The organism is Saccharomonospora piscinae (assembly GCF_005862235.1).
GTDB lineage: Bacteria > Actinomycetota > Actinomycetes > Mycobacteriales > Pseudonocardiaceae > Saccharomonospora > Saccharomonospora piscinae.
In genome coordinates this window covers 579501-635436 of record NZ_VCEK01000003.1, presented here as the reverse complement: position 1 = coordinate 635436, position 55936 = coordinate 579501, and the positions used below count along the sequence as shown (strand labels likewise).

At 70.4% G+C, this 55936-nt stretch carries 57 protein-coding genes and 1 tRNA gene (1 of these 58 running past the window's edge); 10 read left to right on the top strand and 48 right to left on the bottom strand.

Annotated features, from left to right (window positions below; genetic code table 11):
- The 4 genes from FFT09_RS14115 to FFT09_RS14100 all read right to left on the bottom strand — a co-directional run.
- Nucleotides 1-559, bottom strand: the 5' portion of a protein-coding gene (locus tag FFT09_RS14115; RefSeq protein WP_081191362.1) for a peptidyl-tRNA hydrolase. Its footprint begins 233 nt before the window's first position; the window shows 559 of its 792 coding nt (coding positions 1-559); it begins with the start codon at nucleotides 557-559; its stop codon lies off the left edge, out of view.
- Nucleotides 556-1785 carry a phosphoserine phosphatase SerB gene (gene serB / locus FFT09_RS14110; RefSeq protein ID WP_138382961.1) on the bottom strand — a complete coding sequence of 410 codons (1230 nt, stop codon included), beginning with the start codon at nucleotides 1783-1785 and terminating at the stop codon, nucleotides 556-558. The genes FFT09_RS14115 and serB overlap by 4 nt, the downstream gene beginning before the upstream one ends.
- Before the next feature lie 44 nt (nucleotides 1786-1829).
- On the bottom strand, nucleotides 1830-3614 hold the full coding sequence (ctaD, locus tag FFT09_RS14105; RefSeq protein WP_024874719.1) for an aa3-type cytochrome oxidase subunit I: 1785 nt from the start codon (nucleotides 3612-3614) through the stop codon (nucleotides 1830-1832).
- Between the two features lie 286 nt (nucleotides 3615-3900).
- Nucleotides 3901-4647, bottom strand: a complete 747-nt coding sequence (locus FFT09_RS14100; protein WP_138382960.1) for an alpha/beta fold hydrolase — start codon at nucleotides 4645-4647, stop codon at nucleotides 3901-3903.
- Nucleotides 4648-4685: 38 nt separating this feature from the next.
- Here FFT09_RS14100 and FFT09_RS14095 point away from each other — a divergent pair, with 38 nt between their 5' ends.
- Entirely contained in the window at nucleotides 4686-5240 is a 555-nt protein-coding gene (locus FFT09_RS14095) for a GNAT family N-acetyltransferase (protein ID WP_138382959.1), read from the top strand.
- Nucleotides 5241-5247: 7 nt separating this feature from the next.
- Here the strand turns inward: FFT09_RS14095 and FFT09_RS14090 are convergent, their stop codons facing one another.
- Together FFT09_RS14090 and FFT09_RS14085 are read right to left on the bottom strand one after the other, a co-directional pair.
- The gene (locus FFT09_RS14090; protein ID WP_024874722.1) at nucleotides 5248-5538 is read right to left on the bottom strand and encodes a hypothetical protein; all 291 of its coding nucleotides are present in this window, start codon (nucleotides 5536-5538) and stop codon (nucleotides 5248-5250) included.
- A 44-nt stretch (nucleotides 5539-5582) separates the two neighbouring features.
- A complete protein-coding gene (locus FFT09_RS14085; RefSeq protein ID WP_138382958.1) occupies nucleotides 5583-6716 on the bottom strand; it encodes an alkaline phosphatase family protein in 1134 nt (377 codons plus the stop codon).
- Between the two features lie 46 nt (nucleotides 6717-6762).
- Between FFT09_RS14085 and FFT09_RS14080 the strand changes: the two genes are divergently transcribed.
- On the top strand, nucleotides 6763-6969 hold the full coding sequence (locus FFT09_RS14080) for an FmdB family zinc ribbon protein (protein WP_037333980.1): 207 nt from the start codon (nucleotides 6763-6765) through the stop codon (nucleotides 6967-6969).
- A gap of 6 nt (nucleotides 6970-6975) precedes the next feature.
- Here the strand turns inward: FFT09_RS14080 and FFT09_RS14075 are convergent, their stop codons facing one another.
- The 7 genes from FFT09_RS14075 to nucS form a co-directional block, all read right to left on the bottom strand.
- Entirely contained in the window at nucleotides 6976-7893 is a 918-nt protein-coding gene (locus tag FFT09_RS14075; RefSeq protein WP_138382957.1) for a DUF3558 domain-containing protein, read from the bottom strand.
- 118 nt (nucleotides 7894-8011) lie between these two features.
- A complete protein-coding gene (locus FFT09_RS14070) occupies nucleotides 8012-8977 on the bottom strand; it encodes a hypothetical protein (protein ID WP_138382956.1) in 966 nt (321 codons plus the stop codon).
- The gene (dhaM, locus tag FFT09_RS14065) at nucleotides 8977-9669 is read right to left on the bottom strand and encodes a dihydroxyacetone kinase phosphoryl donor subunit DhaM (protein ID WP_138382955.1); all 693 of its coding nucleotides are present in this window, start codon (nucleotides 9667-9669) and stop codon (nucleotides 8977-8979) included. The genes FFT09_RS14070 and dhaM overlap by 1 nt, the downstream gene beginning before the upstream one ends.
- The gene (gene dhaL / locus FFT09_RS14060; RefSeq protein WP_138383208.1) at nucleotides 9666-10298 is read right to left on the bottom strand and encodes a dihydroxyacetone kinase subunit DhaL; all 633 of its coding nucleotides are present in this window, start codon (nucleotides 10296-10298) and stop codon (nucleotides 9666-9668) included. The genes dhaM and dhaL overlap by 4 nt, the downstream gene beginning before the upstream one ends.
- The gene (dhaK, locus tag FFT09_RS14055) at nucleotides 10298-11296 is read right to left on the bottom strand and encodes a dihydroxyacetone kinase subunit DhaK (RefSeq protein WP_138382954.1); all 999 of its coding nucleotides are present in this window, start codon (nucleotides 11294-11296) and stop codon (nucleotides 10298-10300) included. The genes dhaL and dhaK overlap by 1 nt, the downstream gene beginning before the upstream one ends.
- 66 nt (nucleotides 11297-11362) lie before the next feature.
- The gene (locus tag FFT09_RS14050; RefSeq protein WP_244231357.1) at nucleotides 11363-12322 is read right to left on the bottom strand and encodes a hypothetical protein; all 960 of its coding nucleotides are present in this window, start codon (nucleotides 12320-12322) and stop codon (nucleotides 11363-11365) included.
- 103 nt (nucleotides 12323-12425) lie between these two features.
- Nucleotides 12426-13085, bottom strand: coding sequence for an endonuclease NucS (gene nucS / locus FFT09_RS14045; protein WP_024874730.1), 660 nt, complete (start codon nucleotides 13083-13085; stop codon nucleotides 12426-12428).
- 103 nt (nucleotides 13086-13188) lie between these two features.
- On the opposite strand from nucS, the gene FFT09_RS14040 reads away from it, so the two are divergent.
- On the top strand, nucleotides 13189-13731 hold the full coding sequence (locus FFT09_RS14040; RefSeq protein WP_208544417.1) for an NUDIX domain-containing protein: 543 nt from the start codon (nucleotides 13189-13191) through the stop codon (nucleotides 13729-13731).
- Nucleotides 13732-13828: 97 nt separating this feature from the next.
- Here the strand turns inward: FFT09_RS14040 and FFT09_RS14035 are convergent, their stop codons facing one another.
- From FFT09_RS14035 to ehuB, 5 genes are read right to left on the bottom strand one after another with little or no spacing between them, the layout of a single operon-like run.
- On the bottom strand, nucleotides 13829-14602 hold the full coding sequence (locus FFT09_RS14035; RefSeq protein ID WP_138382952.1) for an enoyl-CoA hydratase-related protein: 774 nt from the start codon (nucleotides 14600-14602) through the stop codon (nucleotides 13829-13831).
- Nucleotides 14603-14658: 56 nt separating this feature from the next.
- Nucleotides 14659-15423, bottom strand: coding sequence for an ectoine/hydroxyectoine ABC transporter ATP-binding protein EhuA (gene ehuA, locus FFT09_RS14030; protein WP_081192253.1), 765 nt, complete (start codon nucleotides 15421-15423; stop codon nucleotides 14659-14661).
- A gap of 28 nt (nucleotides 15424-15451) precedes the next feature.
- Nucleotides 15452-16114 carry an ectoine/hydroxyectoine ABC transporter permease subunit EhuD gene (ehuD, locus tag FFT09_RS14025; RefSeq protein WP_138382951.1) on the bottom strand — a complete coding sequence of 221 codons (663 nt, stop codon included), beginning with the start codon at nucleotides 16112-16114 and terminating at the stop codon, nucleotides 15452-15454.
- On the bottom strand, nucleotides 16111-16821 hold the full coding sequence (ehuC, locus tag FFT09_RS14020; protein ID WP_081191372.1) for an ectoine/hydroxyectoine ABC transporter permease subunit EhuC: 711 nt from the start codon (nucleotides 16819-16821) through the stop codon (nucleotides 16111-16113). Before ehuC ends, ehuD begins: the two co-directional genes overlap by 4 nt.
- Nucleotides 16822-16847: 26 nt before the next feature.
- Entirely contained in the window at nucleotides 16848-17759 is a 912-nt protein-coding gene (gene ehuB / locus FFT09_RS14015) for an ectoine/hydroxyectoine ABC transporter substrate-binding protein EhuB (RefSeq protein ID WP_081191373.1), read from the bottom strand.
- A gap of 247 nt (nucleotides 17760-18006) precedes the next feature.
- Between ehuB and FFT09_RS14010 the strand changes: the two genes are divergently transcribed.
- Nucleotides 18007-18630, top strand: coding sequence for a LysE family translocator (locus tag FFT09_RS14010; protein ID WP_138382950.1), 624 nt, complete (start codon nucleotides 18007-18009; stop codon nucleotides 18628-18630).
- Nucleotides 18631-18636: 6 nt separating this feature from the next.
- Here FFT09_RS14010 and murA read toward each other — a convergent pair whose 3' ends face one another.
- Nucleotides 18637-19920, bottom strand: a complete 1284-nt coding sequence (gene murA / locus FFT09_RS14005; RefSeq protein ID WP_081191375.1) for a UDP-N-acetylglucosamine 1-carboxyvinyltransferase — start codon at nucleotides 19918-19920, stop codon at nucleotides 18637-18639.
- Nucleotides 19921-20103: 183 nt separating this feature from the next.
- On the opposite strand from murA, the gene FFT09_RS14000 reads away from it, so the two are divergent.
- Nucleotides 20104-20676 (top strand): cob(I)yrinic acid a,c-diamide adenosyltransferase, encoded by a 573-nt coding sequence (locus FFT09_RS14000; protein ID WP_081191376.1) that lies wholly within the window; start codon nucleotides 20104-20106, stop codon nucleotides 20674-20676.
- A gap of 15 nt (nucleotides 20677-20691) precedes the next feature.
- Here FFT09_RS14000 and FFT09_RS13995 read toward each other — a convergent pair whose 3' ends face one another.
- The 22 genes from FFT09_RS13995 to argS form a co-directional block, all read right to left on the bottom strand.
- Nucleotides 20692-21126 carry a DUF2550 domain-containing protein gene (locus FFT09_RS13995; RefSeq protein ID WP_024874740.1) on the bottom strand — a complete coding sequence of 145 codons (435 nt, stop codon included), beginning with the start codon at nucleotides 21124-21126 and terminating at the stop codon, nucleotides 20692-20694.
- Nucleotides 21127-21150: 24 nt separating this feature from the next.
- Nucleotides 21151-21516 (bottom strand): F0F1 ATP synthase subunit epsilon, encoded by a 366-nt coding sequence (locus tag FFT09_RS13990; protein WP_024874741.1) that lies wholly within the window; start codon nucleotides 21514-21516, stop codon nucleotides 21151-21153.
- Between the two features lie 129 nt (nucleotides 21517-21645).
- Nucleotides 21646-23079, bottom strand: a complete 1434-nt coding sequence (atpD, locus tag FFT09_RS13985; protein ID WP_138382949.1) for a F0F1 ATP synthase subunit beta — start codon at nucleotides 23077-23079, stop codon at nucleotides 21646-21648.
- A gap of 3 nt (nucleotides 23080-23082) precedes the next feature.
- Nucleotides 23083-24006, bottom strand: a complete 924-nt coding sequence (locus tag FFT09_RS13980; RefSeq protein WP_138382948.1) for a F0F1 ATP synthase subunit gamma — start codon at nucleotides 24004-24006, stop codon at nucleotides 23083-23085.
- Nucleotides 24007-24015: 9 nt separating this feature from the next.
- On the bottom strand, nucleotides 24016-25662 hold the full coding sequence (gene atpA / locus FFT09_RS13975) for a F0F1 ATP synthase subunit alpha (RefSeq protein WP_138382947.1): 1647 nt from the start codon (nucleotides 25660-25662) through the stop codon (nucleotides 24016-24018).
- Between the two features lie 63 nt (nucleotides 25663-25725).
- On the bottom strand, nucleotides 25726-26547 hold the full coding sequence (locus FFT09_RS13970) for a F0F1 ATP synthase subunit delta (RefSeq protein WP_024874745.1): 822 nt from the start codon (nucleotides 26545-26547) through the stop codon (nucleotides 25726-25728).
- 7 nt (nucleotides 26548-26554) lie between these two features.
- The gene (locus FFT09_RS13965; protein WP_024874746.1) at nucleotides 26555-27100 is read right to left on the bottom strand and encodes a F0F1 ATP synthase subunit B; all 546 of its coding nucleotides are present in this window, start codon (nucleotides 27098-27100) and stop codon (nucleotides 26555-26557) included.
- A gap of 46 nt (nucleotides 27101-27146) precedes the next feature.
- The gene (locus tag FFT09_RS13960; protein ID WP_037333984.1) at nucleotides 27147-27386 is read right to left on the bottom strand and encodes an ATP F0F1 synthase subunit C; all 240 of its coding nucleotides are present in this window, start codon (nucleotides 27384-27386) and stop codon (nucleotides 27147-27149) included.
- Nucleotides 27387-27501: 115 nt separating this feature from the next.
- The gene (atpB, locus tag FFT09_RS13955; protein ID WP_081191382.1) at nucleotides 27502-28284 is read right to left on the bottom strand and encodes a F0F1 ATP synthase subunit A; all 783 of its coding nucleotides are present in this window, start codon (nucleotides 28282-28284) and stop codon (nucleotides 27502-27504) included.
- A 191-nt stretch (nucleotides 28285-28475) separates the two neighbouring features.
- Nucleotides 28476-29003: a Cg1360 family ATP-synthase-associated protein gene (locus tag FFT09_RS13950; protein WP_081191383.1), complete on the bottom strand. Its 528-nt coding sequence runs from the start codon at nucleotides 29001-29003 to the stop codon at nucleotides 28476-28478.
- Between the two features lie 43 nt (nucleotides 29004-29046).
- Nucleotides 29047-30207 carry a glycosyltransferase family 4 protein gene (locus FFT09_RS13945; protein ID WP_024874750.1) on the bottom strand — a complete coding sequence of 387 codons (1161 nt, stop codon included), beginning with the start codon at nucleotides 30205-30207 and terminating at the stop codon, nucleotides 29047-29049.
- Between the two features lie 79 nt (nucleotides 30208-30286).
- A complete protein-coding gene (locus tag FFT09_RS13940) occupies nucleotides 30287-30937 on the bottom strand; it encodes an L-threonylcarbamoyladenylate synthase (protein ID WP_024874751.1) in 651 nt (216 codons plus the stop codon).
- Nucleotides 30938-30986: 49 nt separating this feature from the next.
- Nucleotides 30987-31850 carry a peptide chain release factor N(5)-glutamine methyltransferase gene (gene prmC / locus FFT09_RS13935; RefSeq protein WP_024874752.1) on the bottom strand — a complete coding sequence of 288 codons (864 nt, stop codon included), beginning with the start codon at nucleotides 31848-31850 and terminating at the stop codon, nucleotides 30987-30989.
- 64 nt (nucleotides 31851-31914) lie between these two features.
- Nucleotides 31915-32256: a MerR family transcriptional regulator gene (locus FFT09_RS13930; RefSeq protein WP_081192255.1), complete on the bottom strand. Its 342-nt coding sequence runs from the start codon at nucleotides 32254-32256 to the stop codon at nucleotides 31915-31917.
- A gap of 57 nt (nucleotides 32257-32313) precedes the next feature.
- Nucleotides 32314-33381: a peptide chain release factor 1 gene (gene prfA, locus FFT09_RS13925; protein WP_081191385.1), complete on the bottom strand. Its 1068-nt coding sequence runs from the start codon at nucleotides 33379-33381 to the stop codon at nucleotides 32314-32316.
- An 86-nt stretch (nucleotides 33382-33467) separates the two neighbouring features.
- Nucleotides 33468-33686 carry a 50S ribosomal protein L31 gene (gene rpmE, locus FFT09_RS13920; protein WP_024874755.1) on the bottom strand — a complete coding sequence of 73 codons (219 nt, stop codon included), beginning with the start codon at nucleotides 33684-33686 and terminating at the stop codon, nucleotides 33468-33470.
- 265 nt (nucleotides 33687-33951) lie between these two features.
- Nucleotides 33952-35949: a transcription termination factor Rho gene (gene rho, locus FFT09_RS13915; RefSeq protein WP_138382946.1), complete on the bottom strand. Its 1998-nt coding sequence runs from the start codon at nucleotides 35947-35949 to the stop codon at nucleotides 33952-33954.
- Nucleotides 35950-36272: 323 nt separating this feature from the next.
- Nucleotides 36273-37199, bottom strand: coding sequence for a homoserine kinase (thrB, locus tag FFT09_RS13910; RefSeq protein ID WP_138382945.1), 927 nt, complete (start codon nucleotides 37197-37199; stop codon nucleotides 36273-36275).
- A gap of 11 nt (nucleotides 37200-37210) precedes the next feature.
- Complete coding sequence (gene thrC / locus FFT09_RS13905; protein WP_024874758.1) at nucleotides 37211-38281, bottom strand: threonine synthase; 1071 nt, start codon at nucleotides 38279-38281, stop codon at nucleotides 37211-37213.
- On the bottom strand, nucleotides 38278-39585 hold the full coding sequence (locus FFT09_RS13900) for a homoserine dehydrogenase (protein WP_024874759.1): 1308 nt from the start codon (nucleotides 39583-39585) through the stop codon (nucleotides 38278-38280). The genes thrC and FFT09_RS13900 overlap by 4 nt, the downstream gene beginning before the upstream one ends.
- Nucleotides 39586-39692: 107 nt before the next feature.
- Entirely contained in the window at nucleotides 39693-41132 is a 1440-nt protein-coding gene (lysA, locus tag FFT09_RS13895) for a diaminopimelate decarboxylase (RefSeq protein ID WP_138382944.1), read from the bottom strand.
- A gap of 110 nt (nucleotides 41133-41242) precedes the next feature.
- Nucleotides 41243-42898, bottom strand: a complete 1656-nt coding sequence (gene argS / locus FFT09_RS13890) for an arginine--tRNA ligase (protein WP_081191389.1) — start codon at nucleotides 42896-42898, stop codon at nucleotides 41243-41245.
- Between the two features lie 103 nt (nucleotides 42899-43001).
- Between argS and FFT09_RS13885 the strand changes: the two genes are divergently transcribed.
- Nucleotides 43002-43844, top strand: coding sequence for a DUF3105 domain-containing protein (locus tag FFT09_RS13885; RefSeq protein WP_024874762.1), 843 nt, complete (start codon nucleotides 43002-43004; stop codon nucleotides 43842-43844).
- Nucleotides 43845-43847: 3 nt separating this feature from the next.
- Entirely contained in the window at nucleotides 43848-44564 is a 717-nt protein-coding gene (locus FFT09_RS13880) for a DUF305 domain-containing protein (RefSeq protein WP_024874763.1), read from the top strand.
- A 5-nt stretch (nucleotides 44565-44569) separates the two neighbouring features.
- Here FFT09_RS13880 and FFT09_RS13875 read toward each other — a convergent pair whose 3' ends face one another.
- Nucleotides 44570-45490, bottom strand: coding sequence for a cation diffusion facilitator family transporter (locus tag FFT09_RS13875; protein WP_081191390.1), 921 nt, complete (start codon nucleotides 45488-45490; stop codon nucleotides 44570-44572).
- 203 nt (nucleotides 45491-45693) lie between these two features.
- Between FFT09_RS13875 and FFT09_RS13870 the strand changes: the two genes are divergently transcribed.
- A tRNA-Arg gene (locus FFT09_RS13870) sits at nucleotides 45694-45766 on the top strand.
- 701 nt (nucleotides 45767-46467) lie between these two features.
- Complete coding sequence (locus FFT09_RS13860; protein ID WP_081191391.1) at nucleotides 46468-47514, top strand: hypothetical protein; 1047 nt, start codon at nucleotides 46468-46470, stop codon at nucleotides 47512-47514.
- Nucleotides 47515-47644: 130 nt separating this feature from the next.
- On the opposite strand, the gene FFT09_RS13855 is transcribed toward FFT09_RS13860, so the two are convergent.
- The 6 genes from FFT09_RS13855 to FFT09_RS13830 form a co-directional block, all read right to left on the bottom strand.
- Complete coding sequence (locus FFT09_RS13855; RefSeq protein ID WP_024874770.1) at nucleotides 47645-48385, bottom strand: M15 family metallopeptidase; 741 nt, start codon at nucleotides 48383-48385, stop codon at nucleotides 47645-47647.
- A 216-nt stretch (nucleotides 48386-48601) separates the two neighbouring features.
- Nucleotides 48602-49450: a transglycosylase SLT domain-containing protein gene (locus tag FFT09_RS13850; protein WP_081191392.1), complete on the bottom strand. Its 849-nt coding sequence runs from the start codon at nucleotides 49448-49450 to the stop codon at nucleotides 48602-48604.
- A gap of 466 nt (nucleotides 49451-49916) precedes the next feature.
- Nucleotides 49917-51083: an MFS transporter gene (locus FFT09_RS13845; protein WP_244231356.1), complete on the bottom strand. Its 1167-nt coding sequence runs from the start codon at nucleotides 51081-51083 to the stop codon at nucleotides 49917-49919.
- An 82-nt stretch (nucleotides 51084-51165) separates the two neighbouring features.
- Nucleotides 51166-51600 carry a CoA-binding protein gene (locus tag FFT09_RS13840; RefSeq protein WP_138382943.1) on the bottom strand — a complete coding sequence of 145 codons (435 nt, stop codon included), beginning with the start codon at nucleotides 51598-51600 and terminating at the stop codon, nucleotides 51166-51168.
- A 35-nt stretch (nucleotides 51601-51635) separates the two neighbouring features.
- A complete protein-coding gene (locus tag FFT09_RS13835) occupies nucleotides 51636-53303 on the bottom strand; it encodes a thiamine pyrophosphate-binding protein (protein ID WP_138382942.1) in 1668 nt (555 codons plus the stop codon).
- 21 nt (nucleotides 53304-53324) lie between these two features.
- Complete coding sequence (locus FFT09_RS13830) at nucleotides 53325-54326, bottom strand: glutathione S-transferase family protein (RefSeq protein WP_138382941.1); 1002 nt, start codon at nucleotides 54324-54326, stop codon at nucleotides 53325-53327.
- Between the two features lie 86 nt (nucleotides 54327-54412).
- Here FFT09_RS13830 and FFT09_RS13825 point away from each other — a divergent pair, with 86 nt between their 5' ends.
- Nucleotides 54413-55795, top strand: a complete 1383-nt coding sequence (locus FFT09_RS13825; protein ID WP_138382940.1) for a WS/DGAT/MGAT family O-acyltransferase — start codon at nucleotides 54413-54415, stop codon at nucleotides 55793-55795.
- Nucleotides 55796-55936: the final 141 nt, after the last annotated feature.

The window sequence follows — 55936 nt, the reverse complement described above, 5'->3', positions numbered from 1 at the left end:
TCGTGGCGTGGCCGACCTGAGCCGCGGCCTTGCCCGCCGACAACGCCACGTCGGGATTCAGCAACAGCAGCGGCCACTCGGCGGGCGCCGCGCCCGGCTCGTCGGCGGGCAGGTCGCTGCCGGAGATCTGCAACCGCGCCACCTCCCGGGGCAGCTCCCCGACCGGGCACGGCACGAGCGCCCTGACCTCGGCACCGGCCACCTCCGTGGTCACGCCGGGCAGCTCGCGCACGGCCTCCCAGTGTGCGCCACGTGCCCGGCGGGCCACCTTGCGGATGTGGCCGGAGGTCCACGTGTGTACCGGCTCGTACCACGCGCCGCCGGGCTGGGCGCGCTCGTCGAGGCACACCGCGACCGCGGCACTCGCCGCGGCCTCCAGCAACGCCGTGCGCGACGGTGGATTCGCCCGTTCCAGCCGCAGCACGACGGGCATGGCCCACACCCGCTCCGGCGGGACGTCCCTGTCGGCGGTGCGTTCGGCGGGCAGCCCGAGCCACCAGGCGTAACGCGCGGCGACGGGTGCCAGCACCGGCTCGCCGGGCTCCTCCGGCGCCGTCACGGCCGGACGAGCGGCAGGCCGTCGGCGGTGTCGGCGGCCTCGACCTCCGCCCGCGTCACCCCGAGCATGAACAGCACCGCGTCGAGGTAGGGATGCGACAACGCGGCGTCGGCGACCTCGCGCAGCGCGGGCTTGGCGTTGAACGCGACGCCCATCCCCGCGGTGGTCAGCATGTCGATGTCGTTGGCACCGTCGCCGACGGCCACGCACTGGGCGAGCGGAATTCCGTACCCGGCGGCGTAGCGTTGCAGCGCCTCCGCTTTCGCCGCCCGGTCCACGACCTCCCCCACGACCCGGCCGGTGAGGGTGCCGTCCACGATCTCCAGCTCGTTGGCCACGGCGAAGTCGAGCCCGAGATCGGTGACGAGGCCGTCGATGATGCGGCTGAACCCACCCGAGACGACGCCGCAACGGAAGCCGAGTCGCTTCAACGTACGGATCGTGGTGCGTGCGCCGGGCGTCAGTTCGATGCGCGCGGCGACCTCGTCCAGCACCGACTCGGGCAGCCCCTTCAGCAGCGCGACCCGGCGCGTCAGCGACTCCGTGAAGTTCAGCTCACCGCGCATGGCCGCGTCGGTGATCTCCCGGACCTGCGGTTCCACCCCGGCGTGCGCGGCGAGCATCTCGATGACCTCGCCCTGGATGAGGGTCGAGTCGACGTCGAACACGACGAGCCGCTTCGCCCGGCGCGACAGCCCGGCGCGCTCGATCGACACGTCCAGCCCGCCCCGGGCTCCCACATCGGCGAGCATCGTACGAAGCTCGCTGTCGGCCGCCGCGGTGTCCTCGGAGGCCGAGACGTACAGTTCGAGCCCCGTCACCGGGTAGTCCGCGATGCTGCGAATCGTGTCGATGTTGGCGCCCACGTCCGCGAGGCGCCGCGCGACCTGGGTGAACGCCCGAGCTGTGACGGGCCTGCCCAGCAGCACCAGCACGTGCGAGGACCCCCGGCGTGCCGGGGCGAACGGATCGGAGCCGATGGCCGACCCGATCCGCACGTCCACGGTCATCGACACCGTCGCCATGGCCTGCTCGACCATCTCCTGCAGCCCCTCGGGGTCCGAGTCGACGGACACGAGCACGCCGAGCACCAGCTGGCCCCGGATGACGACCTGCTCGATGTCGAGTACCTCGACACCGTGCCGCGTCAACGCCGCGAAGAGCACCGACGACACTCCGGGCTGGTCGGGCCCGGTCGTGGTGATCAGGACGGGGGTGGGACTCACTGTGCCTCCCTCGGCTCCGGCTCGCGTGGCCGGGACGGCCCCGGTCACTGCTCGCTTGCGTTGTCCTTGTCGCGGTTGCCCGGCATCGCCGAGGCGGTGACGAGTTCGGACGGCGCGTCCTTGGCATCCTTGTGCGGCAACGTCTTGCCGGTGAAGGTGACGTGCCCCTCACTGCGCATCCGCTCGACCATGTGCGGGTAGTGCAGCTCGAACGCCGGGCGCTCGGAGCGGATGCGGGGCAGCTCGGTGAAGTTGTGCCGGGGCGGCGGGCAGCTCGTGGCCCACTCCAGCGAGTTGCCGTAGCCCCACGGGTCGTCCACCGTGACGATCTCGCCGTACCGGTAGCTCTTGAAGACGTTCCAGATGAACGGCAGCGTCGAGGCACCCAGGATGTAGGCGCCGATCGTGGAGATCGTGTTCAGCGTCGTGAACCCGTCGCTGGCGAGGTAGTCCACGTACCGGCGGGGCATGCCCTCGTTACCCAGCCAGTGCTGCACGAGGAACGTCGCGTGGAAGCCGACGAAGGTCGTCCAGAAGTGCAGCTTGGCGAGCGACTCGTCCATCATGCGGCCGGTGATCTTCGGGAACCAGAAGTAGATCCCGGCGAAGGTCGCGAACACGATGGTGCCGTAGAGCACGTAGTGGAAGTGCGCCACCACGAAGTAGCTGTCCGAGACGTGGAAGTCGATCGAGGGAGCCGCGAGCAGCACACCGGTCAGGCCACCGAAGAGGAAGGTGACCATGAAGCCGATGGTGAACAGCATCGGCGACTCGAAGCTCATCTGCCCCTTCCACATCGTGCCGATCCAGTTGAAGAACTTGACCCCGGTCGGAACGGCGATGAGGAAGGTCATGAAGGCGAAGAACGGCAGCAGCACCGAGCCGGTGGCGTACATGTGGTGCGCCCACACGGCCAGCGACAGCGCCGCGATGGCCAGCGTGGCCCACACCAGCCCCTTGTAGCCGAAGATCGGCTTACGGGTGAACACCGGCACGATCTCCGAGGCGATCCCGAAGAACGGCAGCGCCACGATGTAGACCTCGGGATGGCCGAAGAACCAGAACATGTGCTGCCACAGGATGACGCCGCCGTTGGCGGGGTCGAAGACGTGGGCACCGATGTGCCGGTCGGCGAGCAGGCCCAGCAGCGCGGCGGTCAGAATCGGGAAGGCGAGCAGCACCAGCAGGCTGGTGACCAGGATGTTCCACGTGAAGATGGGCATCCGCCACATCGTCATGCCGGGCGCGCGGAGGCAGACCACCGTGGTGATCATGTTGACGGCACCGAGGATGGTTCCCAGACCACTGACGACCAGTCCGGCGATCCAGAGGTCGGCCCCGACACCGGGCGAGTAGATCGCGTTCGACAGCGGGGTGTAGGCGAACCAGCCGAAGTCGGCGGCGCCGCCGGGCGTGATGAACCCGGCCACGGAGGTCAGCCCGCCGAAGAGGTAGAGCCAGTACGAGAACGCGTTCAGCCGGGGGAAGGCCACGTCGGGCGAGCCGATCTGCAACGGCAGGACGTAGTTGGCGAACCCGAACACGATGGGCGTCGCGTAGAACAGCAGCATGATCGTGCCGTGCATGGTGAACAGCTGGTTGTACTGCTCCTGCGACAGGAACTGCTGGCCGGGCACCGCGAGCTCGGTCCGGATCAGCATCGCCATCGCGCCGCCGACCATGAAGAAGGCGAACGCCGTCACCATGTACATGATGCCGAGCTGCTTGTGGTCCGTCGTGCGGAGCAACCGCAGCAGGGACGAACCCTTCACCGACTCTCGCGTCGGGTACGGACGCGTGGCGATCGGCTGGGGTTCTACGGCCGTCACTGAAGCCTCCTGCACTCGCTACCCCGCGAATCTTGCTGCGCCACGGGCGGGGACCCACGTTGGCATGAGGGATCGTATCCCGGTGCCCTCCGCCGCTCGCGCACCGGGAGCACAGATCACGTCCCGACGGGCGAGCGCACCGCCACCCGCTCCGACCTGCGGCGGCGCGGGCGACGGAAAGCCGCAGGTGGTGGCGTTGCCAGGGGCGAGTCCACCGCCCGCGACCGGCGGCGTTACCTAGGTCACGTCCTACGACACCGTGTCGGAGGCAGCGCCCGCGGGCGGCTCACCGCAGCACTCGCGAGACGGCCTCGACCACGCCCTCCGGTTCCTCCAGCGGGGTCAGGTGCCCGGCTTCCGGCAGTACCACGAGTTCGGCGTCCGGGATGGCGCCCGCGAGGGCACGCGCGGCCTCCGGCGGGGTGACCGCGTCCTCCTCACCGACGACCACGACCGACGGCACCGACACCGACCGGAGCAGTTGGGTGGAGTCCGCGCGCGCCGCCATCGCCCGCTGCGCCCAGGCGACCCCGGCCGGTGACTGCTGCTCGATCAGGCCCCGTACCCGGTCGACCACCTCAGGACGCCGCTCGCGGGTGGTTTCGCCCAGCAGCGCAGGCACCATCGACTCGGCGAGCCACCCCGCCGTTCCCTCGCTGTCCGCCCTGTGGGCGACCGCGAGCCGGTTCCGCCTCGCCTCGTCGGTGTCGGCACCGGACCTGGTGTCGACGAGCACGAGCCCGCCGACCCGCTCCGGTGCCAGCCGCAGCAGGGCGAGGGTCACGTAGCCGCCCATCGAACAGCCGCCGAGCACGACCCGGTCGAGTTCCAGGCGGTCCAGCAGGGCGAGCACGTCACGGGCGGCGTCGTCCAGGCTCGGTTCGCCGCCGGACTCCGGCAGCGGCGAGCGCCCCATACCGCGCAGGTCCGGTGTGATGAGCCGGGTACGTTCCGCAAGCGGCGCGCGCACGGTGTCCCACATCCGCGCGTCGACCGGATAGGCGTGCAGCAACACGAGTGGCAGCTCAGACATCCCCCCATTGTCGGGCAGAGGCTCTAGATTCGACGGACATGACACGGCGGCTGGAACCCCTGCGCACCCGGCGCCTGCTGCTGCGGCCGTTCACCGACGCCGATCTCGCCGTCGTCGTCGGCATCCAGAGTGCGCGCGACACCCATCCGCACGAGAGCGCGCCGAGGACACCGCAGGAGGCCAGGGCCCAGTTCGACTCCTGGCGGCAGCACTGGGCCGAGCACGGCTACGGCTACCTCGCGGTGGAGCGCACGGGCATCCCCGGCGTCATCGGAGTCGGTGGGGTGCAGGCCACCGAACTGGGCGGTGAGCGGGTGCTGAACCTGTACTACCGCTTCCGGCCGGAGGTGTGGGGTCGCGGCTACGCGCCGGAGATGGCGGCGGAGGTACTGCGCTGGGCGCAGCGCGAGCTTCCCGAGCGGCCCGTGGTGATCGTCACGAACGTCACGAACGCCCCCGCCCGGCGCGTGGCGGCCAAACTCGCGTTCCGCGAGTACCGCAGGGCCCTCTACGCGGGGGCCCCGGCGGTGTACTACCGCAGGGACCCCGCGCACGGTGCCGTCGGCGGCACCGGCGAGGACGGCACGCGCTGAGGCGGGCTCACCACCGGCGGCGGGTGGGCGCCCTGCGCGTGCGCGCGGTCCAGCAACCCCGGTGCCAGTGCCTGCGGTCGGTCACGGAGCCGTAGTCGTCCGCGGGCCACGCGACCACGTGGGCGACGCCCGGCCGGATCTCGTGGTCGCAGCCGGGGCAGCGGTAGAACTTCGTGGCCTGCGCTCCGGGAACGGTGCGCACCACCCAGTCGCCGTCCGGGCCGGACTCGGGGCGTGCCCAGCCCGCCGACGAGCCGAGGCGCGGCGCGTCCCGGCGGGCACGGTTGCGGCGGGGCATGCCCTCCACGGTAGCGGCCGGGCCCCGCGCCGACCGCGCGTGGATCAGTCGCGCACGGCCAAGGCGAAGGGCACCAGCTGTTCGGCGCTGGAGAGGGAACCGTGCTGGCCCACCAGGGCTGACTCCCGGGGCTCGGCTCGCCGCCGCAGCACCCCGGAGCGGCCACGGGCGGCCACCACGACATCGCCGATCCGGGGCAGCACGTAGTCGGCCACGGCGGGCCCGAACAAGCCGTGCGCCACCGCTTCCTCGCGGCGCAGGACCCACGCGCGCTCGCCCAGCACCTCGCGCCACGCCGCGAGCACGTCGTCGGCCGCACCCGGCCGCGTGTACACGTGGCGGGCCCGTACCTCTCCCGCCACCGCCCGCACGCCCTCGTGCAGTGCCGGTATCGCGTCGGCGTTGATCGCGGTGTCGTCGAGGGTCACCATGCCGTGATCGGCGACCACGGCGAGCGCCGAGCCCGGGGGCAGGTCCTCGACCAGCAGTTCCACCAGCCGGTCGATCATGCGCAGCTGGAGTCGCCACGGCGCCGAACCCGGACCGTGGCCGTGGCCCATGAAGTCGAGGTCGCCGTGGTAGGCGTAGCAGAGGCCACCGCGCGTACACAGGGTTCGCCGCACCGCCGCGGCCAGGTCACCGAACGCGTGGACGCCGACGTAGTCACCGCCGGAGAGCACCGCACGGGTGAGTGGAGTGTCCGTGAACTGCGCCGAGGACACGACCGTGGCCGCCATACCCGCCTCGGCCGCGAGGGAGAACGTCGTGGGCCGCGGCTGCACACTCTCGGGCGCGAGATCCCGCAGCGCGGCTCCGTCCGGGTGACGGCACCAGCGCAGGGCATTGATCACTCCGGTGCCCGGCAGTTCGAAGGAGTACCCCACCAGGCCGTGCTGACCGGAGGGCACTCCGGTGCCGACGGCGGCCAGCCCCGCCACCGTCGTAGCGGGATAGCCCGCCCGCAGCGGCCGTCGCCGCAGCCCGGCCAGCACCGGAGCGTCGGCGGAGTAGGTCTCCAGCAGCTCCCAGCCGAGCCCGTCCACCAGCAGCACGCAGACGCCCGACCGGGCTCCGAATCCCAGCAGGTCGGTGTGACCGCGCACGCCCAGCGCCGCCAGCGCCGACGGGGTGAGATCGCTCAGCGCGGGTGTCTCGGCATCGAGCACGGGCACGTCCATCTCTGCCACCCTCCCAGAACCGCGCCGCCGTGGCGATAATCGGAGTATGCCGACCTACGCCTACCGCTGCCGCGTCTGCGCGGAGTCCTTCGAACTGACCCGGCCGATGCGCGAGTCCGGCGCACCCGCGCCCTGCCCCTCGGGCCACGACGACACGGTGAAGCTGCTGACCACGGTGGCGCTCACCGGCGCGGCGCCGTCGCCGGCCCCGGCGGGCGGGGGCTGCTGCGGCGGAGGTTGCTGCGGCGGCTGATGCCACTCAGCCGCCGTCCCCCTCGAACTCCGGCAACCGCGGCCACGCGATCTCCGCCAGCTCCATCGCGGTTTCGCAGTGGTCGCCGTCGCCGCCTTCCGCCCAGATGGTCACCACCTCCCACTCGGTCGTCGCCTCGGCGGGCACCGCCATGTGGGGGGTCTCGATCCAGCAGCCGTCGGAATAGTCCCACAAGCGGGACGGCCTGCCCGCGACATCGTCGGGGTAGACGCCGGTGAGGTCGGCGCCGAAGTCCATGACGTCGAACTCCACGTCGGCGCGGATCGCCGGTTCTTCCGGCAACGCCCGGTAGCAGGCGTGGCCACCGAGTCCCGGTGTGGTCGCGAGCTCCCTGCCCATGACGTCAGCCACCTCTGCCACGTCCAGTACCTCGCACGCGTCCTCCCCGGTGAGGGAGTCAGCCGCGGGCTTCCTCGACTCGGCCGACCCGGCGAAGGCCGACGCCGCAACGGCGTCGGTGACGGAATCCGCAGCACGGCACAGGTCGTCCATGTCGTCGTGCCCGTAGACCGGCAGCGCCATGATCTGCAATCCGACGTCGTCGGCGAAGACGAGTTCACGCCAGCACGTTCCGTCGTCGTCGTCGAAGTGCAACCGGTGCACCGACCGCGCGAGCGTGCGGTTCTCGTCGGTCGAGCCGAACGGAACGGTCGTGTAGAGGTCGCCCACCGTGACCTGCACCATCGCCTCCGCGATCTCCACCTCGGCGTAGCAGCGCACGAGCCCCGACAGCGACGACCGCACCGTGACCGGCGAGTCGCGCAGGACGTGGTCGTTCACCAGGCTGCAGAAATCGACCGTCGCGAAATCGCCGAACGCCGCCTGTGCGGTCAGCGCAGGAACGTCACCAGCGTCGGCGGTGCCGCGCACGCTGGAGGTACACCCGGCTGTCAGAAGCACCACGGCCAGAGCGAGAGATCCGAGAAGTCTGAACGACACGGTGGACTATCTCATCGGCGCCCCGTTACGTCACACCCTTTGCGAAGCCGTGATGATCACGCGAGCCGATCGTAGCCTCGCCTCAGCTCGCGGCGGGCAGCTTCTTCCACGCGGCCTCCGCGAGCGCGCGCCCCGCCTCGCAGGGCTCCGCCTCGCCGCCGGGCAGCAGCACCCGCACCACCGCGATCTCGCGTTCCCCGTCGATCGCCTCCGCGAACGGCCCCTGCTCCGTGGACAGGGTGCAGACGGACACCGAATCCGTGCGCGCCAGGTGAACGACCGTGTCCCGCCCGGCCAGTGACTCCTCGTCACCGTCGCGGGAGCCGAGCTCCGGCCCCACGGTGAAGTCGAGTTGCGCGTTGGGCCGCTCGCCACCCGGCGTGCCCCAGGTGCACTGGTGTTCGGCCGGATACAGCGTCACCCGCGACGAGGTTCCCACGATCGCCGCCACCTCGTCGGTGGGCAGCAGGCCGCACGCCGACAGGCGAGCCAGCGAATGCGTGGGCGGTTCCCAGTGCCCGGCCTGCCCCGAGGCCAACGTCGCGTGGATGCCGTCGGCCGCCGAGCGCGCCACACCGCACACCGTCTCGCTGTCGAGCGTGCTGTCCGAACGCTGCGCGTCCGCCGACACCTCCACCCGCACGTCGTCGGCCAGCACGACGTCGAGCGAGCAGGGCAGCCGCCCCTGCGCGGAGGTGGCCACCAGCCGCACCTCGCCCGGCAGCGTGGCGAGGCCGCGCTCAGCCCGCTGTCGCGGCGGAGACAGCATCCCGAAGTCGACCACGACGTTCTCGGAACCGACGGTGACGGCCATGCGGCAGTGATCCAGTGACACGCGCGCCAGCGGACGCGCGTCACCGTGCTCGGCGAAAGCCGCGAGTCCCGCCAGCGAGCACGGATCCAGCGTGCGCGGATCGCCGAGAGCGGCGACGGTGATCGGCTCGGGCCGCTCGCCGTCCGGCACCGGCGAGCCCTCGACCGCACTGCCGCCGCACCCCGCGACCACCACGGCGAGCAGCGCCGCGGCGAACCCCCAGTGTCGTCTCATCAGTCCTCGTCGAAGTTCCGTTCCGCCAGTGTCTCGATGCGGCTGATCGCTTCCCGCGCCTGCGGGCCCGTGGCCACCACACCGATGCGGTCGCCCTTGCGGGCGCCCAGCGACATGATGGCGAGAACGCTGTGCGCGTCGGCCTCGTCGGAGCCGAAGCGCAGCCGCACGTCGGCCTCCACTCCAGCGATGGCGCGCACGAGCAACGCGGCGGGCCGCGCGTGCAGGCCGACCTCGTTGGCCAGCGTCAGCTCCGTGCGCACGGCGTCCGCCGGCGGTGCGGCTCCGGCCTCGCCCTCGGGCCGGCTTTCGGCTCCGGTGCTGCCCGCGTCCGCCGCGGCCTGCGCGACGCCCGCCCGGTCCGCGCCGCCCTGCGCGGCCACCGCCGCCGCGACGGCGCCCTCCACCAGCGGCGCGTCCACGACCACCGCGGCGCCGGGATCGGTCAGCGACTCCACCACGAGTTCGGCGGTCATCTGCGCGCTGCCGAGGTCGTAGAGCACCACGACACCCGACCCGGCGTTGGCGCGGTCGACCGCAGCCGACACGGTGTCGTAGTCGGTCCCGATTGTGCCGTCGGGAAGCCCACCGGCGGGGACCACGTCGACGTCGGGCGCCATCTGCGCCGCGACCTCCGCGAGCCCCTCCGCGAGCGCTCCGCTGTGGGCGACGAGCACGACACCGACTCTCATCGGGCCACCCCCGCCGACGCCGCGAAGGTCCGCAGCAACAGGGCCGTCGAGCGCGCGCCCGGATCGAGGTGACCCGCGCTGCGCTGGCCGAGGTAGGAGGCGCGGCCCTTGCGGGCCACCAGCGGGATCGTGGAATCGGCTCCGGCGTCGGCTGCGTCGGCTGCGGCGGCCAGCACGGCCGCGATCCCGTCGGACGTGGCGGCTTGTGCGGCCTCGACGGCCGGGGCGAGAGCGTCCACCATCGTGGCGTCTCCCACCTCGGCCTTGCCCCGCGCGACCACCCCGTCGAGCCCGGCACGCAGCGCCGTCACGACCGCCGCCGAGTTCAGCTCCGAAGCCTGTCCCACGGCGGTGGCCGCCCGGAGGAACGCCGTCCCGTAGAGCGGGCCCGCCGCACCGCCGACCTTGGAGATCAGCGTGGTGGCCGCGAGCTTGAGCACGGCACCCGGTGTCTCCGGTGCCCCGCCGTCGAGGCTCGCCACGAGTGCGGTGAAGCCCCGGTTCATGTTCTCGCCGTGGTCGGCGTCTCCGATCGGGCGGTCGAGGTCGGTCAACTCGACCCGGTGCTCGGCGACCGTGTCGGCGGCGGCCCGCAACGCGGCCACGACGTCCTGCGCCCCGCAGCCCATCACACCCCCCACCGCAGGGCGGGCGTGTTGACGGGAGCGTCCCACAGTTCCGTGAGCCGGTCGTCGGTGCGCATCACGGTCAGGCTGATGCCCTGCATCTCCAGGCTGGTGATGTACGGGCCGACCAACCTGCGCACGACCCTGACGCCACGTTCGGCCAGCAGCCGTTCGGCGATGCCGTGGGCGAGGTAGACCTCCAGCAGCGGAGTACCTCCCATCGAGTTGGTGAACAGCACCACCTCGTCGCCGCGCTCCAGCGGCATGTCGTCGGTCAGCGCCGCGAGCATGCGTTCCACGAGCGCCTGGGCCGGCTCGGCCCCGAGCCGTTCGCGTCCCGGTTCACCGTGGATGCCGATACCGAACTCGATCTCGTTCGGCCCGAGATCGAAGCTCGGCTCCCCCACGTGCGGCACGGTGGGCGCGGTGAGCGCGACGCCGATGGAGCGCACCCGCTCCACCACGGACCTGGCCACGGCCTCCACCGCGTCGAGGTCGTCGCCGCGTTCGGCCGCCGCACCCACGATCTTCTCCAGCAGCACGGTGCCGCCCACGCCCCGGCGCCCCGCCGTGAACGTGGAGTCGGCCACGGCCACGTCGTCGTCGATGACCACGTTGCGCACGTCCAGCCCGTCCGCCGAGGCGAGTTCCGCGGCGGTCTCGAAGTTGAGCACGTCGCCCGTGTAGTTCTTCACCAGCAGCAGCGCACCCGCGTCGCCGGTGGTGGCCGAGATCGCCGCCTGCACGGCGTCCGGGGTCGGCGACGTGAACACCGGGCCCGGCACGGCACCGTGCAGCATCCCGGGGCCCACGAACCCGACGTGCAGGGGCTCGTGCCCGGAACCGCCACCCGAGATGACGGACACTCCCCGCGCCGGGGAGTCGGCTCGCACCACGATGTCCGGGTCGTATTCCACGCGAACGAGGTCGGCGTGTGCGGCGGCGAGCCCCGCGAGCGAGTCGGCGACCACGGTCGCCGGATCATTGATGATCTTCTTCACTGCTACCTCCGAGCACGACGGTGTGTGGGTGGCAGACGTCGATTTCAACGTAACGAACTTCGGCCGCTACGGCAGTGTCGCCACCATCGCCTCCGCCAGCGCCGTCACCCGCTCGCAGGCGGTGGCCACCTCGGCGTCGTCGGAGTAGTCGTAGTAGTTCAGCGACACCAGCTCGGCCTCGCTGTCGGACAGTGGCAGATGGTTCCAGGAAATGTCGCACTCGGCCGTGTCCGTGGTCCCGGGCCGCCGCACCGCGGGAACCTCCCCGGCGAGCCGCACCTCCTCCGCGCCCTCCGTCGGCGCGATCGGGTACCCGAGCCGCGCGGAGGTGTAGACGACGACGTCGTCCTGGGAGAACTCGCAGGCGTGCAGGCCACCGGGCCGCACCCCGACCTCGTCCTCACCCAGCACCGACGTGAGTGTCTGCTCGTCAAGCGACTCGCACAGGTCGAACTCCAGCAACGACCCGCCCTCCGGCGTCAGCGTGGGCGGCGAGTCGCGCAGCTGGGCCACCACGTTGCCGAGCACCACGTAGCTGCTCTCGCACGGCTGCCCACCGGCCTGCTCGTGCTGGGCGAACACGCTCACACCCATGTCCGGATCGCGCTGGGTCACCGCCACCGAGTAGCAGGACGTCTCGTCGACACTCGTCTCCACGACCGGCAGCCCCGCCACCCCACCGGTGGCCTGGTCGGCGAACACACTGCCCTCGCCCAGCTCGACCATGATGCTGATCGGCTTGCCCCCCGCGTCGACGTAGTCACGGCGGCACGTACCCCACTCGGTACTTCGCGGTTCGTCCTGCGGAGTGAACCTTCCGTCGATCCCGTCGCCGAGCAGCCCGCACGCGTCCAGCGTGCGCAGCGTGGGCAGCGCCACCGCGGGGTCGTCGATCGGCCCGGTCGGGACCTGTCCCTGGCCCGTTCCCGGCTCGGCCTGCACGGTGGTGCGCTCGAAGTTCTTCCGGCCCAGATCCTCGCCCGCGCAACCCGCGAGCAGCGCCAGCAGGACGACTCCGCTCAGCACGAGGGGCGTCGGACGCGTTACAGCACGACTCAGCACGCATGCACGGTAGCCGCCCGCATCGTCGGCCGTCGCACGGTCTTCGGGATCGTGATCCGGCGGGGCCTCAGAACAACCGGAGGTCCGTGCTCTCGATGCCCCGGAGGCTGTCGTAGTCCAGCGTGACGCACCGGATGCCCCGGTCCTCGGCCAGTGTGCGGGCCTGCGGCTTGATCTGCTGGGCCGCGAACACCCCCTGCACCGGGGTCAGCAACGGATCACGATTCAGCAACTCTAGATACCGCGTGAGCTGCTCGACCCCGTCGATCTCGCCGCGGCGCTTGATCTCCACCGCCACGGAGGCGCCCTCGGCGTCGCGCGCGAGGATGTCGACCGGCCCGATGGCCGTCGGGTACTCCCGCCGCACGAGCGTGTAGCCCTGCCCCAGCGTGGTGATGTGCTCGGCGAGCAACTCCTGCAGGTGCGACTCGACCCCGTCCTTGACCAGTCCGGGCTCGGCGCCGAGATCGTGCTCGATCTCGTCGATCACCTGCTCGATCGTGACGACGAGTTTCTCGCCCGCCTTGTTCTCCACGATCCACAGATTGCCGTCCTCGATCAGCCAGCACGGCGGGCTCATCCAGTTCAGCGGCTTGTAGGCGCGGTCGTCGGAGTGTACCGATACCGAACCGTCGGCCTTGACGAGCAACAGCCGCGTGGCCATGGGCAGGTGAGCCGTCAGGCGGCCCGCGTAGTCCACCTGACACCGAGCGATTACTAAGCGCACGACGCGAGGGTAGGCGACCCCGCCGAACCCGGACGCGGTACCCGCGATCATCCCTCGTTGGTGTCACCTCGCCGGGCCTTCCGGGTCGGGCACAATCCGGGGCATGCAGCGACTCGGTTCCCGCGAGGTGTACGCGAACAACTGGATGACCGTGCGCGAGGACGACATCCGCCGCGCCGACGGCTCCGACGGCGTCTACGGCGTGGTCGACAAGCCGGACTACGCGCTCGTCATCCCGCTCGAGGCGGGCCGGGTCCGGCTCGTCGAGCAGTACCGCTACCCGCTGGGACTGCGCCGGTGGGAGTTCCCGCAGGGCACCGCGCCGGAGCGCGCCGAACTGCCCGCCGACCGGCTGGCGGCGCGGGAGCTGCGGGAGGAGACGGGGCTCGTGGCGGCCTCGCTGGTGGAGTTGGGGCTGCTCGACGTCGCCCCTGGCCTGTCGAGCCAGCGTGGCCGGGTCTTTCTCGCCACAGGTCTCACCGAGGGCGAGCCGGACCGGGAGCCCGAGGAGCAGGACATGCGCTCGGCGTGGTTCGACCGCGCCGAGCTGGAGTCGATGATCGCCACCGGCGAGGTGACCGATGCCCAGTCCATCGCCGCGTACACGCTGCTCCTGCTCCGGGAACGCGCCAACCGCACCCCCTGACACCGTGTCCGCAGCCTGCGTAGCCGTGTCCGCAGCCTGCGTAGCCGTGTCCGCATCGCGCGGTGCGGACACGGCTACGTAACTTGCGGACACGGTGTCAGTCCGGCCAGTCGGGGGCGCGCTTCTCCAGAAACGCCGCCATGCCCTCCCTCGCTCCCGGGAGCTGGGCCGCCGACGCCATCACCTCCAACGCGATCGCGTAGGCGTCCTGTTCGGGGCGGTCGAGCTGGGCGTACAGGGTCTGCTTGCCGAGTGCCTTGGACGCCCGGCTACCCCTGGTGGCGCGGGCCAGGAGCGCGGCAACCGCGTCGTCGAGCTCGTCGTCAGGCACGACCCGGTTGACCAGCCCCCAGTCGAGCGCGGTGGCGGCGTCGACGGCGTCGCCGGTGAGCGCGAGCTCCATCAGCCGCTTGCGGCCCACCGCCCGCGCCACCGGCACGGCGGGCGTGTGGCAGAACCAGCCACCCTTGCCGCCCGGAAGCGCGAACCCGGCCGACTCCGCGGCCACCGCGAGGTCGCAGGACGCCACGAGCTGGCACCCGGCCGCCGTCGCGAGGCCGTGGACCCGGGCCAGCACGACCTGCGGAACCGACTGCATCGTGCCCATCAGGTCGGTACACAACCGCAGCAGCGCCCGTACGTCCATCAGGTCCCGCTCGGCGACGTCGGCGAAGTCGTGTCCCGCCGAGAACACCGGCCCGGCACCCGCGAGCACGATCCCGGTGGCGTCCGACTCACCTGCCTCGGTGAACGCCTCCAGCAACTCGCGCAGGTGCGGCTCGGACAGCGAGTTGCGCCGCCCCGGCCGGTTCATGGTGATCGTGACGGTGTCGTCCTCGCGCTTGGAGAGGACGTGTTCGTAGTCACCCATCGTGCGACGGTAGCCCGGGACGCGCGGATGGAAAAGGCGGTGCTCGGAGCGCGGCCTCACGTCCGGTCGAGCACGGCGTGCAGGAACTCCCGCGTCCGGGCGTGCGTGGGTTCCGTGAACAGCACGCCCGGGGGCGCGTCCTCGATCACCTGGCCCTGGTCGAACATCATCACCCGATCCGACACGTCGCGGGCGAACTGCATCTCGTGGGTCACGCAGAGGAACGTGATGTCGGTGGTCCGGGCGATCTCGCGCAGCACCGCCAGCACACCGGCGATCAGCTCGGGGTCGAGCGCCGAGGTCACCTCGTCGAGCAGGAGCACGTCGGGTTCCATCGCCAGCGCACGCGCGATGGCGACGCGCTGCTGTTGCCCGCCGGACAGCTGCGAGGGATGGGCGTCGACCTTGTCGCTGAGCCCCACCATCTCCAGCCACGACCTGGCCTTCGTCTCGGCCTCGTCCCGGGACAGGCCCAGCACGCGGGTCGGCGCCTCGGTGACGTTCTGCAGCACCTTCATGTTCGGGAACAGGTTGAACTGCTGGAACACCATCCCGATCCGGCGACGGATGAGGCGCAGGTGCTTCTCGTCGGCGGGGACGAGCCTGCCCCCGCGCTCGACGTGGGTGAGGTATTCGTCCCCGACCTGGATGGTGCCGCCGTTGACCCGTTCCAGCGTCATCAACAGCCGCAGGATGGTGGTCTTGCCCGACCCGCTGGGACCGATGAGCGTGACGAACTCTCCTGGCTTCACGTCGAAGCTCAGGTCGTGCAGCACCACGTTGTCGCCGAACTTCTTGAGCACCCGGTCGAACCGGATCATCACGTCGGCCGCGGGGCGGTCCGGCAGTTCACCGTGCGAGTCCAAAACGACGCTCCAGGTATCGGACGAGTAGTGACGACGGATAGCTCAGCAGCAGGAAGAGCACACCCGCGATGGTGATCGGTTCCACGTAGTCGAAGTTCAGCGCCGCCTCCTCCTCGGCCGCGCCGACGATGTCCAGGACCCCGATGGCCAGCAACAGCGGCGTCTCCTTGAACATCGAGATCGTGTAGTTGCCCAGGGCAGGCAACACGCGCGGGACGGCCTGCGGCAGGATCACGGCGGTCCACGTGCGTGCCGGTGGCAGGCTGAGCGCGGTCGCGGCCTCCCACTGCCCTGTCGGCACCGCCTCGATCCCGGCGCGATACACCTCCGAGGTGTAGGTCGCGTAGTGAACGCCCAGCCCGAGCACACCGGCGACCATCGGCGACAGCGTGACACCGAACTGCGGGAAGACGAAGAACAGGAAGAACAGCTGCACCAGCAACGGGGTGCTGCGCACGAACTCGACGAACAACCACGTGACGCCGCTGACCACCCGCAGGCGGGAACGGCGCAGCAGCGCCAGCACCAGGCCGAGCACATAGGCGAGGATCGACCCGAGCACCGTGGCCTGGAGGGTGACCAGCAGGCCGTCGAGGATCGCGGGCAGCACCTCGAAGGCGTAGTCCCAGTCCCAGTCCCAGTTCACGCCACGCCACCGCCCTTGCCCAGCGCCACGTCACGCTTGCGCGGTGTCCGGCCGACCTTCGCCGCGGCCCACCGTTCGACCGCGCGCATGACCAGAGTGATCACAATGGACAGCACGAGGTAGAACAGCAGCGTGATCGTGAAGATCTGCGCCACCTCACCGGTGAAGGACGGCACGAGGATGACCGAAGCCTGGTGCGTCATCTCGGGCACGGTGATGAAGGTCAGCAGCGCGGTGCCCTTGAGCAGCTGGATGAACAGGTTGTTGAACGGCGGGACCATCTCCACCAGCGCCTGCGGAAGGATCACTCGTCGCATGCGCTGCCACGGCGTGAAGTTCAGGGCCACGCAGCCCTCGTACTGCTCCCGGGGCACCGACTGCACGGCGCCGCGCACGATCTCCGCCCCGTAGGCACCGAAGTTGAGGCCGAGCACCACGATCCCCGCCCACAGTGGCAGGAGCTGGAACCCCGTGAGCACGGGAAGGACGAAGTAGATCCAGAAGAGCTGCACGACCTCCGAGGTGCCACGCCAGATCTCGACGTAGGTGCGGGTGATCACGCGCACCACGGTGATCCGCGAGAGCATGGCGAGACCCGCGACCACGGACAGGACCGTGGCGAGGAGGATGCCGCCCACGGTCGCCTGCAGCGTCACCACCAGGCCGCCCGCGATGACGGAGACGAAGTGGGCGGTGTTGTCGAACATCGTCGGCTACCGGCGCCGCCCCAGCATCACTCGCCCGCACACAACTGCTCGGTGGTGACGTTCTCCGGCGGCAGGTTGTCCTCCGTGAACCCGAAGGGCCGCACGATCTCCAGCCACCGGCCGTTGTCGTGCAACGTGGTCAGCTCCCGGTTGAACGCGTCGACCAGCTCGGTCTCGCCCTGCCGGAAGACGAAGCCACCGGCCTGCAACGCCTCCTGGCCGTCCACGACGGGCACGAAGCCCTCGGTGACCTCCAGCTGCGCACCCGGGTTCTGGTCCAGCAGCGCCCGCAGGGAGATGTCGGTCAGTGCGCCGGCGTAGGCGCGGCCCGCCTGTACCGCCTGCAGCAGCTCGGCCTGGCCGCCGTAGGTCTGGAGCTGCCCGCCCGGCACACCGAGGTCCTGGGCGACCTGCTGCTCGATGGTGCCCGACAGCACCGCGAGGTTCACGCCACTGGCCCGGACGTCCTCGAAGTTGGCGACGCCTTCCGGGTTGCCCTCGGGCACCAGAAACGCCGTGTTGGTGACGTAGTCGACCGCGGAGAACTGCGCCTGCCTGCACCGCTCCGGCAGGATCGCCATTCCCGCGGCGACCATGTCGTACTGGCCCGCGTTGAGCGCGGGGATCAGCTGACCGAACTCCACCTGCGTGGCACTCACGTTCGGCACCCCGATGGCCCGGAACACGGCCTTGGCGACCTCGGGCGACTCGCCGGTCACCTCGCCGTCCCTGGTGAAGCCGTAGGGGATCTCGCCCGCGATCCCGATGTTGACCGTGCCGGCGTCGCGCAGTCGCTGCAACGTGTTGCCGCCGCCCTGGCCGCCGGTCTGCGGTGCTTCCGTACAGGCCGCCAGCGACGCCGTGACGCCGAGCGCGATCGCGCCTTTGACGGCCGATCGCCGCGACAGGACCCGCCGCGTCCATTCGGTGTGAACCATGGTCGCACCCCTTGTCGATGTGGGCCGGTCGGAGCCGCGCGACCGCGCGTGCGCACCGGATTTCCGGTGCATTCCAGTTCCGACGGTAAGGAGGGCCCGCCGATCGCGCAGCGGAAACCCGTCGCCCGACGGGATGGTCTCCGTCGCGGTAACGGTGTCGCGAAGGCCACCCTGACTGCATCGCACGCGGCGAGGGTGGCCTTCGCGACACCCCGACCCGGCGGACCACGGGTTACGCTGGCGTTCCGTGACCTGGAGTACGTACGGCAGTTACCTCGTTCTGGTGGTGTTGGTGGTCCTCGCTCCCGGACCCGACACCGTCGTGACGCTCAAGAACTCGTTCGCGGGCGGTGTCCGCGGCGGTCTCCTGGCGACGGCGGGAATCGCGGCGGGCAACGTCGTGCAGGGCACCGCGGTCGCGTTCGGGCTGGGCACGGTGATCGTCGGGTCGCAGCCGGTGTTCCACACGCTGCGCTGGCTCGGTGTGGTCTACCTGTGCTACCTCGGCGTGCAGGCACTCCGGTCGGCCCGTCGGGGCGACTACGCGAGCCTCGACCACACCGGAACGCAGGTCATGGGTTTCCGGCGGTTCCGCGAGGGGTTCCTCTCGAACGTCACGAACCCGAAGGTGCTCGCGCTCTACCTGTCCGTGCTGCCGCAGTTCATCGACCCCGCGCACAACTCGCTCACCGACACCCTGCTGCTGGCCTACACCGTCGCCGTGCTGGGCGCGGTGTGGTTGCTGCTCCTGGTCGGGTTCGTCCACTCCGTACGCGCCTGGCTGGGACGCAGGCGCGTACGCAGGGGGCTGGACGTGGCCACCGGCACGACTCTGATCGGCTTCGGCGCGGCTCTCGCCGTGGATGGCTAAGAGCCCCTAACCGGCCACCACGCGGTCGGGTTCGGCCGTGACCCGCTCCACTCGCGCGCCGAGGCGGTTGAGGTTCTCGACGAAGGCCGGGTAGCCGCGGTCGATGTGGAAGACGTCCCACACCTCGGTGACGCCCTCGGCGCACAGCCCCGCGAGCACCAGCCCCGCTCCCGCCCGGATGTCGGAGGCCCATACCGGCGCGCTCGACAGCCGCTCCACGCCCCGCACGACGGCGTGGTGGCCGTCGGTCCTGGCGTCCGCGCCGAGGCGCACCATCTCCTCGATGAACCGGAAGCGCGCCTCGTAGACGTTCTCCGTGATCATGGAGGTGCCGTCGCAGACCGACGACAGTGCCACGGCGAAGGGCTGGAGGTCCGTGGCGAAACCCGGGTACGGCAGCGTCACGAAGTCCACCGAACGCGGGCGCTCACTCTGCACCACGCGGAAGCCTTTGCCGTCGAAGGTCGTGACGTCGGCGCCACCGAGCCGCAGCTTCTCCAGCACGAGGTCGAGGTGGTGGGCGTCGACGCCCGTCACCGTGACGTCGCCCTGTGTCATAGCCGCGGCGAAAGCCCACGTCGCGCCCACGATGCGGTCGCCGATCACCACGTGCTCGGTGGGATGCAGCGCGTCCACGCCCTCCACGGTGAGCGTCGACGTGCCAGCACCTTCAATGCGGGCGCCCATCTCGGTGAGCATCGTGCACAGGTCGATGATCTCCGGCTCCCGCGCCGCGTTGTCGATCACTGTGGTGCCCTGGGCGAGCACGGCGGCCATGAGGATGTTCTCGGTAGCTCCCACGCTGGGGAAGTCCAGCCAGATCTGCGCGCCGTGCAGCCCGTCGGCCTCGGCCACGACACACCCGTGCTCGATCGTGCTCGTGGCCCCCAGCTTGCGCAGGCCGTTCTGGTGCATGTCCAGCGGCCGCGAGCCGATCGCGTCGCCCCCGGGAAGCGCCACCACGGCGCGCTTCAACCGCCCGACGAGCGGGCCGAGCACGCACACCGACGCGCGCAGCTTGCCCATCGCGGCCGAGTCGGCCCGGTGCGACAGCTCGGCTGGCGTGGTGATCCGCGTGACGTCGTCCGCCATCTCGACCTCGCAGCCGACACTGCGCAGCACGTCCGCCATCAGCGGCACGTCGAGGATCCGGGGGCAGTTGCTGATCGTCGTGGTTCCCTCGGCGAGCAGGGCGGCCGCCATCAGCTTCAACACGCTGTTCTTGGCGCCCACGACCTCGACCTCGCCGACCAGACGCGCACCGCCGTACACGTCGAAGTGCTCGCTCATGGTCGCCCATCTTGCCCGGCGGCCCCGGAGCGTGTGCGATGGGGCACGCCACGTACCGACCGGGTCACAAGATCGCAAAGATTGAAACGTTCGGCCACCAGAGGACGATAGGTGTGCCCCTCAGGGCCGCGCACCCCGATGTGGCCGGTACCTCTCCCGGCACGCTGCACCTAGACTGCGGCCATGCCCGTACGGATCAACCGCGTCTACACCCGAGTCGGCGACAGCGGCACCACCGCGCTCGGCGACGGCAGCCGCGTGCGCAAGACCGACCCGAGGCTCGGCGCCTACGCGGACGTGGACGAGACCAACTCCGTCGTCGGGGTCGCGATCGCCCTGGGTTCGCTGCCCGACGACCTCGCGCAGGTGCTGCGCACCGTGCAGAACGACCTCTTCGACGTGGGGGCCGACCTCAGCACGCCGGTGTCGGAGGACCCGCCGTACCCGCCGCTGCGTGTCACCCAGGACTACGTCGACCGGCTCGAAGGCTGGTGCGACGAGTACAACGAGCGCGTGGGCAAGCTGACGTCGTTCATCCTCCCCGGCGGCACCCCCGGGGCCGCGCTGCTGCACCAGGCGCGCACGGTGGCCCGCAGGGCCGAGCGGTCGGCGTGGACGCTGGCCGAGGCGGAACCGGACGGCACCAACACGCTCGCCGTCACCTACCTGAACCGGTTGTCCGACCTGCTGTTCATCCTGGCCCGCGTCGCCAACCCCGACGGTGACGTGCTCTGGAGGCCCGGCGGCGACCGGTGACTGACAGGGCTGGAGTCAGCTCGCCCGGGGAAGCCTGCGCCCGGGAGGAGCGGACTCCAGCCACGACAGGAACCCCGTCAACGCGCCGGGCCCCATCGCCACCTCGACCGGCTCACCGTCCCCGGACTGGCACCGCAACACCCGTGAGCCCGCCGGAACGGCGTACGACTCGGTTCCCACCGGATCACGCCTGCCGACGATCTGGAGCGTGTCGCGCCGGAGGACCCGGCTGGGGCCCACTCGCAGGCTCCACACGCGGTACCAGACGAACTCCTCGCCCCGGTAACGGCCGACACCCAGGTGCCAGCCGGAGCGGGCGCGGTCGGGCTGCCAGCGCAGCGCCACGCTGACACCGCCGTGCCTGCGCATCAGCACCCACCGCAGCGCGTAGCACAGCGCGACGACGAACAGCACGAGCAGGAGCGTCAGGACCAGCGTGTCGATGTCCATCGTCGGCTCCCGCTCGTCGCCCGGTCAGGCCGATTGACCAGCCGCCCGGAGCCTCGCCGAGGCCCTGGCACGCTCCGCGGCGTCCTCGTCGGCCACCGCCCGCCGGGCCTGCTCGACGTCGATCTCCTCGCCGAGCTCGGCCGACTCGGCGAGCACGCTGACGGCGCCGCCGGTGGCGGACAGGAACCCACCGTGTACGGCCGCCGTCACGGTCTCGCCGTCCGTGGTCGTCACCTTCACGACACCACCCTCGACGAGCTGACCCAGCACGGGCTCGTGACCGGGCAGGATGCCGATCTCGCCTTCGGTGGTCTGCGCGACGACGAACTGGGCCGTTCCCGACCACAGGCGGCGTTCGACGGCCACCACCTCGACGGACATCTCAGCCACGTAGCTCTCCTTCATGCCTCACACGCGTTCCGCCCAGTGTAGCCGGGCCCGCCGGCGTGCGAGCACACCGGCGATACACGAACGACGGGGCCACATCCACAGTGGACGCCACCCCGCCGCTCGCGGAACTCACTTGCCGGTGATTTCCTTGTACTTCTTCTCGAGGTCCTCGAGGCCACCGATGCCCAGGAACGCCTGCTCCGGGTAGTGGTCGAACTCGCCCTTGCTGATCTTGTCGAACGACTCGATGGTCTCCGACATCGGCACGGTCGAACCGGGCATACCGGTGAACGTCTCCGCCACCAGCATGTTCTGCGACAGGAACCGCTCGATGCGGCGCGCCCGGTTCACGGTGAGCTTGTCCTCTTCCGAGAGCTCGTCCATACCGAGAATCGCGATGATGTCCTGCAGCTCCTTGTACTTCTGCAGGATGCGGATGACCTCGGACGCCACCCGGTAGTGCTCCTCGCCGACGATGGCCGGGTCGAGGATCGTGGAGGTGGAGGCCAGCGGGTCCACGGCGGGGAAGATGCCCTTCTGGAACACCGACCGCGACAGCTCGGTGGTGGCGTCCAGGTGGGCGAACGTCGTCGCCGGAGCCGGGTCGGTGTAGTCGTCCGCGGGCACGTAGATCGCCTGCATCGAAGTGATCGAACGGCCGCGCGTCGAGGTGATCCGCTCCTGCAGCACGCCCATCTCGTCGGCCAGCGTCGGCTGGTACCCCACGGCCGAGGGCATGCGGCCGAGCAGGGTCGACACCTCGGAGCCGGCCTGGGTGAACCGGAAGATGTTGTCGATGAACAACAGCACGTCCTGGTTCTGGACGTCGCGGAAGTACTCCGCCATCGTCAGCGCCGACAGCGCCACCCGCATACGGGTGCCGGGCGGCTCGTCCATCTGGCCGAACACGAGCGCGGTGTCGTTGATGACGCCGTCCTCGCTCATCTCCAGGAACAGGTCGGTGCCCTCACGGGTACGCTCACCGACCCCGGCGAACACCGAGGTACCACCGAAGTTCTTGGCGACACGGGTGATCATCTCCTTGATGAGCACCGTCTTGCCGACACCGGCACCACCGAACAGACCGATCTTGCCACCCTGCACGTACGGGGTGAGCAGGTCGATCACCTTCAGGCCGGTCTCCAGCATCTGGGTCCGGCCCTCGAGCTGGTCGAACGCGGGCGGCTTGCGGTGGATGCCCCAGCGCTCCAGGTCGTCGCCGTAGCCCGGCTCGTCAAGGCACTCGCCGAGCGCGTTGTAGACGTGACCCTTCACCTTGTCGCCCACCGGCACCGAGATCGGGCCGCCGGTGTCGGTCACCTCGGCACCCCGGACCAGGCCGTCCTGCGGCTGGAGCGAGATCGTCCGCACGAGGTTGTCGCCGAGGTGCTGGGCCACCTCAAGGGTGACCGTCTTGCGCAGCTCCGCGAACTCGATCTCAACCTTGAGGGCGTTGTTCAGAGCGGGCACCGCGCCACGGGGAAACTCGACGTCGACGACCGGCCCGGTCACGGAGACGATCCGCCCCTTGGTCGCGGTTGCAGTGTCTTGCACGGCAGTCATGGCTTACACATCACTTCCTGTGGCGGCGAGCGCGTCAGCCCCACCGACGATTTCGCTGATCTCCTGGGTGATCTGGGCCTGGCGCGCCTGGTTCGCCAGCCGGGTGTACGTCTCGACCAGCTCGCTGGCGTTGTCGGACGCCGACTTCATGGCGTTGCGCTGCGCCGCCAACTCGGACGCCGCCGACTCCAGCAACGCCGCGTAGATCCGCGTGTTGATGTACTTCGGCAGGAGCGCACCCAGCAACTGCTCGGCGTTCGGCTCGAACTCGTACGCCGGCTCGATGCCCTCCGAGTATTCGACCTCGAGCGGAGCGATCCGGCGCGCGACCGGCGTCTGCGTCAGCATCGAGCGGAACTCGGTGTAGACGAGGTGGAGCTCGTCCACGCCCAGCAGGCCGTCGGCTCCCGCGCTCGCGCCCTCGTCGTCCGCACCGGCGAGGAACGAGTTCACCAGCGTCTCGCCCACCTCGGCGGCGTTCTCGTAGTGCGGCTGTTGCGAGAACCCGGTCCAGCTGTTCGCGATCTCGCGCTGGCGGAACCGGTAGTAGTTCACGCCCTTCCCGCCGATCACGTTCAGCTGCGGTTCCTTGCCCTGCTCCCGGAGGAGCGCCAGCAGTTCCTCGGTCGCCCGGAGCACGTTGGCGTTGTAGCCACCGCAGAGCCCCTTGTCACTGGTGATCACGAGCACGGCGACCCGCGAGGGGTTGGGGCGCTCCACCAGCAGCGGGTGGTCGAGGTTCGTGCTGGCCGAGGCCAGCGCGGAGAGCACGTTGGTGATCTCCGCGCTGTACGGCCGGGAGGCCCCGACCCGTGCCTGTGCCTTGCTGATGCGGGAGGTGGCGATGAGTTCCATCGCCTTGGTGATCTTCCCGATCGACTTGGTTGCCCGGACCTTCTGCCGGAGCTCACGAAGCTGAGCGGCCATGGCGCAGCCCTACTTCTTCGCGGCCGAGGGACGGTGGACCTTCACGGACTCCTGTCCCACCTGGTCGGCGGCCATCGGCTCGACGGACTCGTCACCCACCAGCGAGGTGCCCTCCGAGGTGGTGAAGCCCTTCTTGAACTCCTGCGTCACGGAGATGGCGCGCTCGGCGAGTTCCTCGCTCCACTTGCCCTTCTCGCGGATCTCGGTGAGCACCTCCGCGTGCTTGTGCCGGATGTGCTCGAGCAGTTCGCTGTTGAACCGGGCCGTGTCCTCGATCGGCACGTCGTCGTAGTGACCGCCGGATCCGAGGAAGACCGTGAGAACCTGCTGCTCGACCGGCACCGGCGAGTACTGCGGCTGCTTGAGCAGCTCGTACAGGCGGGCACCGCGGTCGAGCTGGGCCTTCGACGTGGCGTCGAGGTCCGAGGCGAAGGCCGCGAACGCCTTCAGTTCCTCGTACTGCGACAGGTCGATCCGCAGCGAGCCCGAGACCGTCTTCATGGCCTTGATCTGCGCGTCACCACCGACTCGGGACACCGAGGTGGTGACGTCGACGGCGGGGCGCTGGCCGGAGTTGAACAGGTCCGACTGGAAGAAGCACTGCCCGTCGGTGATCGAGATGACGTTCGTCGGCACGTAGGCCGAGATGTCGTTGGCCTTGGTCTCGATGACCGGCAGCCCGGTGAGCGAGCCCGCGCCCAGCTCGTCCGACAGCTTGGCGCAGCGCTCCAGCAGGCGGGAGTGCAAGTAGAAGACGTCGCCGGGGAACGCCTCGCGACCCGGCGGACGACGGAGCAGCAGCGAGATCGCGCGGTACGCCTCGGCCTGCTTGGTCAGGTCGTCGAACACGATCAGGACGTGCTTGCCCTCGTACATCCAGTGCTGCCCGAGCGCGGAGCCCGAGTACGGGGCCAGCCACTTGAACCCGGCGGCGTCGGAGGCCGGGGCGGCGACGATGGTCGTGTACTCCATCGCGCCCGCGTCCTCCAGCGACTTGCGGACCGACGCGATCGTGGAGCCCTTCTGGCCGACGGCGACGTAGATGCAGCGCACCTGCTGCTTCGGGTCGCCGCTCTCCCAGTTGGCCTTCTGGTTGATGATCGTGTCGACGCAGACCGCCGTCTTGCCGGTCTTGCGGTCGCCGATGATGAGCTGGCGCTGACCGCGACCGATCGGGGTCATCGAGTCGATGGCCGTGATACCGGTCTGCAACGGCTCACCCACCGGCTGCCGCTCCACCACGGAGGCAGCCTGGAGCTCCAGGGCGCGGCGCTCGCTGGACTCGATGTCACCGAGGCCGTCGATCGGCTTGCCGAGCGGGTCGATGACACGGCCGAGGAAGTTCTCGCCGACCGGGATCGAGAGGATCCGGCCGGTGCGCTTGACTTCCTGGCCTTCTTCGATGGAATCGAAGTCGCCGAGGATGACGACACCGATCTGGCGCGGGTCGAGGTTCTGCGCGACGCCGAGGATGCCGCCGGGGAACTCCAGCAGCTCGTTCGCCATGGTGCCCGGCAGGCCCTCGACGTGGGCCACACCGTCGCCGGTGTCGACGACGGCGCCGACCTCTTCCCGGCTCACGTCCGGGGAGTAACTCGAGACGTAGTTCTCGATCGCGTTGGCGATCTCATCCGAGGAGATCGTCAGCTCGGCCATGTCGTTCCCGCTCTCACTTCGTTCGTGCCAGTCTGCAAAGTATGTGTCATGTCGTCGGCCACCTCACCCGGCCAGTTGCCTGCGCAGGGCGTCCAGCCTGCCGGCGGCGCTGCCGTCGATCACCTCGTCGCCGACCCGGATGACGAGCCCCGACCCCAGTGAGCGGTCGAGGGCCACGTGCAGGGCGATCGGGCGGTCGTAGACCCTGCCGAGCTGAGCGGTCAGCCGCTCGCGCTGCCCGGCCGTCAGCTCGGTCGCGCTGGTGACGCGGGCGACCACGCGCTCACTGCGCCCGGCCGCCAGCTCCACGAGCCGGTCGACGCCGTATGCCACGCTGCGACCGCGCGGCCGGACGACGACCTGCTCGACCAGCACCTGGGTGATCGGGTCGACCTTGTCGGCGACGACCTGGCGGACGAGCCCGCGCTTGGCCTCGGTGGGCGTGGTCCGGTCGGACAACGCCCGCTCCAGCTCGGGCCTGCCATCCAGGATACGAGCGAACTGGAACAACTCGTCCTCGACGGAGTCCAGCTTGCCCGCGTTCTCCGCGCCGACGAGCAGCGCGGTGAACCCGAGGTGTTCGAGGCCGTCGACCAGCTCGCGCGGGTTCGACCAGCGGCCACCCGCCACGGCTTCCAGCACCGACAACGCGGGGCCCGAGAGCTTGTCCCGCAGCAGGGTCGCGACCAGCCGCTTGCGGGCCTCGGGGTCCGACGAGCCGTCCGACACGGCTCGCCGCAGCCCGATCTCCCTGGTGAACAGGTCCACCACGGAGAGCAGCTCTTCCCCGACGGCGGACGGATCGGCGCCCGCGTCGCCGAGTACTCCGTCGAGACGGGTCTCGGCGAAGCTCAGAGCCTCGCGGCTCGCAGCATGCAGCGTCATCTAGGCCCTACTTCCTTGCTCCGGCCGCGCCGTTCCCACTGGCTTCGAGCTCGTCGAGGAACCGGTCGACGGTGCCGCGGCGGCGTGCCTCGTCCTCGAGCGACTCGCCGACGATCCGCCCCGCGAGCAGGACGGCGTTGCGTCCGAGTTCCTCCCGGAGCTCGGCCACCAGCTGAGCCCGCTGCGCCTGCAGCTGTGCCTCACCCTGAGTCACGATGCGCCGGGACTCCTCCTCGGCCTGTGCCCGCAACTCCTCCTTGATCTGCTCGGCCTCGGCCCGCGCGTCATCGCGGATCTTGGCCGCCTCGGTCCTGGCCTCGGCGAGCTGCGCCTTGTACTGCGCCAGCGCCTGCTCCGCCTCGGCCTGAGCCTGTTCGGCCTTCTCGATGCCGCCCTCGATCTTGGCTGCCCGCTCCTCGTACAACTTCTCGAAGCGCGGCTTGACGAACTTCGTGATGACGTACAGCAGCAGGAGGAAAGCGATAAGACCGATGATGATCTCGGAGAAGTGCGGAAGAACCGGGTTGTACTCTTCTTCCTGCGCCAGAATCATCGCCGTCTCCACTTCGTCTGGTTACTCACGGTCGGTGGAACCGACGTCAGCCTGCGAGGAAGAAGAGAACGAACCCGAGCAGCGCCAGCACCTCGACCAGGGCGAAGGTGGTGAAGCCGATGTTCATCAGCTTGCCCTGGGCCTCGGGCTGACGGGCGGTTCCGCTGATGACCGACGAGAAGATCATGCCCACGCCGATACCACCACCGATGGCACCGAGTCCGTAGCCAATGACGGCCAGACCCGAGTTGATGCTGGTTTCGGCGGCCTGCTGGGCAAGAAGCATGGAGCTCACGTGTATTCCCTTTCCAACTTCGTCCGTGTTCGGTTTACGGAGGTTTTGCCTTGGGGTCGAACGGACGTCACCGTCGCGTCGGCCGTCCGCGGGTCGGGAGGTTGGCTCAGTGTTCGTCGGCCAAAGCGGCCCCGATGTAGTTGGCGGACAGCAACGCGAAGATGAACGCCTGGATCACCATGATGAGCGCCTCGATGAACGTGATCGCCAAGGCACCCGCGAACGAGAACGCGGAAACCGCCTTCACCAGGCCCTCACCGTGCAGCAGCAGGTATTCGGCCGAGATGCCGAACAACATGATGAGCAGGTGGCCCGCGAACATGGCGGCGAACACCCGGATCGCCAGCGTGATCGGGTTCATCACGAACTTGGTGAAGAACTCGATCGGCGTGAGCAGGATGTAGACGAACTTCGGCGCACCGGGCGGAACCAGCTGGTTACGCAGGTAGGTGCCGAGGCCGTGCTTGCGAATGCCCGCGTAGTGGTAGACGGGGTAGACCACCAGCACCGACAGTGCCAGCGGGAAACCGATGTGCGACATCGTCGGGAACTGCAGGATCGGTACGAGACCGAACAGGTTGTTCACCAGGATGAAGGTGAACAGGCTCAGCACCAGCGGGACGAAACGCAGGAAGTCGGCCGCGCCGATCTGCTCACGCGCGATGTTGTTGCGGCCGAAGTCGTACAGCGACTCGACGAGGAACTGCCCCTTGCCGGGAACGACGCTCATCTTCCGGGTTGTGAGCACGAAGAATGCCACGATGATGACCACGGAGAGCACGGCGAGCAGCATGGGTTTGGTGACCCAGCCGAAGATCGGGGGCAGGTTGAAGGCCTCTGCCGTCGGCGGTGTGAATTCGTCACCTGCGGCTAGTACCAGCGCGCCCAACTGGGCTCCTTCCGGTTCTCCCGGCCGGCGTTCACTCCGCCGGGGGAATCGTCACAAACCTGGACTTAACGTACCGGATACAGCTCCGGCACCGTGCAGGGCATCCCCCGCACGGGGATGGGACCTTGTCGCGGACCCTACCAGGGGCGGTCGTACTAGCCGTACGGGCGTACTTCTACGGGGCCGCGGGCTCAGTCCTCCGGAGGCCGCTGGGCCGTTCGGGGGACGACGAGCGTGGGCGTCTTCGTCGTCTGGAACGCCGCCACCTCGGCGACCGCCCACGCGACGACGACCACGAGCATGCCGAACGCCAGCGCGGGTCTGCTGAACCCGGCCACGTCCCGCAGCAGCAGCATGACCACCAGAAGGCCCGTCATCTTGATCGCGTAGCCGCCGAGCGCGAGCCCCATCAGCGTGTTCGGCGGGCGCGTGGCGGCGATCCGCATCATCGTGATCGTCACCAGCGACGAGCCGAAGCCCAGCACCACGCCGAATCCGGCACCCACCAGGCCCTCGGCCCCGGCCGCCACGGTGGCCACCCCGATCGTCACCAGCGCGGCGGGCAGCGCCAGCCGCAGCCCCCAGCGCAGCATGGCCTCGGCGAGAGCATGCACCGAGCGGGTGTGGGCCGCACGCACCGCGTCGTCGGCGTCGTCGGCCTCGCGGGTGTCGCCGCCGGCCGCCGTGGCGGGTCCCGCCTCGCCGTCCACTGCGTTCATCCGTCGCTCCCTGCTCGTCCCGTACCCGGCCAACCGGGACAGGCTATACGGGTTCCTTCGCCCGCTGCCGCTTCAGCCGGGGGACGAAGGACACGAGACCCGCGAGCAGCAGGCCGCCGAGGGTTCCCCAGAACACGGCGGTCGTGTCGAACATCGCCACCGCCACCGCGCCGAACGCGAGCAGGCCGGCCCACAGGTAGATCAGCAGAACGGCCCTGCGCTGCGAGTGCCCGATCTCCAGCAGCCGGTGGTGCAGGTGCATCTTGTCCGCCGCGAACGGGCTCTCGCCGCGACGGGTGCGCCGCACCACCGCGAGCACCAGGTCGAGCAGGGGCAGAAACAGCACGGCGGCCACGACGAACAGGGGAGACAGCAGCGCGACGACGTCGGTGGCGTCGAACGAGATGTAGGTGATGCGCCCCGAGGCCGAGGTGCTGGCGGCGGCCAGCATCAGGCCGATCATCATCGATCCCGAGTCGCCCATGAAGATCTTCGCGGGCTGGAAGTTGTGCGGCAGGAAGCCCAGACAGGCTCCGGCGAGCGTGGCGGCGATGAGCGCGGGCGGGTAGGTGCCCACGTCGCCGCCCGAGGAGTGCAGCAGCCACAGCGAGAACGTGCAGACCGCCGCCGCCGCGATGAGGCCGAGGCCGCCCGCGAGGCCGTCGAGCCCGTCCACGAAGTTCATGGCGTTGACCATGACGACCACCAGCAGCACGACCAGCAACCCGCCCTGGTTGCGGTCGAAGATCAGCAGGTTGCCGAGCGAGTCGGTGTCGCCGCCCCAGGGCACCCACAGCGACACCCACTGCACGCCGAAGAGCACGAGGATGCCCGCACACATCACCTGGCCGGCGAGTTTGGTCCAGGCGTCCAGCTCGAACCGGTCGTCCAGCGCGCCGATCAGCACGATGACGCCGCCTCCGATGAGGACGGCGACCGGGTCGAACGAGTACTCGAAGGCCCGCCTCAGCACGGGCAGCTGGTGGGCCATCGCCATGCCCCCGACCACGCCGAGGTACATGGCGAGGCCGCCCATCCTCGGGATCGGGAGGACGTGGACGTCGCGCTTGCGCGGGATCGCGACCGCCTTCACCCGGATGGCGAAGCGGCGGACGAGTGCGGTCAGCAGGAAGGTCAGGGCGGCCGAGACGAGACCGACGAGCAGGTACTCCCGGATCGGCAGACCGGCGGGGGCGGGATTCACGTCCGCGTCACCCTCCAACAGGGACACGGACGGCACGCGCGTGTTTCACAGCGCGCAACGGTACCGTCACCGATCATGGTCACTGCGCCGGGCCGATCTCCTCGCCCAGCACCTCCGCCACCGCCTCCGCGCTCACGGCTCCCTCCCGGAGCAGCTCGGGTTCCTCTCCGGTGAGATCCACGATCGTCGAGGGCACGGGTTCCCCGCTGGGGCCGCCGTCGAGGTACACGGCCACCGATTCGCCGAGCTGGTCGACGGCCTCCTGCGCGGTGCCGGCCGGGGGCTGTCCCGAGACGTTGGCGCTGGAGACGGCCATCGGGCCGACCTCGCGCAGCAGTTCGAGAGCCACGGGGTGCAGCGGCATCCGCAGCATGACCGTGCCCCGGGTGGTGCCGAGGTTCCACTGGAGGCTGGGTGCGTGCGCCACGACGATCGAGAGGTCACCGGGCCAGAACGCCTCGATGAGCGCCCGTGCCTGCCTGGGCATCCCCAGCACCAGCCCATCCACTGTGGACCACGAGCCGACCAGCACCCCCACCGGCATGTCGGGGCCCCGGTTCTTCGCCTCCAGCAGCGCCCGCACCGCCGAGGCGTCGAACGCGTCCGCGCCGATGCCGTAGACGGTGTCCGTCGGCAGGACCACGAGCCTGCCCGATCGCACCGCCGAGGCGGCTGCCTTCAGTCCGTCGGACCTCGTGTGCGGCTCACCGCAGTCGTACACCGCGCTCATGCGGGCCAAGCTTAGCGACGCCCGGCACGGCGGTCGGTGCCCCACGGGGTCATGCCCGCCTCGCGGTGACGAACCGGGGACGACCGGCCAGGTCGGGATGGTCGGCCACGTCGGTGAGCACGCGCCGCGCCTGCAGCAGCGGGGGCACGGCACGGGCGTGGGTGTCGTCGTGTTCGATGGCGACTCCCCCACCGCGACGCAGCAGCCGGGCGGCCATCGTGACCACGTGCCGGATCACGGCAAGCCCTCCCCGTGCGGCGAACACGGCCTGGGGCGGGTCGAAGTCGGCGACCTCGGGCGGTACCTCCGTGCCCTCCGGCACGTACGGCGGGTTGCACAGCACCACGTCCACGAGCCCGTCCAGTTCGGCGAACACGGTGTCGTCGGTCACATCACCGGTGTAGAGCCGGATGGGTGTGTCCCCGGCCTCGGCCCTGCGGTCCGCGTTGTGCCGCGCCCAGGCCAGCGCGTGCGGGTCGTTGTCCACCGCGTACACGACCGCGTCCGGTCTGGCGTGCGCCACCGCGAGCGCGAGCGCGCCCGAGCCGGTACACAGGTCGACCACCACGGGATACTCGCGGCCCTTGATCTGGCGCAGCCCCCAGTCCAGCAGGAGCTCGGTCTCGGGCCTCGGCACGAACACGCCGTTGCCGACTTCCACGGCGATGTCGCCGAGCACGGCGTACCCGGTGAGGTACTGCAACGGCACCCGCTTGGCACGCTCCGCGACGATCCTGCCGATGGCCTCCACCACCGGCGGGTCGACGAGGGGCACCAGCGGCAGCCTGCCGCGATCCACGCCGAGGACGTGCGCGGCGATCAGCTCGGCGTCGGTGCGCGGCGACGCCACACCGGCGTCGTCGAGCTGTCGGGTCGCCTCCAGCAGCGCTAGTCGCAGGGGCAATCGCTTCACACGGACAAGACTGGCACACGTCCCGGACACGACAGGCGCAGCGCCACCCCGCGAAGGACGTCGGTCACGGTGTGACGAGCCCGGCCAGCGCCGCCCGCGTCCGGCGCAATCCCTCGATCCGGTCGTCGAGTACGGCCAGCCTGCTGTCCAGCAGAGTCCGCAGCCCCTCGCACATCACCAGATCGGGGGTTTCCCCCTCGGCGCACGGCAGGACCTCGCGGATCATCTCCGTGGTCAGGCCCGCCGCGAGCAACGCCCTGATCTGGCGGACGCGCAGCACCGCGTCCTGTTCGTAGGTCCGGTAGCCGTTCGGGCCGCGTCGCGCGTGCAGCAGCTCCTGGGACTCGTAGTACCGCAGCAGCCGCGCTCCGACGCCCGTGCGCGCGGCCAGTTCGCCGATCAACACGTCGCCGATCAACGCCGCCCCGGTTCCGGGTATTCCGCGCGGTACGCCCGCACCCGGCTACCGCGACTCGCTGAGCCGTTCCTCCCGGTCGGCGGCCGAGAGCGCGTCCAGCACGCCCGTCAGCTCACCGTCGAGCACCTGGTCGAGGTTGTACGCCTTGTAGTTCACCCGGTGGTCGGAGATCCGGTTCTCCGGGAAGTTGTAGGTGCGCACCCGCTCCGAGCGGTCCACCGTGCGGACCTGGGAGCGGCGCGCGTCGGCGGCCTTCGCCTCGGCCTCCTCCTCGGCCAGCGCCTGCAACCTGGCCTGGAGGACCTGGATGGCCCGGGCCCGGTTCTGGATCTGCGACTTCTCGTTCTGGCAGGACACGACGATCCCGGTCGGCAGGTGCGTGACCCGCACGGCCGAGTCGGTGGTGTTCACGCTCTGGCCACCCGGGCCCGACGAGCGGAAAACGTCGATCCGCAGGTCGTTGGGATCGACCTCGACCTCGATCTCCTCCGGCTCGGGATAGATCAGGACCCCGGCCGCGGAGGTGTGGATACGCCCCTGCGACTCGGTGGCAGGCACCCGCTGCACCCGGTGTACCCCGCCCTCGAACTTCAGCCGTGCCCACACGCCGTCCGCGTCGGTGCCCTTGCCGCGCACCGAGACTGTGACGTCCTTGTAGCCGCCCAGATCCGACGGCGTCGCGTCGAGCACCGTGACGGTCCAGCCCTGCCGTTCGGCGAAGCGCAGGTACATGCGCAGCAGATCGCCCGCGAACAGCGCCGACTCCTCGCCGCCCTCCCCCGACTTGATCTCCATGACCACGTCGGAGCCGTCGTACGGGTCCCGAGGCAGCAGCAGTTCGGTCAGCCGCGCCTCCAGCACGGGCAGCCGCGCGGCGAGCGCCTCAGCCTCCTCGGCGAACGACTCGTCCTCCGAGCCCAGCTCTCGTGCCGTCGTCAGATCCGAGCGCGTGGCAGCCAGCTCGTTGACCACCCGGACCACGGGCGCGAGCTCCGCGTAGCGGCGCCCCAGTTTGCGGGCCCGGCCCTGGTCCGCGTGCACCGCGGGGTCCGCGAGCTGTTCCTCCAGCTCGGCGTACTCGTCGAGCAGTACTCGCAGCGATTCCGATTCCACCGGCCGCCCCTTCCTCGAACACCGGGCTGAACGCGAAACGGCGCCCGCCCCTGCCCTGGCGGCAGAAACGGGCGCCGTCGGCGACGCTACTTCTTGGTGTTGCGCCTGCCGTAGCGAGCCTCGAACCGAGCCACGCGGCCACCGGTGTCCAGGATCTTCTGCTTGCCCGTGTAGAACGGGTGGCAGTTCGAGCAGATCTCGACCTGGATCGTGTCCGACGCGGCGGTGCTGCGCGTGGTGAACGTGTTGCCACAGCCGCAGGTCACCGTGGTGACGTGGTAGTCGGGGTGAATACCGCTCTTCATGGTGTCCTCTCCTCGTAGCGCCGGGTCCCCGCGAACAGCGAGGTGAACCGGAGCCGGACGTCAGCGGAACAAGTGTGCCAGAATCCCCGGCGTCACTCGCAACGCACCCGGCAGAGCGCGTATTCCCGCCTGCTTCGCGAGCGCTGTGCCCCCGATGCCGCCGACCGTGCTCAGCCCGAGCGACCTGGCGACCCCGGTCACGCGGCACGGGGCCCGCCCACAAGGCGCAGCGCGCCCAGGGACGGGCCCCGTTCCGGAACGGCGGTCAGTCGTCGTCCGAGCCCGGTGCGGTCTTGGAGACCTGCATCAGGAACTCGATGTTGGTCTTCGTCTTGCGCAGCCGGTCGAGCAACAGGTCGATGGCCTGCTGCGAGTCCAGCGCGTGCAGGACCCGGTGCAGCTTGTGGGTCACCGACAGCTCGTCGGGCGAGAGCAGCAGCTCCTCCTTGCGGGTGCCCGACGGGTTGACGTCCACGGCGGGGAACACGCGCCGTTCCGCGATCTTGCGGTCGAGCTTGAGCTCCGCGTTGCCCGTGCCCTTGAACTCCTCGAAGATCACGGTGTCACCCGTGGAGCCCGTCTCCACCATCGCCGTGGCGAAGATGGTGAGCGAGCCGCCGCCCTCGATGTTGCGGGCGGCGCCGAGGAACCGCTTCGGCGGGAACAGCGCGGTCGAGTCGACACCACCGGACAGGATGCGTCCCGACGCCGGGGCGGCCAGGTTGTAGGCCCGGCCCAGCCGGGTGATCGAGTCCAGCAGCACCACGACGTCGTGGCCCATCTCGACGAGCCGCTTGGCCCGCTCGATGGACAGCTCCGCCACCGAGGTGTGGTCCGACGGCGGACGGTCGAAGGTCGAGGCGATGACCTCGCCCTTCACCGATCGCTGCATGTCGGTGACCTCTTCGGGCCGCTCGTCCACCAGCACCACCATCAGGTGGCACTCCGGGTTGTTGGTGGTGATCGCGTTCGCGATGTCCTGCATGATCGTCGTCTTACCCGCCTTCGGCGGCGACACGATCAACGCGCGCTGTCCCTTGCCCACCGGCATCACCAGGTCGATGACCCGGGTGGTGAGCTTGTTCGGCGCCGTCTCCAACCGCAACCGCTCGTTGGGGTAGAGCGGCGTCAGCTTGTGGAACTCGGGGCGCTTCTTGGCGACCTCGGCCTCCAGGCCGTTGACCGAGTCCACGCGCACGAGCGGGTTGAACTTCTGCCGCTGCTGCTCGCCCTCACGCGGCTGCTTCACCACGCCGGTGATGGCGTCGCCACGCCGCAGGCCGTACTTGCGCACCAGCGACAGCGACACGTACACGTCGTTCGGACCCGACAGGTAACCCGAGGTCCGGACGAACGCGTAGTTCTCCAGCACGTCGAGGATGCCCGCGACCGGAAGGAGAACGTCGTCCTCGCGGATCTCGGTCTCGGTACCGCCGCCGCCCTCACCGCGTCCCCGGCGCCTGCGGTCCCGGAACCGGCGGCTCCTGCGGCCACCACGCTCGTCATCGTCCTGACCGTCCTGGCCACCCTGGTTTCCCTGGTTGCCCTGGCCGCCGCGGCCACCCTGGTTGCTCTGGCCACCGCCCGCGTTGCCCTGACCGCGTTGCTGGTTGCCCTGCCGGTCCGGCTTGCCGTCCTTGGCGTCGTCGCGACCGGTGTCCCTGCCGCCGTCGCGGTTGCCGTCACGGCCGCCGTCGCGCTGGTTCGACTCGTCGTCGGACCGCTGCGCCGCGCCCTGGTCGGCACCCGAACCGCCCCGGCCGGAACCACGGCGGCGCCTGCTGGGCCGGTTGCCGCCCTCGCCCTGCTGGGCGTCGGCGGGCTTGCCTTCCCGGTTCGCCTCGCGGGATTCCCTGGCCTGCTGGCCGGGCTGCTCGGACGTGCCCCCAGGCTGTCCGGCCTCGGACGGGCGCGCGGACGTCGTCGCGTCACCACCGCCCACTCCGGGCAGGGTCGGCTCCGCCGCAGCCGGGGAGTCGTGGCCTTCGGCCTTCGCTTCCTCGGCGGACGGCTTGCCGCGCTTGGTCTTGCCCTGGCGTTCACGAATCGCAGCGATGAGATCGCCCTTACGCATTCCCGTGGTGTCGCCGATGCCCAGCTCGGTGGCGAGCGCACGCAGTTCGGCGATCACCATGCCCGAGAGTCCTCCGGGCTTACGCTTGGGGGCCGCGGCCGCGCCGTTCGATGGCGGCGCCTGCTCCCCCTGGTCGGACGAAGCAGCCTGGGTTTCCGCGTCGCCGCTCAACAGATCGGTGTTGCTCACACATGTCCTTCCTGACCGGCCCACGCTCCACGCATGGACCAGCGGACCACCGCCCGCTCCGAATTGCGAGACGGCGTACTGGGGCCCCTGTGCGGCCCGGTTCGTCGCCGAAGATGAAGAAACAGCGAGAACCGCCGTCACGGGATCAGTCGATCACCGTATTTACCCGAACCCCGTCTGGAACGAACGGAAGAGATCCGATCCGAAACAACTCCGGAACCGGCACCGGGTGCGGAAACCGCACGGTGACCGAACGCCTCCGAGGGTAGACGGCCGGGGCACGCGGTGCAACAACCACCCCCGCCCCGCGCGCCCGTTCTCGATCATGAGAGTGCGCGGTCCCCGGCGTCGTCGGGTGGGCCCGTGGGGCGGACCCGGACACCCGCCGGATCGACGGGCAGTTCGATGACCTCGAATCCCGTAACGTCCACCTCGGGCGGGAGTATTCCCGTGGTGGTCAACGCCAGCACCGTGGGCCCGGCACCCGAGATCACGGCGGCCACCCCGCACGACCGCAACGACCGCAGTAGCCGTACGGACGCGGGAAACGCGGGCTCGCGGTAGTCCTGGTGCAACCGGTCCTCCGTCGCGGCGAACAGCAACTCCGGCCGCTCGGTGATCGCCCGGACCGCCAGCGCGGCGCGGCCGACCGCGAACGCCGCATCGGCGTGCGGGACCAGTTCCGGCAGCAGTCCCCGCGTCCGCTGCGTCGCCGACTGCTCGCTCGGCACCGCCACGACCGGCCGCAGGCCCGGATGCGGGCTCACCCGCTCCGCGTGGAAGGTGCCGCCCGCACACCACGCCACCACGAACCCGCCGTACAGGCTCGCGGCGGCGTTGTCGGCGTGCCCCTCGAACTCCGCCGCGAGTTGCAGCGCGCGATCGTCGATCTCCTTGCCTGCCAGGGCATAGCCCGCCGCGACACCGGCCACCACCGCCGCCGCCGAGGACCCCAGCCCCCGCGCGTGCGGGATCGCGTTGTGGCAGCGCAGCGCGACCCCCGGCACCGCAACGCCGAGGTCGGCGCAGGTGCGCCGCAACGCGCGCACCACCAGGTGCGACTCGTCGGTGGGCACCGCCGACATGTCACCCGCGCCCGCGTCCAGCGCCTCGACCCGCAGCCCGGACCCGGTCACGGTCACCTCGACGACGTCGTGGCGCCCCAGCGCCATGCCGAAAGCGTCGAACCCCGGCCCGAGGTTCGCCGTCGAGGCGGGGACGGTGATCGTGTACCGCGCGCCCGTGCTCATCCGGCCACCACCTACGATAGGTCCAGCGCCGACGCCACGGCACGGGGATCGACGGTCAGCGGTTCGACCTCGACATTGCCCTCCAGCGCCGTGGCGGGGTCCTTGAGCCCGTGCCCGGTGACGGTGCACACCACGGTCGACGACCTCGGCAGCCTGCCGTCGGCCGCCGTCAGCAGCAGCCCCGCCACGCTCGTCGCCGAGGCCGGTTCCACGAACACCCCCTCACGCCGGGCCAACAGCCGGTAGGCGTCGAGAATGCGCTCGTCGGTCACCGCCTCGAACAGGCCACCGCTCGCCGTCCGCGCCTTCACGGCGGGCTCCCACGAGGCCGGGCTGCCCACCCGGATCGCGGTCGCCACCGTCTCCGGATCGGCCACGGGTTCGCCGCTCACCAGCGGCGCGGCCCCCGAAGCCTGGAAGCCGAACATGCGGGGCACGGTGTCGACGACCCGGTCGGCGGCGTACTCCGTGTAGCCCGCCCAGTAGGCGGTGATGTTGCCCGCGTTGCCCACCGGCAGGCAGTGCACGTCCGGGGCGCCACCGAGCACGTCGCAGATCTCCCACGCCGCGCTCTTCTGCCCCACCAACCGGACGGGATTCACCGAGTTGACCAGCGTCACCGGGTAGTCGGCTGCCGTCTTGCGCGCGAGTTCGAGGCAGTCGTCGAAGTTGCCGTCGATCTGCAGGATGCGCGCACCGTGCAACACGGCCTGCGCCATCTTGCCCAGCGCGATCTTGCCCTGGGGCACCAGCACGGCCGTGGTCAGGCCGGCGCGCGCCGCGTAGGCCGAGGCCGACGCCGACGTGTTGCCGGTGGACGCGCAGATGACGGCCTTCAGCCCGCTCGCCTTCGCGTGCGTGATCGCCACCGTCATGCCGCGGTCCTTGAACGAGCCCGTCGGATTGGCGCCCTCCACCTTCAGGTAGACGTCGCACCCCGTGAGCTCCGACAGGTGCGGAGCGGGCAGCAGCGGCGTGTTGCCCTCCCCGAGCGTGACGATCTCGGCGCCCTCCGGAACGGGAATGCGCGACGGATACGCCTTGATGATCCCCGGCCAGCCCGGCCGCACGCCCGTGCTCACGAGTCCTCGCCTTCCACCCGCATCACACTCACCACTTCGCGCACCACGTCGAGCTTGCTGATCTCGCTGACGGTGGCCTCCAGCGCCGCGTCCGCCGCGAGGTGGGTCACCACCACCAGGCTGGCGGTCGAATGCTTGTCGCGCTGCCGCACGGCCGCGATGCTCACGCCGTGAACCGAGAACACCTGCGCGATCTGCGCCAGCACGCCCGGCTCGTCGGCCACGTCGAGGCTGATGTGGTAGCGCGTCGGGGTCTGCCCCATCGGCCGCACCGGCAGGTCCGCGTGCGCCGATTCGCGCGGGCCCCGTCCGCCGGCCACCCGGTTGCGAGACGCGGCGACCAGGTCGCCCAGGACCGCGCTCGCCGTCGGCGCGCCCCCGGCGCCCTGGCCGTAGAACATCAGCTCACCCGCGGCCTCCGCCTCCACGTACACCGCGTTGAACGCGCCGCCCACACCGGCCAGCTGGTGCGACTTGGGGATCATCACCGGATGCACACGCGCCGACACCGACTCGGTGCCGTCCTCGGCGGCCACCCGCTCGCAGATCGCCAGCAGCTTCACCGTGCGGTCCAGCCGCCGGGCCGCGGCGATGTCCGAGGAGTTGATGCCCGCGATGCCCTCGCGGTACACGTCCCCCGCCGTCACCCTCGTGTGGAACGCCAGCGACGCGAGGATCGCGGCCTTCGACGCCGCGTCGTAGCCGTCCACGTCCGCACTCGGATCGGCCTCCGCGTAGCCCAGCCGGGTCGCCTCGTCCAGTGTCTCGGCATAGCTCGCACCGGTGGAGTCCATCGCGGAGAGGATGAAGTTCGTGGTGCCGTTGACGATGCCCATCACGCGCGTGATGCGGTCACCGGCCAGCGACTCCCGCAGGGGCCGCACCAGCGGGATCGCCCCGGCCACGGCGGCCTCGTAGTACAGGTCGGCACCCGACGCGCTCGCGGCCTCCGCGAGTTCGGCGCCGCATTCGGCGAGCAACGCCTTGTTCCCCGTCACCACGGACGTGCCCCTGCGCAGCGCCGTCAGCAGCCAGCCGCGCACCGGGTCGATGCCGCCGATCAGCTCCACCACGACGTCCACATCCGACTCGACGAGCTCGCCCGCGTCGGCCGTCAGCAGTTCCTGCGGCAGCTCGGGATGCTTGTCCGGCCTGCGCACCGCGATCCCCGCGATCTCGACCGGAGCCCCGACCCTGGCCGCCAGCTCGTCGGCGTCGGCCAGCAGCATGCGGACGACCTCGCTCCCGACCGTGCCGCAGCCCAGCAGCGCGACGCGGACAGGAGCCTGGCGATCCTCGCTCACGACACCTCCAGCATCTTGCGGGACACGATCGTCGCTCACGACACCTCCAGCATCCTGCGGGACACCCGCACCCGGTCGGTGCCCGCGAGCGCTCCCACGATCGTCGCTCACGACACCTCCAGTCGGAACATGTCCTCGTTCGTCTCCCGCCTCAGCAGCAGCCGGTGGTTCCCGTTGCGCACCGCGACCACCGCGGGCCTCGGCTGCCTGTTGTAGTTGCTCGCCATGGAATAGCAGTAGGCACCTGTCGCCGCGACGGCGAGCAGGTCCCCCGGCGCCAGGGTGTCGGGCAACCAGCAGTCGCGGACCACGATGTCACCTGACTCACAGTGCTTTCCCACGACGCGGGACAGCACCGCACTCACCTCGCCAGGCTGACCGTCGTCACTGGCGCGCGACACCAGGCGGCAGTCGTAGGCCGCGTCGTACAGCGCGGTGCGGAGGTTGTCGCTCATCCCGCCGTCCACGCTCACGTAGCGTCGCGCCGTGTCCTCGCCCAGCGCGACGTCCTTCGTGGTGCCCACCTCGTAGAGCGTCACCGTGCCGGGGCCCGCGATGGCCCGGCCCGGCTCACCCGCGATGCGGGGCACCGGCAGGTCGGCGAACGAACACTCCTTCCGCACGATCTCCCTGATCTGGGTGACCATCTGCGCGGGCGGCGGCGGGTTGTCCCGGTCGGTGTACGAGATACCGAAGCCACCACCGAGATCCACGACGGACAGCTGATCGAGCAGCTCGGGACCGTGCTCCTTACGGAGGTCGGCGAGCAGGCCGATCACCCGGCGCGCGGCGACCTCGAACCCGTCGGTGTCGAAGATCTGGGAGCCGATGTGGCTGTGCAGCCCGACGAGCCGCAGCGACGGGCTGTTCAGCACGCGGCGCACGGCCTCCGCCGCATCGCCCGCGGCCAGCGAGAACCCGAACTTCTGGTCCTCGTGCGCGGTAGCGATGAACTCGTGGGTGTGCGCCTCCACCCCCACCGTCACCCTGACGAGCACGGCCTGGACGACGCCGTGCCGCTCGGCGATCTCGGCCAGCCGGGCGATCTCGTGGAACGAGTCGAGCACCACCGTGCCGACTCCCGCCTCGACGGCCTCCTCCAGCTCGGGCAGCGACTTGTTGTTGCCGTGGAACGTGATGCGCTCCGGGGGGAACTGCGCGCGCTGCGCCACGGCCAGCTCGCCGCCGCTGCACACGTCCAGGCTGAGCCCCTGGGCCGCGACCCACCGCGCGACCTCGGTGCTGAGAAACGCCTTGCCCGCGTAGTGGACCAGTGCCGGGTCCTCGAACGCCTCGGCGTACTCGGCGCACCGGGCCTTGAAGTCGACCTCGTCGATGACGAACAGCGGTGTGCCGTAGGTCCGGGCGAGTTCCCGCACGTCCACACCCGCGATCCGGACGACGCCGTCGGGGGCGCGGTAGGTGTTGCGTGGCCAGACCTTCGGGTAGAGCCGATCCAGCTCATCCGAAGTGGACGGTGGAAAGCCCGCCTGGTCCACGTGCGGGTAAACCTCCGCATGACGGGGCCCCGCGGGGTGTGCGCACATGACTACGTTCCTCCTGCGGCGAACCCGTGCGGCGCCTGCGCGCCGCCCGGGGCTTTGCGGTTGGCCACGCCCTCGACGCTACGCCGACGAGGCGCCGGGAGGCCCCGCCGTCACATCCGCTCCGGTGCGGACACTCCGAGCAGGGACAGCCCGTTGGCGAGGACCTGCCGGGCGGCCTCGCAGAGCGCCAGCCGGGCGTACGTGAGCGGGGTCGCCTCCTCGTCACCCTGCGGCAGAACACGCGCGACGTCGTAGAACTTGTGGTAAGCCGACGCCAGCGATTCCAGGTAGCGGGCGACGCGGTGCGGTTCCCGCAGCTCGGCCGCCTTCGTGAGTACCGAGGGGAACTCCCCGATCGTCCTGATCAGGTCGCCCTCCCTCGGATGGGTCAGCAGGCTGACGTCCGCGTCGGGCCGCAGCACGAGACCCAGCTCGGCCGCGTTGCGCTGGATGGACGACAGCCGGGCGTGCGCGTACTGGACGTAGAACACCGGGTTCTCGTTGGTGTGCTTGCGCAGCAGGTCGAGATCGACGTCCAGTGTGGAATCGACGGAGTAGCGCGAGAGCTCGTAGCGGGCTGCGTCGACCCCGACCGCCTCCACCAGGTCCTCCAGCGTGACGACCGTGCCGGCGCGCTTGCTCATGCGCACCGGCTTGCCACCGCTGACGAGGTTCACCATCTGCCCGATCAGCACCTCGACGACGTCCGGGCTGTGCCCCATCGCCGCCGCGGCGGCCTTCAACCTGGCGACGTAACCGTGGTGATCGGCGCCGAGCATGTAGATACACAGGTCGAAGCCACGATTGATCTTGTCTCGGAGGTAGGCGAGGTCCCCGGCGATGTAGGCGGGCGCGCCGTCGGACTTGATGACGACCCGGTCCTTGTCGTCGCCGTGCTCGGTCGAGCGCAGCCACCACGCCTCGTCGGCGAAGTACAGGCTCTCGTTGGACTTCAGCTCCGCCACGACCTCCGACACGGCACCCGAACCGTGCAGCGAGTCCTCGTGGAAGTAGACGTCGAAGTCGGTGCCGAACTCGTGGAGACTCTTCTTGATCTCGGCGAACATCAGCCCCACACCGACCCGGCGGAAGGTCTCGTCGCGCTCGGCCTCCGGCAGCGACAGCGCGGTGGGTTCGGCACGCAGCACCTGCGCGGCGATGTCGTCCACGTACGTGCCCGCGTACCCGTCCTCGGGCGCCGGTTCGCCCTGGGCGGCCGCGATCAGCGAGCGCACGAACCGATCGATCTGGGCACCGGCGTCGTTGAAGTAGTACTCGCGGGTCACCGCGGCGCCCTGCGCCTCCAGCAGCCTGCCGAGCGCGTCACCCACCGCGGCCCAGCGCGTGCCGCCGAGGTGGATGGGGCCGGTCGGGTTGGCCGACACGAACTCCAGGTTGATGGCGCGGCCCGTGAGCGTGTCGCCACGACCGTAGCCGTCACCCGCGCCGAGCACCTGGCGCACGATCTCGCCCTGCGCGTCGGCGGCAAGGCGAAGGTTGAGGAAGCCGGGACCGGCGATCTCGGCCGACTCGACCCCGGGTGAGGCAGAGATCACATCGGCGAGCGCCTGGGCGAACTCGCGCGGCGCCAGTCCGGCCTTCTTGGCGACCTGAAGTGCGAGATTGGTGGCGTAGTCGCCGTGTTCCGGGTTGCGGGGTCGCTCCACCGTGACCTGTTCGGGCAGGATGCCGTGGTCGAGCCCACGGTCGTCGAAGACCCTGGCGGCTGACGTGCGAACAAGATCGGCAAGAGCGGCGGGAGTCACGTGGCGAGTGTAAGTCCGGCGAGGTCTTCGGTTGACACCGGTCGCCGGTAGTATCACTACACTTCAGAGCGGGTAACCGTCGCCGGACGAATCGACAGGAGTCATGGCCAACGGAAAGCAGAAGAAGGGCGCCGGGAAGCAGAGCGCCGTCGCGGCCGCACGCGGATCGGTGGTCGCCAAGAAGCAGGTTCCGTGGGGCACGATCGCCGCGGTCGTGGGCATCGTCCTCCTGGCGGCCGGCGTGTTCGGTTACTACTACGTGGCCTCCGGTGACCAGCGGGCCCAGCGGGAACGCGAGGAAGCGGCGGCCAGCTTCGCTCCCAGTGAGCAGAACCCCGACCCCTCGACCAAGATCGACGGCGTCGTCACCGAGGAGTACGAGGCCGGGGCGCACGTGTTGCCGAACGAGCGCGTCGCCTACGACCAGAATCCACCGTTCGGGGGACCGCACGACGGCTTCTGGGCGGCATGCACGGGAATCGTCTACCCCGAGGCCGTCCGCAGCGAGAACATGGTCCACTCGCTCGAACACGGCGCCGTGTGGGTCGCCTACAACCCCGACCAGGTGACCGGTGAGGCGCTGGAACAGCTCAAGCTCAGGGTCGACGGCGAACCGTTCATGATGATGTCGCCCTTCCCCGGGCTGGAGACACCCATCTCCCTGCAGTCCTGGGGTCACCAGCTGACGGTCGACAGCGCCGAGGACGAGCGCATCGACCAGTTCATCGCGGCGCTGCGGCGTAACCCGAACACCTATCCCGAGGTCGGGGCGTCGTGCGATGCGCTGGGACCGGGGCAGTTCGACCCGGACAACCCGCCCGCGTTCAACCCGGAGCCGCCCGGCCCCGACGCCAAGCCCATGGACTACCAGGGCACCGAAGGGACGAACCAGGACAACATGGGCGGCCAGCCCGGCGGTCTTCCGTCCTCTCCGGCCGAAGGCTGAGCGATGGCGGCGCGCGAAGACACCCGCGAGAACGACGGCACGGAGCGCGGCACGCCGACGTGGTCCCGCGCGGTGATCTTCGGCGCCGCCGCACTGGCGGTGCTGCTGCTCGGCGCCACGGTCGGCCTGCTGATCGGGCAGCACCGGGGCGAGGAACCGCGGAGCGCGCCGACGTTCAACGCCGTCGACGTGGGCTTCGCCCAGGACATGTCCCGGCACCACCTCCAGGCAGTCACCATGGCGAACTGGGCTCGCGACCACAGCGAGGATCCCGCCATCCGGCAGCTCGCGTTCGACATCTCGAGCGTGCAGCTGGAACAGGTAGGGCGGATGAAGGGCTGGCTCATGCTGTGGGGCAAGCCGGAGGACCAGCTCGGTGAACCGATGGAGTGGATGTCGGGGCCGGAAGGCCACGGCCATTCCGGTTCGGGCACGCCGCAGTCCTCGGCCGACGACGTGGCGATGCCGGGGATGGCCACCGACGAGGAACTCGCGAGGATGCGCTCACTGTCGGGCGAGGAGCTGGACGTCTACTTCCTGCAGCTGATGTTGCGCCACCACCAGGGCGGCACCGACATGGCCCAGTACGGCCACGATCACGCATCGGTGTCCGCGGTACGCACTCTCGCGAACAGCATGCTCGTGTCGCAGGGCGCGGAGATGGACCTCATGCGGAACATGCTCGCCGAACGCGGTGGGCAGCCACTGCCGTTCCCCTGACCGGCTCACCAGGTCAGCTGGGCACAGCGGTGGGCGGACTCGGTGGGTTCCACCTGGAGTGTGGCGTGGTCGATGGCATAGTCGGTGGAGAGCAGCCGTTGCGCCGAGGCCAGCACCCCGGCCGTGTCGGCCTCCGCGCCGACCGTGAGGTGCGCCGAGGCCACCTCCATGCCGGAGGTGAGGGTCCACACGTGCAGGTCGTGTACGTCCTCGACCCCCGGCAGTGCCCGCAGGGCAGTGTCGATCTCGGCGACGTCGAGACCCGCGGGGGCGTGCTGGAACAGGATGCGCAGCGCGCGGCGCGCGAGCACCACGGTGCGGGGCAGCACCCACAGACCGATGGCGACACCGACCAGCGGGTCGGCGTAGCGCCAGCCGGTCGTCAGCGTGATGACCGCACTGAGCAGCACACCGACGGATCCGATGAGGTCGGCGAGCACCTCCAGATAGGCGCCCCGCACGTTGAGGCTCTCGTCGGCACCACGACGCAGCAGCAGGAAGGCCACCACGTTCGCGGCCAGGCCCACCGTCGCCACCAGCAGCACGGGCAGCCCGGGCACCTCGGGCGGATCGGCGATGCGGCCGATCGCCTCGTAACAGACGTAGCCCGCCACGCCGAACAGCAGCACGGCGTTGGCGAGCGGAGCCAGGACCTCGGCGCGATACATCCCGAACGTGCGGCTGAACGTCGGTCCGCTGCGCCGGGCGAGCTGGACCGCGACCAGCGCCATGCCGATGCCCAGCACGTCGGTGACCATGTGGGCCGCGTCGGAGATCAGGGCCAGCGACGAGGTCGCGAACCCGACGGCGAACTGGACGACCATGACGACGGCGCCGATGGCGAGGGCGGCGGCCAGGCTCGCGACGTAGCGGCCGGATGCGCTGCCCGTCTGCGGCAGGTGCCCGTGGCCGTGTCCGTGGCCCATCCCTCGCCTCCTTCGACCTCAACGCCGAACATATAAAGACATGCGCATGATTGCAACAGCGGTGAGGCGCAACTAACCCGGCACGGACCGCCGTCGATGCTTCCCCACGCCCCCGACGGGCCAAACCCACCGCGACGGAAAGCACCCACCGGCACACCCGCCCGGGGGTATGCGCTAAGCTTCTCTCGTCGCACACGCGATGGGCCCTCGTAGCTCAGTGGATAGAGCACTGCCCTCCGGAGGCAGGTGTCGCAGGTTCGAATCCTGCCGAGGGCGCCCCGAAAAACCGCCCCTGACCAGCAGGAACTCGGTCAGGGGCGGTTTTTTGCATCGGTCGCTGCCGGTCCGAATCCGCCGCTCTCAGCAGGGTGAAAATAGCCTGGAAGTGCTGCAGGCGCAGGTGAGAGCGTGGTCCCATCAGCACGATCGAGGACGCCATCGCTCTGGCCGCCACCCACGGCCCGCACCTGTCCGCGCGAGGCGCCACCGTGAACGAGGCGGGCCTGGACTACCGCGTCGTGATGGCCTCCGACGCGACCGGCCAGAGCCTACGAGCAGGCGGGCGGGCACGTCCACTCCGGCCTGGCAGCCCAGGCGAAGCACCTGTGGGACGCCAACCCGATCGGGTACGCGCTGTACGCGCTGATCACCGGGGCCGAGACCGACGTGGCCACCGCGGCGGAGATGCTGAACCCCGAGCCCTCATGCCGGATTGATTGCCTCGCTCCCTTTCGTGGCATGTCCTCGCGGGGAATCGTCCTCGGCGGCACGCGTAGGCTGCTCCGCCGCACCTCGGCCACCACGGTCCCTCACCAACCACGCCGGACGTCACCAGGGCCGTGCGAGGGAGAGGCGAGCAGTGTGGCAGCACGAGCGGTATGGGTGTGGCAATCACACCCGACCGGCGCAACCGACGAGGCGGGCAGCGGATGTCGCTAACCTGACAGGCCACCGAGCCCGGATAGGAGCGATGACCTGTGCCGCAGCCCCGCCCCGTTGCCGTCGATCCGCCCGATGACCTCGCCCACTGGGGCCTGCACTGCTTCTGCCTCGGAGCGCGCAGCACGCCGCACCGGGTCGTCCGCATGGACGACAACGGCAGGGTGCTGTACTACGCGAGGACCGGCACCACCCGTGCGGAACTCTGTGAGCACGGCATTCGACCGACCGACAGCGCGCTGGCACTGCTGCGTGCCTACGGTCTCGTGACGGTCGACGGCGACCGGATCAGCACGGCGTTCCCGATACTCGGCCCTGAAGCCATGGGCACGCTGCGCGGGCGGACAGCGGAGCTGGCCGAATCGCTGGTGCCGAGAATCCTCACCGACCTCGACGCCATCACGGCCGCGTTGAGTCTCCGGGGGTGGGCACGGTGCGCCTACGGTGTGGTGTTCGGCTATGTCGTCGACGGCCTCCTGTGGGATCGGCTCAGGCAGGCGGGCGCGCTGCCCTCGACCGAGTTGAGCGTCGAGCGCCCGTTCTGGAACGGAGCCTTCTGGGCCATGCATCCGCCCCGCACGGGTGTCGCGGGCACCAACGAGGTCGCACAGCCCGGTGCCGCAATGACCATGGTGTGGACCGACGCGACTCTGCGGAACCTGACGTCGCTGGGCCGGTCACCGGCCCTGCCCGCCGCTCTCCATGCCGTCGCCCGAGGCGACACGCCCGTCGGCCAGCTGGTCACCGAGGACGGTCACGAATGGCACCTCGTCGACGAGGACGGCGCGCCGACCGTCCCGATCATCCATCGGAGTGCGAGCGACCCGGTACACAGCAATGGACTGCGCATCGCACAGACGATCGGGGACGCGGTCGTTGGCCGTTCGTCCGACATCGCGCCGCGACTGGTCGTGGAACACGGGCCTGGCGTGGCGCTGCTGGTGGTGGCGCACGAGCTGATCTGGGACGTCATGGCGGCGCTGGTCGAGGCGGGTGCGCTGCGACGCCCCGAGGTCATGGACGATCCACGCGCCACCCCGGATGCGCTCACCGCCCAACTCCTGGTCCACGTCGATCGTGACTGACGTGGCGCCGGGGACCACCGTCCACAGACTGCGGACACGGCTACGCACACTGCGGACACGGCTACATAGCCTGCGGACACGGCGGCTGCGGACCGCAGGGCGCGGTGCCCTGCGGTCCGCAGCCAGGGTGTCAGCAGTTGGGCGCGCTCCAGAAGCGGCTCGACTTGTTGCCCACGTGGACGTGGTCGTTGTGGTTGGGGTAGCCCTGTCCGAGGATCTCCTCGAAGCCCGCGGACTTGGCACCGTGGTACATCTGGCACTGCGTCGGCGAGCTACCGAGGCCGAGATCCGCCGCCGTGCCGTACATGTGCAGGCTGGTCGACGACCCGCCCACCGACGAGTTGCACGACACGCTGCGGAAGCCGGAGGTCACGACCAGCGGCCGGTCACCGAGCTTGTGCCGCAACGCCTCGAGCTGCCACATCACGCGCCGGGTGTTCTCCCGTGCGGTGGCGGCACCCACCTTGCCTCCGTTGTAGTTGCGGGCTCCGCAGTTGTAGTTGAACTCGGAGTGACTGAAGTGGATGGGCGTGCAGTCCGGGTCCTGCAACTGGTAGATCTTGTTGAAGGTGTTCGGGCCCGCCACCCCGTCGGCGGCGAGACCGTATCCACTTTGGAATCGTTTGACGGCTGCCTCGGTCGCGGGACCGTACGAGCCGTCGAGAGCGAGGTTCTCTCCCGACGCGACCCAGCCGGCCACGCGAATCTGCAGTTCGCGAACGTCGCTGCCGCTCGCGCCACGCTGGAGCGTGCGGTTCCAGCTGTAGCATTCGTCGGCCGAGGCCGTGGCGGGTGCCACCACGCTGGTCGCCACGGCTCCGCCCACTAACAGCGCCAGAACCGCGAGCAGGGATCCGATTCGTCTACGCATTGCGCCTCCGCGAGATGTCGGTGCGTCGTGCAGGGTTCGTCGCACGCCCGGCATCGTTACGGTGATCATCTCGCAAAGTCAATGCTGAATCGGAGATTTTCCACCAAACAGCGCAGGAGCTACCCCGCCGCTACCGAGCCGCCCCCGGACGCGCGAGACCCGGCCGGTGTTCGGCCGGGTCTCGACACGCGACGACCGCTCGAGCGCGGACGGGGATCAGTAGCCGCGGTAGCCGCCGCCGCCCGCCATCTGGGCGAGCCCAGGGTGCTCGGCGAAGCTGCCGTAGCGGCTCAGGGTGTACCGGGTACCGGCGATGATGTTCGACACCGGGTCGTACACGTCCTCGTAGCCGGGCAGCTTGTGGGCGTTGAACGTCGAGTCGATCGTCTGCATCAGACCCTTGGACGGCGTCCCGCGCTGGGCGTTGATGTCCCACAGGTTGATGGCCCGCGGGTCACCGCTGGACTCCTTCTCGATGACGGTCCTGATGCTGCCGATGTCCGCTTCGGACACCGGGATGCCGTTGTCCTGCATGACACCGATCGCCGAACGGATCCAGCCGTCGAGCTGGTCCACGGGCTCGGCCGGCGCGGCGGGCTGGGCGCCCCCGCCTCCGGCGTCGTGGGCGGCGGGCTCCGCGGGCGGGGGCGCGGGCTGCTCGGCGGGCTGCTCTTCGGGCTGCTTGTCGGACTGAGCCGAGTCACCGCCCTGGCCGGCGGGGTCCTCGTGGGCGTCGGGGTCGTCGCTCCTGGGAGCGGGAGCACCGCCCCCTGCCGGCTTGTCACTGCCGTTGTCCTGGGCGGAATCGCCGGAACCGTTCTGCTGCTCGGCGACCGCGGCGGGCTGCGCCGACACGGTCCGTGCCGCTTCGTCGTCCGTGCCCGCCATCACGGCGGGGCTCGCGACACCGGCCACGAACAGCGCCAGCACACCGATCGAGGCGTAGCTGCGGGCGCCGTCGCGCACGGAGCGGCCGAGCGAGGAAACGTGGGTCGGGAGGTTTCGGGTCGGGGCCTGTTGAGCGATGATCTTCTTCACGCGCTCCAACATCGTGTGGTCTGCCACGTGCGTGGATCTCCTTCTCGCGGACGTCCCGTCGGTCCTGTCGGGGGGGCTCGACCGGCGGGTGCTGCCTCGCGATCACCTCGGGGGAAAGGTGCAGTCAACGCGAAGCCTGTGCGAGATTACGAAACGGTCACTGTCAAAATCACTAATGGGTGGCCAGGAACACAGATCAACAGCGTTTGCCTTCCCTTGCGCCGGTTTAGCCCCCGGACTTACGGCGCCGTCACCAGCGACGATGGCGAACCATGACGTCGTTCACCCTGAGCGAAAATTTGATCTCCAAATCGATCACATCAGTGGGAACGACAGGGTCGTTCATGTGGCGAAATAGCTGACGGCTCGTAATCAATCACCGCCGAAACCGTGGACAATGCCACTGATTCGAAGCCAGCAGGATGCGCACCGTCGCCATTCACTGATCGAATGCGACAGCAGGAATCGACAAGGTTGCGTGGTGTGACCGGAGTCATGCCGCGGTCGTGAGTCCGCGGGGTGTGGCCGAGGGCCGCCGACGCAGGCCGAGGGGCAACGCCACCGCCACCAGCAGCGCGAGCACGGTGAACGCGGGTGTCTGCCCGACCGCCCAGGCACCGTAGACCAGCAGGCATGCCAGTTCGGTGCCGAGTCCGACGAACGACGTCACGGTGGCCCTGGCTCGGCCGCGCACCCGCTCCTGCACCCGGGCGTTCGCGACCACCAGCACCGCCCGGTACCCGGCGTAGAAGACGGCCACACCGAACAGACCCACCGGCGTCGCCAGCAGTCCCGCCACTCCGAACACCGCGACGGCCGCGCCGAAGAGCCCGGTCAGCGTGCTCAGCCGCCACGAGGCGAGCCGACCCGCGCTCACCGAGCCGAGAGCCCCGGCGAGCGGGATGCCCACCACCGCGAGCGGGACCCACTGGGTCGGCACTCCCCAGTCGAGGGCGAGCAGGCCGAAGTACTCCTCCAGCGCGTCCAGCGACGACAGCAGCGCGACGGCCACCACAGCGCCCCGCACGGCGGGGTTGCGGAGCGCCTCGGCGGCACCGGAGCGCAACGTGGCCAGATACGTCGCGGGACCGTCGGCCTCGTCACCGTCCGGCGGGAGCCTGCGCTCGGGCAGCCGCGCGGCCACGAGCGCCGAGGCCACACAGACGCCGACACTGGCCCATCCCACGAGCGCGAATCCGCCGAGGCCGAACAGCGTGGTCGCCGCGACGGCGGCGGGCACGTTGGCGGCGAGTTGCAGTGCGTCGAGCTGGCCGTAGACCCGGCCGAAGCGCTCGGGCTGCCCCGCCGCCGTCAGGCCGTCGTGCAGCAGCGCCTCCAGCGACCCGAACACGAGCGCACCGCCGCAGCCCCACAACACGAACCCCAGTGCGAACGCGAGGGCGCCCGGCCACGCTGTCCACAACACGCACCCGGCGGCCTGGGCCAGCCCGCCCAGGGCCATCGCGCCTCGGCGCGAGAAGCGGTCCGCCAGTACCCCGCTGGGCACCTCCGCGAGCACGCTCGTCACCGACCAGACGACGAACAGCCACGAGATCCCGGCGTCCGAGAGACCGGTGTCGGCGAACAACAGCGCGTACAGCGGGTAGAACGGCACGGTGTCCGACAGCAGCGCCCACACCCGGAGGCGCCGGAGAAGCACCAGCTCCGAACGGGCCGCAGCGCGCCGCGAGCTCAGTCAATGTCGGTGTCGCATACCTCGCATGGTAGCGACGTGAGCGGACTCACGCCGCTGGTTTCTCGATCCCGAGCCGGGCCCGCACCACCGCCATGCAGTCGTCCTCCACGTAGAGCAGGCCGGCCTCCTCGGCCACCGCGCGTGCCTCGGCGGAGACGATGTCCTGCTGCAACCACAGTGCCCGCACACCCACCCGCGCGGCGTCGCGGGCGATCCCGCCCGCCTCGGGCGACGGCCGGAACACGGTGACCACCTCGATCGGCACGGGGGTGTGTTCGGCGGCCTCGGCCAGATCGCGGTGGACCCGCTCCCCCAGCAGCACGCTGCCCGGCTCGGCCACCGGGTTCACCGGGACGATCCGGAACCCCGCGCGGCGCAGATCGGCGGGCACCGAGTGCGCCGCCTTGGCGGGATCGCGGCTGAGCCCGACCACCGCGACGGTGTCGAACTCCCGCAGGATGCGTTCGGCCGTTCCGGTCATGCGTGTCCCTTCGAGCGTGGCTGGCGAGCTCCTGCCTACCACGGGGCGGCCGGGTTGCGGTACCAGCGCGGCGAGGTGTTGAGCGGCGGGCGCAGCTCGGCGCCGACCGCGAGCACGTTCGGCTCGGTGGAGCGGCTGAACTCGCGCAACCGGCGCCGGAACGCCCTGCCGAAGCCGTCGACACGGTCGGCGTCGACGCCGAACGACCTCGCCAGCCCCACGAAGTCGGGCGTGACGAGGTCGACGCCGTGGGGCTCGAAACCGGAGTGTGCCTGGCCGTACCGGAGCATGCCGTAGCCGCCGTCGTCCACGATCACCACGGTGACCGCGAGCGATTCCTGGACGGCGGTGGCCAGCTCCGCGCAACCGGACAGGAACCCACCGTCGCCCGTCACGCAGACGGCGCGCGTGGTGCCGCCCGCCGCGATGCCGATCGCGGCGGGAAGCGCGAACCCGGCCGCCCCGGCACCCATCGGACACGCGAGCTGGCGAGGACCCGAAACGCGGTGGAACCCGCCGATCCAGTACCCGGCCACACACAGGTCCGGCACCAGCACCGCGCCGTCCGGCAGCGTCTCCTTCAACGCCGAAAGGAACTCGGCCGCGTGCGGTTCCTCCTGGCGGACGCGGCGGCGCACCCGTACCTCGATGTCGTCCAGCCTGCGGGTCAGCTCGTCCAGACCCGCCTGCGGCTCGACACCGTCCGAGAGCCGCGTGACGACGTCGGTCGCGTCGCCGAGCAGTAACACGTCGGGCGGGTAGTGCCTCGCCGCGTCGTCGGCGTCGACGTTCACCGCGATGAGTTCCGGCGGCTGCGGCATCCGCCAGTTCTGGGTCATCAGGCCGTCGAAGTCGGTGCCCACGGCGAGCACCACGTCCGCCTCGTCCCACAGCCCGCCGACCTCGGGGGTGTGTACGGGATTCGACGCCAGGCACGGATGGTCGGGCGGGACGAGGCCGCGCGCGGCCAGCGTCGTGATGATGGGTGCGGCGAGTCGTTCGGCCAGTTCCCCCAGCACCGCACCGGCTCCCGAGCGCAGTGCTCCGCCACCCGCCCAGACGAGCGGGCGCCGCGCGGCCAGCAGCATCGCCCGCGCCCGGTCGAGTTCTTCCTCCACCGGCGCCGGACACACCGGCGCGGCCGACGTCGCTGCCGGGGCGGAGCCGCCCGGCTCCGGCTCAGCCACCGGCTCGGCGAGGAAGTCCGCCGGGATTCCCACGTAGACCGGCCCGCTCTGCGGGCGCGTCGCGACCGCGGCTGACTCCCGCACCACGGCCGCGATGGCGTCCGCGTGTCCCACGGTGAACGTGGCCTTGGACAGCGGCGCGAACAGGGTGTGCTGGTCACCGGCCTCGTACGGCGAGATCCGCACGGTCGCGGGCACGCACGGTGCCGACGGCACGTCCGTGGCGATCACCAGCACCGGGGAGGCCGCGGCGCGTGCCTCGCCGAGCGCGCCCAGTGTGTTGACCGCCCCGGGCCCGGTGGCCACCAGCGCCACGCCCAGCGAGCCCGTGGTGCGCGCGTACCCGTCGGCCGCGTGTGCCGCCGCCTGCTCGTGCCGGACCCCGATCAGCCGGATCCCGCTGCCCATGAGGGCGTCCCACAGCGGGAGCGTGTGCGCGCCGGGGAGACCGAACGCGACCTCCACGCCGAGTTCGGTCAGGGCCTTGACGAGGCTGTGCGCACCGGTCACCGACACGCGGCGAATATACGATCTTCGTCACCACTGCGGCGGCAGGGTCTCCCCGGGAGGCGGTGGGCCCGGCGGGGTGCCGTCGCCGAACGGCCGCCCGCCCAGCGCCTGCCTGCCGTGCGGCGTGGCCCAACGCGACAGATCGGGTCCCTTCGGCACGATCCGGGTGGGGTTGATCTGCTCGTGGACCTCGTAGTAGTGCCGCTTGATGTGGTCGAAGTCGACGGTGTCGCCGAAGCCGGGCGTCTGGAACAGGTCCCGCGCATAGGCCCACAGCACCGGCGACTCGGCGAGCTTGTTCCGGTTGCACTTGAAGTGGCCGTGGTAGACGGCGTCGAACCGGACCAGCGTCGTGAACAGCCTGACGTCGGCCTCCGTGATCGTGTCCCCCACCAGGTAGCGCCGGTATTCCAGCGAGTCGGCCAGCGCGTCCAGCCTCGCGAACAACCGGTCGAACGCCTCCTCGTAGGCCGCCTGTCTGGTGGCGAACCCCGCCTCGTACACGGCGGCGTTGACATCGCGGTACACGGCCGCGTTGACGGCGTCGATCTCGTCGCGCAACGCCTCCGGGTACAGCTCGGGCGCGCCGTCGCGACGCAGCGCGGTCCACTCCGTCGACAGATCGAGTGTGATGCGGTCGAAGTCGTTGGTGACCAGCTTTCCGCTGGGTACGTCCACGATGGCGGGCACGCTGATGCCGCCGTCGTAGTCCGGGTCGGCCTCCGCGTACGCCTCAGCGAGGAAACGGATACCCAGCACCGGGTCGCGACCGCCCGGATCGAGGGTGAAGCGCCAGCTGCGCTCGTCCTGGATCGGGTCGGCCACGGCCACCGGCAGCGCGGCCTCCAGGCCGAGCAGCCTGCGCACGATCAGCGCGCGGCTGGCCCACGGGCACGCGCGGCTGACCACGAGCCGGTACCGGCCCGGCTCGACCGGCCATCCGTCCCGGCCGTCGGCCGTGATGCGGGCGGCGAAGTGGCTGGGAGCCCGGTGGAACTCGCCGGTCTCCGGGTCGGTGGGGATCGTCATGGCACCGACGGTAGTACGCGAGGCCCGTACACTCGCCGGAACGGCGTGATCACGACGTCGGCGACGCGGCGGAAGGCGAAGCACTGATGACGTTGATGCCGGTGACCGACTCGATGTTCCTCGCCCTCGAGACCCGCGAACATCCCATGCACGTCGGCGGGCTCCAGTTGTTCACGCCGCCGCCGGGCGCGGGGCCCGACTACCTCAGGACCCTGCGCCAGGACCTGCTCGACACCAGCAGCGCGCGCGACGTGTTCCGGCTGCGCCCGGCCACCCCGCTGAGCACCCGCGGGTACCTGTCGTGGGTGGCCGACGCGGATCTCGACCTGCACTACCACTTCCGGCACTCCGCACTGCCCCGCCCGGGCCGGGTGCGCGAACTGCTCGAACTGACCTCCCGCTGGCACAGCACCCCGCTCGACCGGCACCGGCCGCTGTGGGAGATCCACCTCGTGGAAGGCCTCGCCGACGGCCGGTTCGCGCTCTACAGCAAGATCCATCACTCGCTGATGGACGGCGTGTCGGCGCTGCGGCAGCTGCAGGGCGTGCTCACCGACGACCCCGACGCCCGCGACTGTCCCGCGCCGTGGGGAACTCGGCGTTCCCGTCCCCAGCCCGCGCGTGACGCGGCCCCGTTCGACCCGCGCAGGCTGGTGCGCCTCGGCCGCACCGCCGTGACCGAGCTGGCCGGCATGGCGCCGCTGGCCGCGCGCGTGGCCACCGAGGCGTTCCGCGAGCAGCGCCTCACCCTGCCGATGCGGGCCCCGAAGACGATGTTCAACGTGCCCGTCGGCGGAGCACGCCGGTTCGCCGCGCAGTCCTGGCAGCACGACCGGCTGGGCACCGTCGCCTCGGCGGCAGGAGTCTCCCGCAACGACGTCCTGCTCGCGATGTGCTCCGCCGCGCTGCGGACCTACCTGCTCGACCGCCAGGCGCTGCCGAACACGCCGCTGGTGGCGATGGTGCCCGTGTCGCTGCGGCGGCGGGCGAGCCCGGGCGAGTCGTCCGGTAACCGCATCGGCGCCCTGCTGTGCGACCTCGGCACCCACCTCGCCGACCCGGCCGCGCGGCTGGCGGTCATCCGGCGTTCGATGGCCGAGGGCAAGCGGCTGTTCCACGACCTCACACCGACCCAGGCGCTGCTGCTGTCGGCGCTGAACGTGGCACCGTTCGCGGCCTCACCCGTACCCGGGTTCGTCACGCACACCCGGCCCGCGTTCAACATCGTGATCTCCACCGTGCCGGGGCCGCGTCGCCGCCTGTACTGGAACGGCGCGGGCCTCGACGGCATCTATCCCGCGTCGGTGCTGCTCGACGGGCTGGCGCTGAACATCACGACCACCACCAGCGGCGACACCCTCGACGTGGGCATAACGGGCTGCCGCCGCAGCGTCCCCCACCTGCAACGCCTCCTGACGTACCTGGAGGACGGCCTGACCGAACTGGAACGAGCCGTGTCCGCAGGTTAGGGAGCCGTGTCCGCAGGTTAGGGAGCCGTGTCCGCAGGTTAGGGAGCCGTGTCCGCAGGTTAGGGAGCCGTGTCCGCAGGTTAGGGAGCCGTGTCCGCAGGTTAGGGAGCCGTGTCCGCAGGTTAGGGAGCCGTGTCCGCA

What these genes read in the sequence shown, in the direction of transcription:
- FFT09_RS14100 (WP_138382960.1), bottom strand. Translation starts at nt 4,647, where the DNA reads ATGTCTGAGCTGCCACTCGTGTTGCTGCACGCCTATCCGGTCGACGCG.
- FFT09_RS14095 (WP_138382959.1), top strand. Translation starts at nt 4,686, where the DNA reads ATGACACGGCGGCTGGAACCCCTGCGCACCCGGCGCCTGCTGCTGCGG.
- FFT09_RS14090 (WP_024874722.1), bottom strand. Translation starts at nt 5,538, where the DNA reads ATGCCCCGCCGCAACCGTGCCCGCCGGGACGCGCCGCGCCTCGGCTCG.
- FFT09_RS14085 (WP_138382958.1), bottom strand. Translation starts at nt 6,716, where the DNA reads ATGGACGTGCCCGTGCTCGATGCCGAGACACCCGCGCTGAGCGATCTC.
- FFT09_RS14080 (WP_037333980.1), top strand. Translation starts at nt 6,763, where the DNA reads ATGCCGACCTACGCCTACCGCTGCCGCGTCTGCGCGGAGTCCTTCGAA.
- FFT09_RS14070 (WP_138382956.1), bottom strand. Translation starts at nt 8,977, where the DNA reads ATGAGACGACACTGGGGGTTCGCCGCGGCGCTGCTCGCCGTGGTGGTC.
- dhaM (WP_138382955.1), bottom strand. Translation starts at nt 9,669, where the DNA reads ATGAGAGTCGGTGTCGTGCTCGTCGCCCACAGCGGAGCGCTCGCGGAG.
- dhaL (WP_138383208.1), bottom strand. Translation starts at nt 10,298, where the DNA reads ATGGGCTGCGGGGCGCAGGACGTCGTGGCCGCGTTGCGGGCCGCCGCC.
- FFT09_RS14040 (WP_208544417.1), top strand. Translation starts at nt 13,189, where the DNA reads ATGCAGCGACTCGGTTCCCGCGAGGTGTACGCGAACAACTGGATGACC.
- FFT09_RS14035 (WP_138382952.1), bottom strand. Translation starts at nt 14,602, where the DNA reads ATGGGTGACTACGAACACGTCCTCTCCAAGCGCGAGGACGACACCGTC.
- ehuA (WP_081192253.1), bottom strand. Translation starts at nt 15,423, where the DNA reads ATGATCCGGTTCGACCGGGTGCTCAAGAAGTTCGGCGACAACGTGGTG.
- ehuC (WP_081191372.1), bottom strand. Translation starts at nt 16,821, where the DNA reads ATGTTCGACAACACCGCCCACTTCGTCTCCGTCATCGCGGGCGGCCTG.
- ehuB (WP_081191373.1), bottom strand. Translation starts at nt 17,759, where the DNA reads ATGGTTCACACCGAATGGACGCGGCGGGTCCTGTCGCGGCGATCGGCC.
- murA (WP_081191375.1), bottom strand. Translation starts at nt 19,920, where the DNA reads ATGAGCGAGCACTTCGACGTGTACGGCGGTGCGCGTCTGGTCGGCGAG.
- FFT09_RS14000 (WP_081191376.1), top strand. Translation starts at nt 20,104, where the DNA reads ATGCCCGTACGGATCAACCGCGTCTACACCCGAGTCGGCGACAGCGGC.
- FFT09_RS13995 (WP_024874740.1), bottom strand. Translation starts at nt 21,126, where the DNA reads ATGGACATCGACACGCTGGTCCTGACGCTCCTGCTCGTGCTGTTCGTC.
- atpD (WP_138382949.1), bottom strand. Translation starts at nt 23,079, where the DNA reads ATGACTGCCGTGCAAGACACTGCAACCGCGACCAAGGGGCGGATCGTC.
- FFT09_RS13980 (WP_138382948.1), bottom strand. Translation starts at nt 24,006, where the DNA reads ATGGCCGCTCAGCTTCGTGAGCTCCGGCAGAAGGTCCGGGCAACCAAG.
- atpA (WP_138382947.1), bottom strand. Translation starts at nt 25,662, where the DNA reads ATGGCCGAGCTGACGATCTCCTCGGATGAGATCGCCAACGCGATCGAG.
- FFT09_RS13970 (WP_024874745.1), bottom strand. Translation starts at nt 26,547, where the DNA reads ATGACGCTGCATGCTGCGAGCCGCGAGGCTCTGAGCTTCGCCGAGACC.
- FFT09_RS13965 (WP_024874746.1), bottom strand. Translation starts at nt 27,100, where the DNA reads ATGATTCTGGCGCAGGAAGAAGAGTACAACCCGGTTCTTCCGCACTTC.
- FFT09_RS13960 (WP_037333984.1), bottom strand. Translation starts at nt 27,386, where the DNA reads ATGCTTCTTGCCCAGCAGGCCGCCGAAACCAGCATCAACTCGGGTCTG.
- FFT09_RS13950 (WP_081191383.1), bottom strand. Translation starts at nt 29,003, where the DNA reads ATGAACGCAGTGGACGGCGAGGCGGGACCCGCCACGGCGGCCGGCGGC.
- FFT09_RS13940 (WP_024874751.1), bottom strand. Translation starts at nt 30,937, where the DNA reads ATGAGCGCGGTGTACGACTGCGGTGAGCCGCACACGAGGTCCGACGGA.
- rpmE (WP_024874755.1), bottom strand. Translation starts at nt 33,686, where the DNA reads ATGAAGAGCGGTATTCACCCCGACTACCACGTCACCACGGTGACCTGC.
- thrB (WP_138382945.1), bottom strand. Translation starts at nt 37,199, where the DNA reads ATGAGCACGGGCGCGCGGTACACGATCACCGTCCCCGCCTCGACGGCG.
- lysA (WP_138382944.1), bottom strand. Translation starts at nt 41,132, where the DNA reads ATGTGCGCACACCCCGCGGGGCCCCGTCATGCGGAGGTTTACCCGCAC.
- FFT09_RS13885 (WP_024874762.1), top strand. Translation starts at nt 43,002, where the DNA reads ATGGCCAACGGAAAGCAGAAGAAGGGCGCCGGGAAGCAGAGCGCCGTC.
- FFT09_RS13880 (WP_024874763.1), top strand. Translation starts at nt 43,848, where the DNA reads ATGGCGGCGCGCGAAGACACCCGCGAGAACGACGGCACGGAGCGCGGC.
- FFT09_RS13875 (WP_081191390.1), bottom strand. Translation starts at nt 45,490, where the DNA reads ATGGGCCACGGACACGGCCACGGGCACCTGCCGCAGACGGGCAGCGCA.
- FFT09_RS13855 (WP_024874770.1), bottom strand. Translation starts at nt 48,385, where the DNA reads ATGCGTAGACGAATCGGATCCCTGCTCGCGGTTCTGGCGCTGTTAGTG.
- FFT09_RS13840 (WP_138382943.1), bottom strand. Translation starts at nt 51,600, where the DNA reads ATGACCGGAACGGCCGAACGCATCCTGCGGGAGTTCGACACCGTCGCG.
- FFT09_RS13830 (WP_138382941.1), bottom strand. Translation starts at nt 54,326, where the DNA reads ATGACGATCCCCACCGACCCGGAGACCGGCGAGTTCCACCGGGCTCCC.
- FFT09_RS13825 (WP_138382940.1), top strand. Translation starts at nt 54,413, where the DNA reads ATGACGTTGATGCCGGTGACCGACTCGATGTTCCTCGCCCTCGAGACC.